Below are 54,891 nucleotides of genomic sequence, written 5' to 3'. Positions count from 1 at the left end.
AGGCGACGCCGCCGTTCAGCCGCAGCGAGACCTTTCGCGAGCGGTCGACCACGGCAGCGGTATCGACGCTGACCTTGCCGTCGATCTTCAAGCCGTAGTCCTTCAAATGATCCGAGTAGTGCATGATCTCGGCCGAACGCAGCAGTGCCTTGGTCGGGATGCAACCCCAGTTGAGGCAGATGCCGCCGAGATGCTCGCGCTCGACGATCGCTGTCTTGAATCCGAGTTGGGCGGAACGCACCGCCGTGACATAGCCGCCGGGGCCGGAGCCGATGATGATGACGTCGTAGTTCTCAGCCACGGATTTCTCCCCTGATTCTTTAGAGTTCCAGCATGACGCGCACGATTGGCGCCAATGCCTGCCCGACTTTCCGCGTGTTCTCTGCGTCGAGATGGACGCCGTCGAGTGGCGTGGTCTCGGCCACCGAGCCGGCATCGAAGAAGCCGCAGCCGACCTCGTCGGCAAGGACAGAATATTGCGGCGCCAGCCGCTTCGACGCTTCATCGCCGCCGGCGAACATTTCTTTGAATTCGGCGTTTTCCGTGCGGCTGACAGCGGGCGGCGCGACGATCAGGACCTGCGGCGACGGCCAATCGAACGGGTAGTCGTGACCGCGCACGATATCGATCAGGCGCTGCATGCCTTGCTTGGCGGCGACCGGATTGCCGTGAATCCACGGCTTCATGTCGTTGGCGCCGAGCATGATGATGACCAGGTCGATCGGCGCATGCGTCATCAGGATCGTCGGCAGCACTCTTGCGCCGTTACGGTCGGCGCCGGCCAGATGGTCGTCGAAAGCCGTTGTGCGGCCGTTCAAGCCTTCGGCGATGACCTCGATACCGCCTCCCAACGTCGCCTGCAGCACACTCGGCCAGCGGTCGTTGAGCGGGTGACGATCCAGACTTGCCGCATCATAGCCCCAGGTGAGCGAATCGCCGTAGCAAAGGACTGTTTTCATGCGTTTGCCCCACTCCGGTCGAAATTCGCCTGCGCGCGCCTCACCCGCCAACCCACGAACAGCCAATGCACGACGATCGTTGCAACGCTGGAAAGGCTGAAGGCAAAAAGGCTGGTGAAGAGTTTTTCCGCACCCCCTCCTTCCTTTCTAGACCAGCATGCCCATCGGGTTTTCGATCATGCGTTTGAAGGCGACGAGGAGTTCGGCGCCGAGCGCGCCGTCGACGGCGCGGTGATCGGTCGACAATGTCACCGACATGATTGTCGCTGTTCTGATCTCACCGTTCTTGACCACCGCGCGCTCCTCGCCGGCGCCGACCGCCAGGATCGTCGCATGCGGCGGGTTGATGACGGCGGCAAAGTCCTTGATGCCGAACATGCCGAGATTGGACACCGCCGTGGTGCCGCCCTGGTATTCTTCCGGCTTCAGCTTGCGGCTGCGCGCGCGGCTGGCAAGATCCTTCATCTCGTTGGAGATGACCGACAGCGTCTTTTCGTCGGCGCGCCGGATGATCGGCGTGATCAGCCCGCCGGGGATCGACACGGCGACACCGACGTCGGCATGCTTGTGCTTGACCATGGCGCTCTCGGTCCATGACGCATTGGCATCCGGCACCGCCATCAGCGCCATTGCCATCGCTTTGATGACCATGTCGTTGACCGACAGCTTGTAGGCCGGCGCCTCACCCTTGTCGGTCTTCTTCACCGGGGCGGCCGCATTGAGCTGCGCGCGCAGGGCCAGAAGCGCATCAAGCTCGCAGTCGAGCGTCAGGTAGAAGTGCGGGATGGTGGTCGTGGCCTCGACCAGCCGGCGCGCAATGGTCTTGCGCATGTTGTCATGCGGAACAAGCTCGTAAGAGCCGTCGGCAAACAGTTTCAGCACCTGGTCGTCCGACATTGGCTTGGCTGCGGCCGCCGGAGCCGGAGCGCCGGCAGGTGCCGCTTTCGCGGCGGGTGCCGCCTTGGCGCCGCCGCTGGAAATCGCTGCGTCGACATCGGCCTTGACCACGCGGCCATGCGGGCCGGAGCTGATCACGGCGGAGACATCGACACCGGCTTCCCGGGCGATGCGACGGGCCAGCGGCGAGGCGAAGATACGTTCGCCGCTTGCATGGCCATTGGCACTCGGAGCCGCCTGGGGCGCCGGTGCGGCCGCAGGTTTCGGCGCTTCCGGCTTTGGGGTTTCCGCCTTTGGTGCTTCAGTTTTGGGGGCTTCTGTTTTTGGTGCCTCGGCCTTTGCCGGAGCGGCAGCGCCGTCACCGCTCTTGGCGGCCGCCGCATCTTCACCTTCGGCGGCGAGCACGGCGATCAGCGCGTTGACCTTGACGCCTTCGGTGCCGGCTGGAACCACCAGCTTGGCCACAGTGCCCTCATCGACGGCTTCGACTTCCATCGTCGCCTTGTCGGTCTCGATCTCGGCGATCACATCGCCCGGCGAAACCTTGTCGCCCTCCTTGACCAGCCACTTGGCAAGATTGCCCTCTTCCATCGTGGGCGACAGGGCCGGCATGGTGATGTTGATCGGCATAGGTATTCTTCTCCCAAGCGAAATGCGTTCACCGTGTCAGCGCTATACAGATAGCGAAAGAGTCTTTTCACCGATCGGTCTGCCGATCGACCAAGCGAGGAAATAGTTGAATGCCAGGAAAGAAGCGACCAGTCCGAGAATACCGCCACCCCACGCACTTATTTGGTAAAGAAGTTGCCGATCAACGCCAGCGATCGTTCCAACAAAATTAATGACAAATCCGAATATAAAGCCAGAGACAAAGCCGAGGACAATGCCTGTAAGGCCCGCGCGCCAAAAAATCGCCCAAGCAATCCGTCGTGTCTCTCTCGCAGTCGCCACCGGATCCTCCCCATTCATCAGCGATATGTGACGGCTTTGACCGCCTCGACGACCTCGCCGACATTGGGTAGCGCCAGCTTTTCGAGGTTTGCCGCATAGGGCATCGGCACGTCCTTGCCGGCAATGGTGATGACCGGCGCGTCGAGGAAATCGAAGGCGCGCTGCGACACCTGGCTGGCGATGTGGTCGCCGACCGAGTTCTGCGGAAATCCTTCCTCCACCACCACGAGACGATTGGTCTTCTTGACCGAGGCGATGATGGTGTCGAAATCGAGAGGGCGGATGGTCCTGAGGTCGATGATCTCGGCATCGATGCCCATGCCGCGCAATTCGGCCTCGGCCTTCACCGTGTAGCTCATGCCGATGCCGAAGGAGACGATGGTGACATCCGTGCCCGACTTGTGGATGCGCGCCTTGCCGATCGGCAGCACGAAATCGTCGATCTTCGGCACATCGAAGGACTGGCCGTAGAGGATTTCGTTCTCGAGGAAGATGACCGGGTTCGGGTCGCGGATCGCGGCCTTCAGCAATCCCTTGGCGTCGGCGGCGGTGTAGGGCATCACCACTTTCAGGCCGGGAATGTGGCTGTACCAGGCGGCATAGCACTGCGAATGCTGGGCGGCGACGCGGGCGGCCGCACCGTTTGGCCCGCGGAAGACGATGGGCGCGCCCATCTGGCCGCCGGACATGTAGAGCGTCTTGGCGGCGGAGTTGATGATATGGTCGATCGCCTGCATGGCGAAGTTGAAGGTCATGAACTCGACGATCGGCCTCAGGCCGGCCATCGCCGCGCCAACGCCGACGCCGGCAAAACCGTGCTCGGTGATCGGTGTGTCGACGACGCGACGCGGCCCGAATTCCTGCAGCAGCCCTTGCGTGATCTTGTAAGCGCCCTGGTACTCGGCGACCTCCTCGCCCATCACGAAGACGTCTCCGTCACGGCGCATTTCCTCGGCCATCGCGTCACGCAGCGCTTCGCGCACCGTGGTCGAGACCATTTCCGTGCCGGCCGGGATGTCGGGATCGGCGGCTGCCTTCATCGCAGGGGCAGCGGGTACGGACGCCTTCGGCGCCTCGCCGGCATCCTGCGGCGCGGCCTTCGAGCCTTCCTCGGCTGCGTCGGTGCGCTGCCCGCCGTCTGAAATCGCATCCTGGGTGGAGGCCGGTGCAGCCTTGGCCTCCTTGCCGATATCGGCGGCGCTCTCGCCGTCCTGCAGCAGCACCGCGATCGGCGTGTTGACCTTTACGCCCTCGGTGCCCTCGGCAACCAGGATCTTGCCGAGCGTGCCTTCGTCGACCGCTTCGACCTCCATCGTCGCCTTGTCGGTCTCGATCTCGGCGATGACATCACCAGCGACAACCTTGTCGCCCTCTTTCTTCAACCATTTGGAAACATTGCCCTCTTCCATCGTCGGCGAGAGAGCGGGCATGAGAATTTCGATCGGCATGGCCTTGCCCTCTCGTTACAGTACGATATCGGTCCAGAGCTCGGACGGATCCGGCTCTGCGTCGTTCTGGGCAAATTCGGCGGCGTCGGCGACAATGTCGCGGACCTCCTTGTCGACGGCCTTGAGCTCGTCCTCATCAGCCCACTTCTTGTCGAGCAGGCGCGCCTTGACCTGCTCGATCGGGTCGCGCTCGGAGCGCATCTTCTGCACTTCTTCCTTGGAACGGTATTTTGCCGGATCGGACATCGAGTGGCCGCGGTAGCGGTAGGTCTGCATTTCGAGAATTAGCGGCCCCTTGCCGTCACGGCACCATTCGGTGGCGAGATCGCCGGCTGCCTTGACCGCGCGGACGTCCATGCCATCGACCTGGATGCCGGGGATCTTGAAGGAGGCGCCGCGGTGCGAAAAATCCGTCTCGGCCGACGAACGCGTTACCGAGGTGCCCATGGCATAGCGGTTGTTCTCGATGATGAAAATCACCGGCAGCTTCCACAGCGAGGCCATGTTGAAGCTTTCATAGACCTGGCCCTGATTGGCGGCGCCGTCGCCGAAATAGGTCAGTGTCACATTGTTGTTGCCACGATAGCGATTGGCGAAGGCGAGGCCGGTGCCGAGCGAAACCTGCGCGCCGACAATGCCGTGGCCGCCGTAAAAATGCTTCTCCTTGGAGAACATGTGCATGGAGCCGCCCTTGCCCCTGGACAGGCCGCCGCGGCGCCCGGTCAATTCGGCCATGACGCCGCGCGGCGACAGTTCCATCGCCAGCATGTGACCATGGTCGCGGTAGGCGGTGATCATCTGGTCGCCGTCGATCAGCGCCATCTTCATGCCGGTGACAACTGCTTCCTGGCCGATATAGAGGTGGCAGAAGCCGCCGATGAAGCCCATGCCGTAGAGTTGGCCGGCCTTTTCCTCGAACCGGCGGATCAGCAGCATGCGCCGGTAGGCGTCAAGCTCCTCATCCTTGGTGAAGTCGAGAGGTTTGGGGGCTGAAAGCCCCGCCGATTTGCCGTCGGATTTGGGTTTGGTTTTGGCAGGCGCTTTTCTGGCGGCGGTGGCCATGCATCACTCCCTGTTGGCGTCTCTTGCGGACACTGAGGGAGATCAGTTCTCCCCACCGATTTGGCAAAGGCTAACACGCAAGAAAGCGTTTCGCCATGCCGAAAAATGCATGGCTGACATGCGTCTAAGCGATTAAAATCGTTGAAAATATCGGCGATTAACTTGAATTCGGTTATCTTGCCGTAGCCGGCAACATGATGGTGATTTCGTCGGCGTGGGATACATTGAGCGCCTTGCGCGCCTGCTCGTCGAGCATGTCCTTCTCCAGCGTGCCCTGATGCATGAGCTGAACACGCCGCTGCAGATCGAGCCGGCGCGCCTTGACGGCATCGAGCTTACCTTGCAGGTCGACGGCTTCGGCTTCCAACCGGTATTTGGAATAGATGCCGAATTCGCCGTGGTAGGCGTGAAAGCCGAAATAGGCGAGGAACGCCACGCAGAGCGAGGGGATGATCAGTCGACCGGTATTTCTCTGCTTGTGCTGACGTGTCCACATGATCCAAATCCCTTAGAGCGCCGCGCGCCCGCCTGGACGCGCAAAGGCGCTCTAACCTCTCTGCGACCGAGCCCTTTCTCGCCCGATTGTGCTTAATGGACGGTTACGGACGACCGGATCTGGCGGTGTTGAAACAAAAAAGGCGAGAATGCCCCGCCCTTTCGTTTTCGGATTTTCTGGGTTTTCGGATTTTCTGCGGCTCAGCCCTTCACGATCGACTTGCCAGCGTAGAGCGCCTGCTTGCCGAGCTCTTCCTCGATGCGGATGAGCTGGTTGTACTTGGCCATGCGATCCGAGCGCGACAGCGAACCCGTCTTGATCTGCCCGCAATTGGTGGCGACGGCGAGATCGGCGATGGTCGAATCTTCGGTTTCGCCCGAGCGGTGCGACATGACCGCGGTGTAGCCGGCTTTGTGCGCGGTCTCGACGGCATCGAGCGTTTCGGTCAGTGAGCCGATCTGGTTGACCTTGACCAGGATAGAATTGGCGACGCCCATGCGGATACCGTCGCGCAGCCGGGCCGTATTGGTGACGAACAGATCGTCGCCGACCAGCTGGGTCTTGTTGCCGATGAGGTCGGTCAGCGTTTTCCAGCCGTCCCAGTCGTCTTCGGCCAGCCCATCCTCGATGGTGATAATCGGATAGTCCGCGGCGAGCTTGGCCAGATACTTGGCCTGGGTCTTCGGATCGCGGGTCTTTTTCTCGCCTTCATAGACGTAGTTGCCGTCCTTGAAGAATTCGGTCGCGGCGCAGTCGAGGCCGAGCGCAACCTCTTCGCCCGGCTTGAAGCCGGCCTTCTCGATCGATTCCATGATGAAATCGAGCGCTGCGGGCGCGCTTTTCAAGTTAGGAGCGAAGCCACCCTCGTCGCCGACATTGGTGTTGTGGCCGGCGTCCTTCAGCCGCTTCCTCAGCGTATGGAAAATTTCCGAACCCCAGCGCAAGCCGTCACGCAGTGTCGGCGCACCGATCGGCAGGATCATGAATTCCTGGAAATCGATCGGGTTGTCGGCATGGGCGCCACCGTTGATGATGTTCATCATCGGCACCGGAAGCACATGCGCCTTGGTGCCGCCGACATAGCGGTAGAGCGGCAGGCCAGCCGCTTCCGCCGCAGCCTTGGCCACCGCCAGCGACACGCCAAGGATCGCATTGGCGCCGAGGCGGCTCTTGTTGGGTGTGCCGTCGAGCTCGATCATGGTCTGGTCGATGTGGATCTGGTTCTCGGCTTCCATCCCGCCGATCGCCTCGAACAGCTCGCCATTGACGGCCTCTACCGCCCGCAGGACGCCCTTGCCGAGGTAGCGGGCGCCGCCGTCGCGCAGCTCGACCGCCTCATGCGCGCCGGTCGAGGCGCCGGAAGGCACCGCAGCGCGGCCCATCGAGCCGTCTTCGAGCACGACGTCGACCTCGACGGTCGGGTTTCCGCGGCTGTCCAGGATTTCGCGCCCGACAATGTCGATGATGGCAGTCATTGCGATGTCCCCGATTGATCTGACGAAGCGTCGCGCACGTCTTAGCCAAAGTGCCGCAAAACGCAATCGGGGCGTCCGCAAATAGTGCCGCCACTTCCGCCACATCGAATCACGAAGCACAAATTGCTGTCATCATAAGTCATGTCAGTCATAGGCCTTGGCGGCATGCGGCTTTCTGGTTTATGCTCACAGCTGCGCGGGGCGAAACAGGAGGAGTTTCGCCATGTCTCAGTTGAGCGGTATTGTGAGTTTGTTCCTGATCGCGGCGGCGTTTTTGACGTCGTGTGACACTCAGCAGCCTCAACAGGGCGCGGTAGAGTTGTCCACCCTTGCAGCGGAGTAGATATCCCAGAGAAAAGGCCCCCGGTTCAACCGGGGGCCTTTTGATTCCGGCAGAGCAAGATCAATGCCAATAAGGCTCGACCCTGTAGTAACTGTATGAAGCATCACGCGCGGCCTCGCCGTCGGCGCCCGTCAATTCGTTGATCGAATAGGCGGGAGCTGCCTTCAGTTGCTCCTTGGTGAACGGCACGACATAGCCGCCCTTGTTCTCGTCATAGTCGAGGCTCGCCCACGGAATGGCGTGGTATTTCTCGCCGATGCCGAGAAATCCGCCAAAGCCGATCACGGCAAACATGATTCCATTCGACAATTTGTCGAGCATGACATCCTCGATGTCGCCGATGTGCGTGCCTTCCGTGTTGTAGACGGAAGTGCCGATCACCCGCGAGGCAGCGATGGCTTCAGTGTGTCCTGTCTGGGTTGTCATGATGTGCTCCTCTTGTCGTTCACTTCAGCTTCGACAATGAGGAGAGGGCTGCGAAGGTTCCAGACTTTTATGGACGCGGTCATACGTACAGGGCTGATCACTCAGCGAGGATGAAGGTGACCTTCATGTTGACGCGGTAGGCGGAGATCGTGCCGTTCTCGACGACGACCTTCTGGTCCTGGATCCAGGCGCCTTCGACGTTCTTCAATGTCTTTGCGGCGCGGGCAATCCCCTGTTCGATGGCGTCCTGAAAACTCTTATTCGACGATGATGTGATTTCGGTGACGCGGGCGACGGACATGGCTTCCTCCTCCAAGGCACTCGGTTGCCTGGGCAGCGTACAACTGGCGCCTGTTGATCACAAGTTTCGGGTCGGACTTAGGGCTGGGCCGCTGAACTTGCTCAGCCCTTGGCGACGCGATCGAATGCCATCAGCCTTTCAAGCAGCGCCCGAAGGTCCTTCAGCGGCACCATGTTGGGACCGTCGGAGGGGGCGTTGTCGGGATCCTGATGCGTCTCGATGAAGACGCCGGCGACACCGACCGCAACCGCGGCGCGCGCCAGCGTCTCGACGAAGCGCCGATCGCCGCCTGACGAGCCGCCCTGCCCGCCCGGCTGCTGCACCGAATGCGTGGCGTCGAAAATCACCGGCGCGCCGATCTCGGCCATGATCGGCAGGGCGCGCATATCGGACACCAGCGTGTTGTAGCCGAAGGACGCGCCGCGCTCGGTGACCAGCACATTGGCGTTGCCGGAACCGGTGACCTTGGCGACGACGTTCTTCATGTCCCACGGCGCGAGGAACTGGCCCTTCTTCACATTGACGACCTTGCCGGTTCTTGCCGCCGCGATCAGCAGATCGGTCTGGCGGCTGAGGAAAGCCGGAATCTGCAGGATATCGACATGCGGCGCCACGAGCGCGCACTGTTCCTCGGTGTGGATATCGGTCAGGATCGGCAGCGAAAACGCCTTGCGCAAATCGTCGAAGACGGGCAGCGCCGCATCGAGCCCGGCGCCGCGCGTGCCGCCAAGCGAGGTGCGGTTGGCCTTGTCGTAGCTGGTCTTGTAGACGAGGCCCAGCCCGAGCTTCTCGGTCAGTTCCTTCAGCGCGCCAGCCATGTCGAAGGCGTGCTGGCGCGATTCAAGCTGGCACGGGCCGGCAATCAGCGACAGCGGCGCGCTGTTGCCAAAGACGACATTGCCGACGGTTACGGACGAATTGGGCTTGCTCATGCTTTCTCCTGGAAAACGAAGGCCGCACCCTGCCCGGATGCCGGCCGCACGACAATATCATCGCCGCGTATGTCATGTTCGACGGAACTTGCTGCAAGCAGCCTGGCGACCGTGTCGGCGGAACCAACTGAAAAGACGATCGCCGCGAAGCGGAGGTCCGATGGCGCGCCGGCAGGTATGCCGAAGCGCGTTTCGAAGGCGGCGGGGTCAAGCAGGGTCAAGGTCGCGTTCGGCAGGTCAAGCGCGGTGCTGCTCCCCTGCCCGGTCGCCGGACTGCGCGTCGCGATCGAAATCAATCGGTGCTGTTCGGCTGGCTCGGTGCTGACCGCCACGACTTCGATGATGCCGGTTGCGCCACTGGCGTGGACCTGCAGCGCGCTCCGGTCCACTTTCGGCGCATTGATCCGCTCGCAGGCAAACAGGAATGCATCCGTCGCCCCGGTGCCGGAGGCGAAGGCCAGTTTGAACGATGCCGTGTCGCTGTTTCCCGCCGAGTCGGTGAAGGCGCGCGAAAAGCTCAGCATGTCTCCAGCCGACAGGCCGGCTTCGACATAGCGTGCGTGGTCGGCATCGGCATTCTGGGTGCCCAGGACAAGGGCGGAAAATCCCTCATTGCCGCAGCTGTCGCGATAGGCACGATCGCGCGCGACGAAGACGTTGCCGTCAGCGACCGCTTTCGCCGCCGCTTGCGCATTGCCCACTGCCAGCAGCTCGAGATAGGTGCCGTCCTCAAGGAAGACGCAGCAGTTTTCCGTGCCGAAAGGATGGATGCCGGTCGGCGCCACAACAAAGCCAAGCGAAACCAGCCGCGCCCGCGCCACGTCGAGGCTCGCGGTCGGCAGCACAAGATGGTCAAGCGGACAAGCGCCAGGCGGATAAGCGCCGGGCGAATGAGGGCGTGCTGGCATCGTCTCGGTCATGCCGGCGCGGTGTGCATCATTCCGGAAGTTGGTTCAAGGGCCCTCGCCTGACGCGCAGGGATTTCATGGCGGCAGCGGACGTCGCGATGGCTGTTCTTGGCCACGCTGCCTTGGCGACGCGCGAAAGCGGCAGGGCGCTGATCCGACCGAACCAATGGCCGCAGACGGGTGCGCTCCTGCTTCGGTCAGTTTCCCTTCAAGTCGCAGCCACAATGTCCGCCGAATAGCGCAATTCGCGCAGCGGTTTGACCTGGCTGGTTGTCTCGGCATAGAGCGGATGCGCCTTGTAGGCGGCCAGAGCGGCGTCATCCTCGAACTCGGCATAGACGACCACGTCGATCTCGTCCGAAAGCGGGTCGACCTTGCTGTTGAGCGTCACCTCGAACTGACGGGAATGGGGGATGTTGCCCAGCGCCAGCAAGCCCGTGCGTACGGCCTCGACATCCTCTTTGTGCCGTGCGCTGAAGAAAACGATATGCCGGATCAACCCCAGCCTCCTCGATCGATGTGCAGGCATGTTTTGTGTGGGCGACACGATCGCGTCAATCGGCAACGATGTCGCGGCACCAACGCGTTGGGGCGAAGGCGAGGAAACCTACATCATGCTGGTGATGTAGCGCACGATGCGGTTAATCTCCCTGACCGTGGTGTCGAGATAGCTGCCCTGATTGTAGAGCCCGTCCCAGATCAGGAAGAACGTGACGGCGCAGATGACGATGACATAACGCATGGCTAAAACTACTGCATCCGGGTGGCTGCAACCATAGTGATTCCGGCGTTGATCAGCGCCCTCCCCCAAAATCTTTCCATGATCCGTGCTCGCTTGCCTTGGCTCTTGAAGTTCCCCTTGATGACGTGAAAGATTGCTGCGGGGATTCATCGGGAAGCGGCGTTCGCGCCCTGCCGATGAACTGCGAGAGAGTTGGAAACCGGCGATTTTGCGCCGGCGCCGCAGAAATCCCGGGGGCGTGACATGGCTCACAAGGAAGACACCGGCGTTGCGTCGGGCGACGCGGTCAGATTGGACGAATTCAATTTCGCCGAGACCGTCAAAGGCCTGCCGGCCAAGGCGCGCATGGTGCTGTCGGCGGCGATGAACCTGCAGCGTGGCTCGCTCATGGTGAGGATGCCGGACGGCCGCGCCGTCCTCGTCGGCGGCAAGGGCCCGGGTCCGGACGCCGAACTGGTGCTCAAGAACTGGCGCTTGCCCGGCCGCGCCTTCACCGGCGGCACCATCGGCATCGCCGAATCCTACATCGACGGCGATTGGGACAGCCCCGATGTGACCAGTTTCCTCGAACTGTTCGTAGTCAATTCAGAAATCGGAGAGCGCATCGCCGGCGGCGCCAGTTGGTTGATCAACGCCGTCCAGCGTGTCCGCCACTGGTTCAACCAAAACACCCGCACCGGCTCGAAGCGCAACATTTCGGCGCATTACGATCTCGGCAACGCCTTTTACAAGGAATGGCTGGATCCGAGCATGACCTATTCGTCGGCGCTCTATGCGGCTGGCGCCAACGATCTGGAAAGCGCGCAAGCCGCCAAATATCGCGCGCTGGCCAAGGACACGGGCATCGGCGCGAACGACCACGTGCTTGAAATCGGTTGCGGCTGGGGCGGTTTTGCCGAATTCGCCGCGCGCGAGATCGGCTGCCGCGTCACCGGGCTGACGATCAGCCGCGAGCAGCATGACTTCGCCAGAGCACGCGTCCAGAAGGCTGGATTTGCCGACAAGATCGACATCAAGCTGCAGGACTACCGCGACGAAACCGGTTCCTACGACCGCATCGCCTCGATCGAGATGTTCGAGGCGGTCGGCGAAAAGTACTGGCCCGTGTTTTTCGGCAAGATGAAGGATTGCCTGCGGCCTGGCGGCACCGCCGGCCTGCAGATCATCACCATCAACGAGAAAGCCTACGATACCTATCGCGCCCGGCCGGATTTCATCCAGCGTTACGTCTTCCCGGGCGGCATGCTGCCGACGCCGTCGATCCTGAAAACGCTCGGCAAAGACCATGGCCTTGCTCATCTGCGCGAGCGCATTTTCCCGGACGACTATGCCCGCACGCTCGCCGAATGGCGCCACCGTTTTTGTGGGTCATGGGAAAAGATCGTCCCGCTCGGTTTCGACGACCGCTTCAAGAAGCTCTGGGAGTTTTACCTGCATTATTGCGAAGCCGGCTTCCGCGCCAGCTACATCGATGTCCGCCAGGTGGTTTACAGGGCTTAGGGTGGCGACGACTAATTTCCGCATGGGATCAATTGGTTCTCCGTCGAACATCAAGTCGATGATGCGGTTCGAGGCGGCTGCTGTTCAACGACGTGCCAGCCTTCAACAGCGTGCCAAGTCCTGACCGAAGCAGAGCTTCGCGCCTGAATCCGGTCGAGTCCATAAGGGAACAGATGACGTGCGGATGCATGTGCGCGGGCGGAGACGTCAGTTCCTGTCGTCGTCGCCTTGGGTGATCAGCCGCGCGCTGCGCTGCCCTGTCAGGTAGATCCATAGCCAGCTCAGCGAAACCGCAAGCCGGTTACGGAAGCCGATCAGGAAATAGATGTGCGCCAGGCCCCAAAGCCACCAGGCCAGCCGGCCGGTGAGCTTGATCCAGCCGAAATCGATCGCGGCGGCGCGCTTGCCGATCGTCGCCAGATCGCCGTCATGCCTGTAGCGGAAAGGCCGCGGGGCTGCGTCGCCGGCAAGCCGGGCCTTGATCGTCGCGGCGACATGCCGGCCCTGCTGCTTGGCGGCGGGTGCTACGCCGGGCACCATGCGGCCATCCGGCCGCAGGACGTGTGCAGCGTCACCGACGACGAAAATCTCCGGGTTGCCCGGCACGGTCAGATCAGGCTCGACCAGCACCCTGCCCGCGCGGTCCGCTGCCGCCCCCAGCCATTCGGCGGCCGGCGAAGCGGCGACGCCTGCTGCCCACAGGATAGTCCTGGCCGGCAGATGCGTTTCACCGAAGACGACACCCTCCGCGTCGCAACGTGTCACGGGCCGACCGAGTTCGACCGTCACGCCAAGCCGCTCGAGCGCCTTGCTGGCATAGTCGGAGAGTTCCGGCGCGAAATTGGGAAGGATACGGTCGCCGGCCTCGATCAGCACCACGCGCGTCTGCCGCGTATCGATGTTGCGGAACTCGCCGCGCAGCATCTCGTGCGCCAGTTCGACAATGGTGCCGGCCAGTTCCACGCCGGTCGGTCCGCCACCGACGATCGCCAGTGTCAGCAGCGCCTGGCGCCTGGCGGGATCACTTTCCCGCTCGGCCTGCTCGAAGGCGAGCAGAATGCGCCGTCGAATGGTGGTGGCGTCCTCCAGCGTCTTTAGCCCCGGTGCGAAAGGCTCCCATTCGTCATGGCCGAAATAGGCGTGGCGGGCGCCGGTGGCCAGCAGCAGCGTGTCGTAGGCGATCGCGTCGCCATCATCGAGCAGCACATTTTTGCCGGCGCGGTCGACGCCGCTGACAGTGGCGAGCAGTGTCGTCACATCCTTGCGCTTGCGCAGAAGATGGCGGATCGGCCAGGCGACTTCCGAGGTCGCCAGCGCCGTAGTCGCCACCTGATAGAGCAGCGGCTGGAAAAGATGATGGTTGCGCTTGTCGATCATGGTGATGCGCACCGGCGCACCGTCAAGCGCGCGGGTGAATTCGAGACCCCCAAAGCCCGCCCCGACGACGACGACATGATGTCTGGTTTCGTTCATCTCATTCACTCCGGGAGCAGGCTGGCCGGGAGCAGGTTGGCCGGGAGAGCAGGTGGGCCGTGAGGGCAGTTGGCCGTGAGGGCAGACTGGGGAGCAATTTCGCCAAGGCTGATGTAGCTACTTTTGTGCACCGCAACAACATCCGACTTTGCCTACTGCCGGCCCTAACATGTCGCTGTTGTACATGCCCCATCCTGCCGCCGAGTATAATTTCATCGAAAGCAGACGAAAGGAGAGGAACTTGGCTAGCGATCATGACGACGGTCCGGGGCGATATTCCTCGCCGCCTTGCTTCATGCACGAGTTCGACCCGGAATTCCGGCCGCCCCTATCCGATTGGAACGACGTGAAACGATGGCGCAAGGCCGAGCGCGAGCGGCTGATTGCGGCCCGCCTCGCTGTCCCGGCTGACGTGCGGACGGCAATGTCGCAGCGCATCGGCGAAAGCCTCGACGCGATGATCGGCGACATTGCCGGCCGCATGGTCAGCCTCTACTGGCCGTTCCGCGGCGAGCCGGATTTGCGGGCCTGGATGGCTTCCGTCAATGAGCGCGGCGGCCGTACCGCGCTGCCTGTTGTCGTCGAAAAAGCCCGCCCGCTTATCTTTCGCGCCTACGTTCCGGGCGACCGGCTTGAGAAGGGTGTCTGGAACATCCCGATCCCGGCTGGAGGCGATCCGGTGCTGCCCGACATCGTCATCTCGCCTGTCGTCGGCATCGATCCGAGACAGTATCGGCTGGGCTATGGCGGCGGCTTCTTCGACCGTACGCTGGCGGCGATGCCGTTCAAGCCGCTGGTCATCGGTGTCGGCTACGAACTGCAGCGCATCGCCACCATCTACCCGCAGCCGCATGATATCCCGATGGACCGGGTGGTAACGGAGGCCTTCAAAGCCTAGGCAAGTTCCGGCTTCATCCCGACCGCCGTCCGGTCGACGATCTCGCGCAAGGCGAACGACGAATTGATCTTCGTCACATGCGGCATCGCCGACAGCCATTCCTTGTGGATGCGCTCATAGTCGACGAGGTCCTTTGCCGCGATGCGCAGGATATAATCGTATTCGCCCGACATCAGGTGGCAGGACAACACATTCGGGCAGCGCTTTATCGCCGCCTCGAAATCCGACAGTGTCTTCTCGAATTGCCCCGACAGCGATATATGCACAATCGCCGTCATCTGGTGGCCAAGAGCGGCATTGGAAAGCCGGGCGTGGTAGCCGCGGATGGTTCCGGATTTCTCCAGATTGTCGAGCCGCCGCGAGCAGGCCGACTGCGACAGGCCGACCTTCTCGGCAAGCGCCGCGTTGGGTATGCGCCCATCCCGTTGCAACGTTTCGAGGATGGCGATATCAATCCTGTCGAGCGGCATTTTTCGGGATTCCTGCGACAATCCGGCTGTTTTGCGCAACGATTATCGAACCGTGCCATCTTGCGCAAGCGCATTCGCAAACACCTGCGCGACGATTCGTGGTTCACTGTCCCTCAACAGCGAACATGCCCCAAAAGGCTGGATCAGGAGGAGAAGAAGATGCGCGTCGGCTGCCCCCGGGAAATCAAGAACCACGAATACCGTGTCGGCCTGACGCCGGGATCGGTCCGCGAATATGTCGCGCATGGCCACGAAGTGCTGGTCGAGACCGGCGCCGGCGCCGGCATCGGCGCCGACGACAACGCCTATCGCGCCGCCGGCGCCACCATCGCCAAGACGGCCGCCGACGTGTTTGCCAAGTCCGACATGATCGTCAAGGTCAAGGAGCCGCAGCCCAACGAATGGGTCCAGCTCCGTGACGGCCAGATCCTCTACACCTATCTCCATCTCGCTCCGGATCCGGAGCAGACCAAGGGCCTGCTGGCCTCGGGCGTGACGGCCATCGCCTACGAGACGGTCACCGACGACCGCGGCGGCCTGCCGCTGCTGGCGCCGATGTCGGAAGTCGCGGGCCGCCTGTCGATCCAGGCGGGCGCTACCGCGCTGCAGAAGGCCAATGGCGGCCGCGGCGTTCTGCTCGGCGGCGTGCCAGGCGTGCTGCCCGGCAAGGTCACTGTGCTCGGCGGCGGCGTCGTCGGCCTGCATGCCGCGCGGATGGCGGCCGGCCTTGGCGCCGACGTCACCATCATCGACCGCTCGATCCCGCGGCTGCGCCAGCTCGACGATATCTTCGGCGGCCGCGTCCACACCCGCTACTCGACGGTCGAGGCGCTGGAAGAGGAATGTTTTTCGGCCGACATCGTCGTCGGCGCCGTGCTGATCCCGGGTGCCGCCGCGCCAAAACTCGTTTCGCGCGAAATGCTGTCGGGAATGAAGAAAGGCTCGGTGCTGGTCGATGTCGCCATCGACCAGGGCGGCTGCTTCGAGACCTCGCACGCCACAACTCATGCCGACCCGACCTATGAGGTCGACGGCGTCGTTCACTATTGCGTCGCCAACATGCCGGGCGCGGTGCCGGTCACCTCGGCCCAGGCGTTGAACAACGCGACGCTGCATTACGGCCTGCAGCTTGCCGACAAAGGCCTGAAGGCGCTGGTCGACGATCATCATTTGCGCAACGGCCTCAATGTCCACAAGGGCAAGATCACCAACCGCGCGGTGGCCGAATCACTCGGCTATGAGTTGGTCGAGCCGAAGGCCGTTCTCGCCGCCTGAGCCCGCCGCCGATTTCCTCTCCCGACAAAGCCGCCGACGCCCCCCGGCGGCTTTTTCCACAAGTAAATTTCACGAATTGCGCTAGGCTGGCCGGTTTTACCCGCCATGCTTGCAATGTGTCATTGTTGTGGCTTTTTTGTTACATCCGCCGGCATGGGCAGGTGCTAGACGGGTGCCGGGTTTTCAAAAGGTAGGGGCAATGATCAACAAACGACTTGCAAAATCTCTTCTTCTTGGCGCGGTTTCCGTACTGGCGCTCGGATCGGCTTCTCAGGCCGCCGACGCGCTTGTGCCGGTGGTCGAGACGTCGGCCTTCAACTGGAGTGGCATTTATGTCGGCTTCGGCGTCGGCGCCGGCGCCAATGTCCACGAACTCAGCAGCGATTTCCTTCCCGGCTTCTCGTTGAACGGCATTGGTGGTGAAGGCGTATATGGTGAACTGACCGTCGGGTACGACTATATGGTGTCGCCGCGCTTCCTAATCGGCGGAGTCCTGGACGCCCATATCGGCAACATTGAAACCACGCTCGATGTAGCTGGACTAGAGGCTTCGGTCCGCGAGACCTACGGTTTCGACGCTGGTCTGCGGGCCGGTTACCTGTTCACGCCGAACACTTTGGGCTATGTGCTCGGCGGCTATTCCTGGCAGAAATACAAGCTCGACACCAACGCCGGTTTTGACCTGGATTGGGACCAGAGCGGCTACTTCGTCGGAGCCGGCGTTGAAACGGCCATCAACAGCAACTGGACCATCAAGACAGAATATCGCTATACCCGCTTCGGCACCAATGATGATCTGCTTTCCGATTTCGGTTTGCCGGATGGGGCCCTCAATCTCGACACGTCGCGGCATACGTTCCAGGTAGGGGCCAACTATCGCTTTGGCGCCCAGAATGGCGGCGTCGCCTCTTTTGAAGCGCCTGCCTACAACTGGACCGGCTTCTACGTCGGCGGCGCCGCCGGCGCGGGTGCGTCGGTGCATCAGATCGAAGTTCCGCCGCTTGGCGGGCTCGAGTTCAACGGGCTCGGCGGCGAAGGTGTGTTCGGCGAATTGAACGTCGGCTATGACCATGATTTCGGCAGCTGGGTCGCAGGTGTCATGGTGGATGCCCGCTACTCCGGCATGACTTCCGAGTTGGAAGTTCCGGGCGGATCGATCAATCTGGATACCGATTACGGCTTCGATGTGCTTGCCCGCGTCGGCATGAAAGTCAACGAATCGACACTCGCCTATGTGCTCGGCGGTTACAGCTGGCAGCATTTCGATCTGAATGCGTCTTCGCCCATAGGCGACATCCTCGATTGGGACTCCAGCGGCTTCTCGGTGGGTGGTGGTCTGGAAACGGCCATGTCCAGCAACGTGACCGTCGGCCTCGAGTACCGCTACTCGCAGTTCTCGGAGAAGGATTTTTCGTCCGAAATTGGGGCGCCGGACGACACTCTCACCTCTACGCCTTCGTTCCACACCGTCCGCATTGGTGCGAAGTACAAGTTCAACTAATTTTCGAGCCGTCCAGACAACAGTCAAAGCCCGTCGGTCATTCCGGCGGGCTTTTTCTTTAGGTAAAGAAATATAATGCAGGCAGCAAAAAAGCGGAGCCAAAGCCCCGCTTCCTCTGATATCGAGATCTCCCGCCGGTTCATCCGCGGTCGGCAAATCGATCGACAATCATTCCATAACGCGACATTGCGACAGGCGTACGACAGCAGCGACCGATGAATACGGCCCGGATCGTCACGCGCGCTCGATCCGGCACTGATAGCAGTTGTTGCGTGCCGAGCGAACATGCACATAGGCGATATCGTCGCGCTCGAACAAACTCTCGGCCCGCGCCGCGATAGCGCCCGTCGGGATGACACCGCCGCTGCCGTAGACGATGCGATCGTCGCTGCCGTAACCGCGCACGATGTAGTCGCTGCCTTCGAGAATTTCGGGAAGCGCCTCGGCCCCGGCAGCGCGCTCGCAAGGCTCGGCATGCAGGAAGATCGGACCGGTCTCGGCATAAGGCTGCAATTGCGGGAATGGCCGATAAGCCAGGACAAGGTAGGCTTCTCCAGCGGCGACGTTCTTCAGGCAGTGGCGGCAAGGCACGCCGTCACCGTCGGATATTTTCCGCTCTGGGATCAGGCCATAGGCGTCCGGCCCGCCGCGCTGCAAAGCTCTGACGCCTTCCGTGGGCAAGGCCTTGAACTGGATGGTCATGGTGAAATCTCCGATGTCGTCGACCGGAAATTACGTCGCTGCGCCAGCGCTTCCCACCCGATTCCTGCCAATCTGGATCAGTCCATCAGCGCGTCGAGACCGCGCACCAGCCCTGTGATCTCCTGTACCCGCCGGATGGCGAGCAGCGTCCCGGCCACATAAGGGGCAGCGGACGAGCCGGCGTCGTGGCGGATGGTCAGCCGCTCGTCGGGCAGGCCGAACAGCGCTTCGCAGGACAGGATGTAGGAAGGCAGGCGAAGCGCATGCACCTGCACCCCCTCACCCGTGCCAACCGCCGCACCACGCGTTCCCGGCACACCGGAGACCTCCGAGACCGGCCGCGCGGTCGAAGCCTTGCGGACATCGGCCAGCGCTTCGGCAAGCTCGCGCGCCGTGCCGGACGGCGCGTCGGGTTTCCTGGCGCTGGCATAGTCGATGACCTCGACATCCGGCACGTATTTCGCCGCCATCAGGGCAAACCGCTTCATCAGCGTGGCGGTGATCGAAAAATTGCCGGCGGCAATGACGCCGACACGATTGGCGCGGGCAGCAGCATCGATCTCGGCGAAATCGGTCGAACCCAGCCCCGAGGTGCCGATCACCACGTGCCGTCCGTTTTCGATGGCCAGCAGCGCATGGTCCTTCACCACATGCGGTTTGGTGTAGTCGACCAGCACGTCCGACGGCACCTCCATTGCCTCGGCCAGCGAGGCGGCAACGATGATGCCGTTTGCCGGCAGGCCGACCAGCAGGCCGGAATCCTGCCCAGCGCCGCTGCGTGACACGGCCGCGGCCAGCGCCATGTCGCTTTGCGCCCCGATCGCCGGAACCAGTGCCTTACCGACCCAGCCGGTCGCACCGGCCATCACCACCCGAATCATCATTGATCCTCCCATCGCCATTTCGAGCGCCACGCGTTCCCTTGGATGCGTGGCGAACGCTTCAACAGTTTGCCTCCGAGCTGAAGCATCGATGAAATTCAGTCTGCGGAGAAAATCATGGCCGCATGACGCTGGCCGCACGTTCGGCGAAGGTCATTGGATGCACCATCTCCTTCTTTTGCGCGACCGGTTCAAAGCCGAGCTTCTGATAGAGCGGCAATGCCGCTGGATGGTCGAGCGTGCAGGTCTGCACCGTCACCCGCCTTGGTCCGTGCGACCAGGCGGCGTCGATCGCCGCACCCAGGAACCAGCGGCCAATGCCTTGGCCGGTGGCGTGCTCCATCATGCCGAAATAGGCAAGTTCCACTTCTCCCGGCAGATGCGGCTTGAGGTCGAAAAAGCCGGCCGGCGAGCCGTCGAGATACAGCACCCTGATATCCCGGTCCTCGCGATGGATCCCGGCAGAAAGCTCCTCGTCGCTCAGCCTCAGCACGTTGACCCAGTGCCATTTGCGGCCCACCCGATCCATCAAATAGCGGTAGAAATGCAGCGGAATGTCCTTGGTTTTCAGCAATGCGATCTGGCGGTTGTACGGCAGCGGCGGCGAATAGGCCGGCGGCGCATGCATTTCGAGAAACGTCACCGTGACCTCAATGTCTTCAAGCGCGCCGTTTTCCATCACAGTCAGTCCTTGCCTGTCACGACGGGCGTATCGACAAGCCCACCCCATTCGGTCCATGAACCGTCGTAGAGCCTGTTGTCGGTGTGGCCTAGCGTCTCGAGCGCCAGGGTGATCGCCGCCGCCGTAACGCCTGAGCCGCAAGAGGTGACGACCGGCTTTGACAGGTCGATGCCGGCGTCCTCGATCACCTTGCGCAACCGGTCTTTCGACAGCAACTCGCCATCCTCGGCAAGTGCCGAAAACGGCGCATTGCGCGCGCCGGGCATATGGCCCGAGCGGACGCCGGCGCGAGGCTCCGGCTCGGTACCGGCAAACCGGCCAGGCGAACGCGCGTCGGCGATCTGGCTTTCTCCGGTCTCGACGATCCGGCGCATGTCGGCCAGGCTGGCGACGCGAGCGGCATCGAAGTCGGCATGGAACACGCAAGGCGCGATCTTCGTCGGCTCCGCCGTCACCGGCCGTCCAGCCGCTTTCCAGCGATCGAAGCCGCCGTCCAATATGTAGACCTGGAACACCCCCATGACACGGAACATCCACCAGGCGCGCGGCGCCGAGAAGAAGCCCGGGCCGTCATAGACAACGATGGTGTCGTCGGCCGAAATGCCCATGGCGCCGACATATTGGGCGAAATGCTGCGGCGACGGCAGTGTGTGCGGCAGTGGGGAATCAGGATCCGAGATCGCATCGTGATCCAGGAAACGGGCGCCCGGAATGTGCGCTGCGTCATATTCGGCGCGCGCGTCGCGTTTCTGCGCCGGCAAATACCAGGACGCGTCGACGATGGTCAGGCCAGGCTCGCCGAGGCGCTTCTGCAACCAGTCCGCATCGACGGTGAAAGGGCTGTCTTCGGCCATTGTTCTTCTCCTGCCCGCCTTCGACAATCTGTTTATCAGGCCGGCTGTTTATCAGGCCGGCGGCATTGGTCCAAAGCGTATTCGGAAGCGCCGGTTCTCGCGACCCTTCTTCTCGATCTTGCCGATATGGATCTCGCCGACTTCTCCAGTGCCCTTCACATGAGTGCCGCCGCAAGGCTGGCTGTCGATCGAGGCGTTCTCGCCAATGCAGACCAAGCGGATCTTGCCCGTGCCGACCGGCGGCCGAACATTCTTCGATTTCACCAGTCCCGGATTGGCCGCCAGTTCCTCGTCGGTGATCAGCTTGACAATGACCGGGTGGTCGGCCCGCACCAATTCCATCAGCCGGGCCGTCACGTCTTCCCTGGTGAAGCCGGCATCCGGAATATCGAAATCGATACGGCTGTCGTCCTCGGAAACCGAGGCACCGGTGATCGGGAACGGGCAGACGACGGTAAGCAAGTGGCAGGCTGTGTGCATGCGCATCAGCAGATGCCGCCTCTCCCAATTGAGGGCAAGCTTTACCGGCTCGCCGACCTCAGGCACCGCCTGCTCAGGCGGCGGCACATGGATGATGTCATCCTTGGTCTCACCGGTGATGGTGGCGGCAACAGCGATCAGGCTGCCGTCGGCGCGTTCGAGGGTGCCCGTATCGCCAGGCTGCCCGCCCGACGTGGCATAGAAGATCGTCCGGTCCAGAATGATGCCGCCACGGTCGTTGACGGCGACAACCACGGCATCAGCCGTCCTGAGATAGGGGTCGTCGCGAAACAGGGCATCCGTCCTGTAAGCCATCACGCAACCTTTTCGAACGGCACCGAGATTGTGCTCGGCTGTTCCATCCAGCCCGGCACCGGCAGCTGCTTTTGACGCAGGAATTCCGGGTTGAACAATTTCGACTGATAGCGCGTACCGTAGTCGCAAAGCACGGTCACGATGGTGTGGCCTGGACCCATCTCACGTGCCAGCCGGATCGCGCCGGCAATGTTGATGCCGGTCGAGCCGCCGACGCACAGGCCTTCCTCCTGGATCAGGTCGAAGACGATCGGCAGCGCGTCCTCATCCTTGATCTGAAAGGAGAAATCCGGCGTGAACCCTTCCAGATTGGCGGTGACCCGCCCCTGCCCGATGCCTTCGGTGATCGAACTGCCTTCGGATTTCAGCTCACCGCTGGTGTAGAAGCTATAGAGCGCCGCACCGAGCGGATCGGCGAGCGCGATCTTGACGTCCTTGCTCCTGGCCTTGAGCCCGAAGGCGACCCCTGCCAGCGTTCCGCCGGAGCCGACCGCCGAGACGAAACCGTCGACCTTGCCGCCGGTCTGGGCCCAGATTTCTTCCGCCGTGGTGCGGGTATGGCCATCACGGTTGGCGACGTTGTCGAACTGATTGGCCCAGATCGCGCCGTTCGGCTCGGACCGGGCCATCTGCTCGGCCAGACGGCCCGACAGTTTCACATAATTGTTGGGGTTCTTGTAGGGAACGGCAGGCACCTCGATCAGCTCGGCGCCGAGCAATCTGATCGTGTCCTTCTTCTCCTGGCTTTGCGTCTCCGGGATGACGATTACGGTGCGGTAGCCAAGCGCCTTGGCGACCAGCGTCAATCCGATGCCGGTGTTGCCGGCCGTCCCCTCGACGATCACCCCGCCCGGCCTCAAGAGTCCGCGCTGCTCGGCGTCGCGGATGATGAACAGCGCGGCACGGTCCTTGACCGACTGGCCCGGATTCATGAATTCGGCCTTGCCCAGGATCTCGCAGCCGGTTTCTTCCGAGGCTTTGTTGAGGCGGATCAGAGGCGTATTGCCGATCGCTTCGATCACAGAACGGGGCATGGAGATTCCTTTATGCTTGCGGCCGAACCCTAGAAACCCGAAGCTTGGGTTTCAAGGCAAGAATTTGCCTGGTCCAGCGGCATTTCCGGGCTGCAATTTCCTAAAACAGATGTTGCGTTCCGCCAATCATTGAAGCTCACCATTGAAAAGCGCTCTTTTCATCCGATTTCTTCACCGCTAGAGCACAGGCCAAGAAAAAGTCGCAGGGCATAGCATGACACTCTATCGGGCCGACCCGAAGCACGGCGTCGCCTGGATTACCGGCGGCAGCAGCGGTATTGGACGCTCACTGGCCAAGGACCTTGCGGCGCAAGGCTATGTCGTCGCGGTGACGGCGCTCGACGACGATCCGATCGATACGCTTGTTGTCGAGACGGCGCAGATGCCGGGCCACGTCACGGCCTATCCTTGCGACGTCATCGACGAGAACCGCATGGCAAGGACGGTCGCGGCGATCGAGAAGGATCTCGGCCCGATCGTCTTGGCCGTGTTCAATGCCGGGAGCTATATTGCGACCGCCGGCGAAGACCTCACCGTCCGTGGATTTCGCCAGTCCTTCGATGTCAATTATTTCGGCATCATCCACGGCCTGGTGCCGGTCATCGAGCGCATGCGCGTCCGCGCGCGCGGCCATATCGTCCTGGTCGGTTCGGTCACTGCCTATTTCGGCTGGCCGACCACGGCCGCCTACGGCGGCACCAAGGCGGCGATCAATATCCTCGCCGAATCGCTGAAGTACGATTTCGACAAGATGAACGTCCGCATCCAGGTGATAAATCCGGGCTTCGTCGACACCCCGCTGACCGAGAAGAATTTGCTGCCGATGCCCGGGCTGATGCCCGTCAATCGCGCCTCGCGCCGCATGGCGCGCGGCATCAAGTCCGGCGGCTTCGAAGTCACCTTCCCGCGGCGCTTGAGCTGGGGCCTGAAGCTGCTCAGAATCCTGCCGAGACCGTTCTGCCGATGGGTCATCAGCACCGCGACCCGCTGGAAGGCACGTCCGCTTAATTTCGACCGCAAGCCGCCGAGCGAATAGACCGGCCATCAAAGTTGGCGATCCCGCCGCCGGCGGGACGTCGTTGCCTGTTTGCCATCGTGGCCATAGGTTGAGATTTATTGCGTGGAGTCTGCGATGGGGCGACGGATCGTGCTTGCGGTATCGGGTCTCGCCGTCATTCTCGTCCTTGCCTACGTCTTTGGCCCGCGCGTCCCAGCCGACACCACGATCCGTTTCGATCCTTCGGTAATCGGCGATGACCCGCAAGCCTATCTGGCACGCAAGGAGGCGGCCGTACCTGATATCCACGACGGGCTGGAAAAGGAAATCATCTGGGCCAATCCGATGGTTCACGCCAGGACGCCGCTGTCGATCGTCTATATCCACGGCTTTTCGGCGTCGAAGGGCGAGGTTCGTCCACTTCCCGACGAGGTGGCCGAAGGGCTCGACGCCAATCTTTACTACACCCGTCTCACCGGCCACGGACAGGGCGGTGCCGCAATGGCGGACGGCAGCGTCAACGCCTGGATCAACGACTATGAGGAAGCGCTCGCCATCGGCCGAGCGATCGGCGACAAGATGATCGTCATCGCCACCTCGACCGGCGGCTCGCTGGCAGCCTGGGCTGCGACGCAGCCGGGCGCATCGGACGGGGTGGCGGCAATAGCGTTCATCTCGCCGAATTTCGGCGTCAAGGCTTCCGGCGCCGAACTTCTGACCATGCCGTGGGGCAGAGAGATCGCCGAGCTGGTTGCCGGCAAGGAGCGCAGCTTCGTGCCGCGCAATGCGCTGCACGAGAAATTCTGGACCTGGCGCTATCCGATCGCGGCGACGCTGCCGATGGTGGCGCTGACCGAGCTGGCCTATGGCGCGCCGGTGGAGAAGGCGACCATCCCTGCCCTGTTCATCTTTTCCGATTCGGACAAGGTCGTGCGGCCGGACCGCACCCGCGACATCGCCGGGCGCTGGGGCGCGGCGCACGAACTGGTGCCGGTCGACGATACCGGCGATCGGGACAACCATGTCATTGCCGGAGACGCGCTGTCGCCAGCAACCACAGCTTTCCTCGCGCAGCGCATTATTGTGTGGGTACAGGCGGTGGTGAAGTAGATCTCAGGCGAAAAAGGCGACCGAAGCATCGCTCCGATCGCCTTTTCAATTGTGAGGAGCCGAGCCGACGCGACAGGCGCGGGCCCGATGCACTATCCGGTTACGCAGCCCGCGCTGCTGGCCGCTTGCCGCCGAAACGACGCTTGTTGTTGCCCTTGAACGCCTTGGCACCCTCCGGCTTGCGCTCACCGGCGAAGGCCGGCTTGTCGCCGAAGCGCTTGTTGCCGTTGTTCTGGCCGCCCGGCCGCCTGCCGTCGCGACGACCATTGCGGTCGTTGGCCGGCTCGAAGCTGCGCTCGTTCTTTTCGGCAGGATTGCGCTGCGGGTCGGGACTGCCGAGATGGTCGGCAACGATCGGCAGCTTGGTGCGGATGATGCGCTCGACCTGGCGCAGCTTGCTGTTCTCGGACGGGTCGCAAAGCGTGATCGCGATGCCATCCATGCCGTTACGACCGGTGCGGCCGATGCGGTGGACATAGCTCTCCGCCTCGTCCGGCAGATCGAAATTCACCACGTGGCTGATGCCGGGCACGTCGATGCCGCGCGCCGCGATATCGGTCGCAACAAGAATGCGCACCGAACCCTCGCGGAAATCGTTCAGCGCCTTCTGACGGGCGTTCTGCGACTTGTTGCCGTGGATGACGGCGGCCTTGAAGCCATCGCGCTCGAGATCCTTGGTCACCCTGTCGGCGCCATGCTTGGTGCGCGAAAAGATGATGACGGACTTCATCGCCTGGTCGGCGAGCATCGTCGCCAGAACCTGGCGCTTCTGCTTGGTGCGGGCAAAGACGACGCCCTGTACGATCTCGGCCGCCGCAGTGCTGTGCGGCGCCACTTCGACGCGGATCGGGTTCTTCAGCAGGCCTTTCGCCAGCTCGGCGATTTCGGCCGGCATGGTCGCCGAGAACAGCACCGTCTGACGGTCCGGCGCGGTCGCCCTGGCGATGCGCTTGACGTCGTTGATGAAGCCCATGTCGAGCATGCGGTCGCCTTCATCGAGCACCAGCCATTTGGTGTCGGCAAGCACGAGGTCGCCCTCACGCACCAGATCGGTCAGCCGGCCGGGCGTGGCAATCAAAATGTCGACGCCGGGAGCGATCTTCTTCACCTGGCTGAAGCGCGAGACGCCGCCAAGCACGAGTGCTGTCGAGACATGCGCGCCCTTGGCGAGCAGCTTGATCATCTCTTCGATCTGCACGGCGAGCTCACGCGTCGGCGCCAGGATCAGCGCACGAGCGGTCTTCGGCCGGCGCTTGGTGCCGAGCGCGATGATCTTCGACAGGATCGGCAGCGCGAACGCCGCGGTCTTGCCCGAACCGGTCTGGGCGATGCCGAAAATGTCACAGCCTTCCAGCTGCGGCGGGATCGCCTGGGCCTGGATCGGCTTCGGCTCGGTGAAGCCTGCGCCATGGGTCGCCTTGAGCAGCGCGCCCGTAATGCCAAGTGCTGCGAAACCCGAAAGTTCCCCAGTGTCTTTACCGGGCAGAGTGTTCTTGCCGGTCAGAGTGTTTTCGTTGGTCAAAATATTCTTCTTTCACGCGGCTCCTGGCCGCAAACATCGATGGCGGCAGGGCGCAACCTGCCGTCGAAAAAACTGTCATGAAAACGACAAGGCGGGCGGACGTTATCGTCCGCACGGCTGCGCTGTCGTGCCCGCAGGCATCATGCCACGGGGCTTTTTCGCCGCCTTGCCGATATGTCGGAAAGAGGGAAAACAGACGCAACCAGTCTCATTCGTCGAGAAGACCGGATAGTCCGGCCCAAGCGCCTATGCCGCCGCATATGGCCCAGTTCGCCGCGAAATGCAAGGGCCGTCATGTTGCAGCGCAGCGAACCAGTCAAGAAGAGCAGCCGTGAACGTCTGCTCAAACTTCACCCGGCCATTCCCTCGCCCCATGCTGGACGAACAGAACTTCTATTTGAGTGTCTTTCACCCGATACGCTGGCGATTGGCCAGATCCAATCCGCGCCTTCGTCATCCTAGGGCGAAGCAAGGAGCGAAGCGACGCGGCGCAGACCCTAGGATCCATGCCGTTACCCAGGCCGAAAAATGCAGCGGCTCAGAATGGCGCTTGCGTCCGCAACGGTGCCAGCTAACCTTCTACCATGACCGGCTATGCCTACATGACCGCGAGCCAAAAGCGTGGCACGATCTACATCGGCGTCACCAACGACCTAGGCCGCCGCATGCCGGAGCATAAATCCGGCCAAGGCTCGCGCTTCACCAGCCGCTACGGCGCGCAGCGTCTGGTCTGGTACGAGGAGCACTTCGATATTCGAGACGCCATCCAGCGGGAGAAGTCGCTGAAGCGCTGGCCGCGCCAGTGGAAGATCGAGCTGATCGAGAAGGCCAATCCGGAGTGGTTCGAGCTTTTTCGCGGAACCGGGTGGTAGCGTTCGGTTCAGAGCCGCTGCATTCTTCGGCTGATGTCACGGAATGGATCCTAGGGTCTGCGCCGCGTCGCTTCGCTCCTTGCTCCGCCCTAGGATGACGAAGTGGAGGGATGCTTCGGCTAATCTCGAAGGTCAGTGATTTGCCGCTGAGATCGGCCCGTTTGCGGCGGACGCTGCCCCAGCAAGCGAAGCGAGAGCGGTTGGTAAGCCGCACCTAACAGACGGCCAGCTATGCCCGCCAGCGTATCGAGATCGGCGGCGAAAGCACGCCAGCGTTGCGAAAACAAAGCAGGCCGAAAAGCGGCGCTTGCGCTCGCTTACCGCCATGATTACCACAAATCAGCTTCTTTTGGGGATCGAGCGATGAAGGACGTGCTGAAGGAACTCGAGCGCCGCCGCGCCATGGCACGCATGGGCGGCGGCAAGGCCCGTATCGACGCTCAGCACAAGAAGGGCAAACTCACCGCGCGCGAACGCATCGACGTCTTTCTCGACGAAGGCTCGTTCGAGGAGTTCGACATGTATGTCGAGCATCGGTCGACCGATTTCGGCATGGAGAAAACCAAGATCGCCGGCGACGGCGTCGTCACCGGTTGGGGCACCGTCAATGGCCGGCCGGTCTATGTCTTTGCCAAGGACTTTACCGTGTTCGGCGGCTCGCTGTCCGAGGCCCACGCCGAAAAGGTGGTCAAGGTGCAGGAGATGGCGCTGCGCAACCGCGCACCGATCATCGGCCTCTACGACGCCGGCGGCGCCCGCATCCAGGAAGGCGTGGCAGCACTTGGCGGCTATGCCGAGATCTTCCAGCGCAATGTGCTCGCCTCCGGCGTCATCCCGCAGATTTCAGTGATCATGGGCCCTTGCGCCGGCGGCGACGTCTATTCGCCGGCAATGACCGACTTCATCTTCATGGTGCGCGGCACCTCCTACATGTTCGTCACCGGCCCGGACGTGGTGAAGACCGTCACCAACGAGACGGTAACCGCCGAGAGCCTCGGCGGCGCCTTCGTCCACACGACGAAGTCGTCGATCGCCGATGGCGCTTACGACAATGACGTCGAGGCGCTGCTGCAGATGCGCCGGCTGGTCGATCTGCTGCCTGCCTCCAACACGGCTGAAATCCCCGAGATCGAATGTTATCAGTCGGTCACCGATCATGATCTGTCGCTCGACCGACTGATCCCCGACAATGCCAACAAACCTTACGACATCAAGGAGTTGATCCTTAAAGTTGCCGATGAGGGTGACTTCTTCGAGATCCAGCAGGATTTTGCAAAAAACATCGTAACCGGCTTCGGGCGCGTCGAAGGGCGCACGGTCGGCTTCGTCGCCAACCAGCCGATGGTGCTGGCCGGCGTGCTCGATTCGGACGCCAGCCGCAAAGCGGCGCGGTTCGTACGCTTCTGCGACTGTTTTTCGATTCCGATCGTCACCTTCGTCGACGTTCCAGGGTTCCTGCCCGGCACCGCGCAGGAATATGGCGGGCTGATCAAGCACGGCGCCAAGCTCTTGTTCGCCTATGCCGAAGCGACCGTCCCGAAGATCACCGTGATCACCCGAAAAGCCTATGGCGGCGCTTATGACGTGATGGCGTCGAAGCATCTGCGCGGCGACATGAACTATGCCTGGCCGACGGCGCAGATCGCAGTGATGGGCGCCAGGGGCGCGGTCGAGATCATCTATCGCAAGGACATCGGCGATGCAGAGAAGATCGCAGCACATACAAAGGCTTACGAGGATCGCTTCCTGTCGCCCTTCGTCGCCGCCGAGCGCGGCTATGTCGACGAGGTGATCATGCCGCATTCGACCCGCCGCCGCATTGCGCGTGCGCTGCGCATGCTGCGCAACAAGGACATGCAAAACCCCTGGAAGAAGCACGACAACATTCCGTTGTGAGGCGCTGATGTCGCGAAAGCGACCACAGCAAAGCTCACTCCGCTTCCGCGGCGCCGAACCCTGCGCCCATCGTCGCGCGGACGGCGCCCGACCACGGCGTGGCATGATTGTCGATGCGCATCTGGAAGATAAAATAGGTCGGCGAGCAGAAGCCGACACCTTTCACCTTGCCGATACCAGGCGTGTCGGGCGGCAGCGATTGGCACATGTAATCTTCGCGGCAGAAATGATCGGCCGAGCAAGCCGGCCGGTTGCCGCGATTGACGGCGCCGCCCAAGCACTGGTCGAAATTATTGGTCGCCACGCAGATGTCGAATTTTTTGCCGCCGACCAGCCCGCAGATCTCGTTCGGCATCGGCTTGCCCGGCTTGAAGCCGGCAAAGGCACGGTCCTTGTCATTGCATCCGCGATAGGCGATGCCGGCCGGCACACCGATCTTCGGCGGCCGGCAGGTGTAGGCGGTGCGCGACATGTCGGTGGCGAAGGCAGAGAACTGGCCGGTAATGCTGTAGCGGTCATTGAAAGGCTGCGTGCCGTTGCTGGCGATCGAGCCGGTCAGGCATGGATGGCCGGAAAACATCTTTTCGCTGTCCTTGGGCAGCAGGCATTGCGCCAGTTTCGTCCGCACCCCCGATGCCGTCGCCAGCGCCGTGCAGACGGTGCCGCCGCCGCATTGCCAGGTCGTGCCGAAGCGGGCCGCATCCTCCGGCATCAAACACGGCATCGCCATCTCGGCCGGTGCGTAAGCGACCTCGCGGGCGTCTTTCCATGCGGCCGGCGGCGCGAAGGACAGCGGGCGGAGGCGGTTCGGCTCCTTGCCGTCGGCGGTCGCACGCAGCCAGGCTTCGCGCCGCGGCATCTCCGCATGAAGATGCGGCGAGATGCCGACCTCGATGCGGTTCAGCGGCGATGTCGTCTTGTCGTCGAGGCCGATGAAATGGAAACCGGCGGTCGAACCAGCCTGATGACAACCCTGGCAGGCGCCATTGTCGAGCCGCTCGACCAGCGCTTCCGGCGTGCGCAGCAGCTTCAGCGCGGAATAGTCCAGCCCGGAAAAATCCGCGGGCTGGAACAGCGGCGTGAACGGGTGATTGGCCTGCCTTGCGCTGCCGAAAGTCGACCACGAGACGACTTTTTTGGCCAGGAATTCATCCGGGATTTCGTAGACGCCGAGATCGACCGCCGCGACATTGGCGCTGATATAGTCGGAAAGTTTTGCTTTCAGCGCGGCGTCGTCGGCAAGCCGCGCCAAGTCGGGCGTGTTTTCCAGCGGCTTTTCGCTGACCGTCTCTCCACCGACGCCAAAAATCCGCATGAGGTAGGCAGCCTGGCCGCCAAATTCGGTCTCCTGGCCGGAGGGAAAGCGCACAATCTGGGCGTTGAGCTCGAGCTGCTTGAAGCTCAGCCCGGCCCTTTCAAGCGGCCCGCCGATGAGCCAGCCGATATCGACGGTCTCGTCGAGCTGCGGCGTCCAGCGTCCGGCAACGCCGACGCAGCCGCCATCGGCGTCCGGCGCGGCGCTATAGATGGCATTGAAATTGAACGGCAAGCGCGAGGCCAGAACCTTGCCGTTTTTCTTGAAGCTGTAGGCAAGGCGGTAGATGAAACGGACCTCGCCGCAGCCCCCATCGCCTCCTATTTCGGCGAAATCACGCCGATCGAGCCGGTTGACGACACCGACCAGCCGAAAGCGCGCGGCGTCGGTCTTCAGCCAGCGCATGTCGATGATGCGGCCGACATTGCCGTCGGTGACTTCGTAGAGCGACCGCCCGCCAGCCTTCATCTCGGCGCGCAGCGCGGCGACATCGCCGGCAATCGTTTCGATGATCCGATGATAGGCCGGCGCCCTGTCGTAGAGCGTCTTCAGGTCGCCCTTGCCGTCGACATCGAAAATGCCGGCGAAATCAAAACCCCTGGCGTCGAGAGCGGCCAGCACGGCCGGATCGTCGACGATCATCACCGGACCTTCGGCGCGCGCCAGGCTGGCCAAGAAAAAATTGGCGAGAATCACGGCGATCAGGGCGAGCCGACGGTTCATTCAGCGGTTATCCTGTTGCGATTTTCGGCAAGCTCGCGCAGCACCGGCACCAGCGCCAGCGGCAAGTCTTCAGCGATCAGCCCAGGTCCGAAACGGCTGCCGGCCTCAGCATGAATCCAGACCGCCGCGCAGGCGGCTTCGAAAGCCGGCATGCCTTGTGCCAGGAGGCCGGCGATGATGCCCGACAGCACGTCGCCCGAACCGGCGGTGGCCAGCCATGGCGCGCCGTTGCCGTTGATCGCCGCCCTGCCATCGGGCGCCGCGATCACCGTGTCCGCGCCCTTGTAGACGACGATGGCGCCGGCGCGCGCGGCGGCAGTGCGCGCCTTGGCCAGCTTGGACAGGGTCTTGTCTCCGGCGATGTCCGCAAACAGCCTGGCGAATTCGCCCTCATGCGGCGTCAGCACCAACGCTGGCGCGTTCGGGCGACGGGCGGCGACGAACAGAACGTCGGGCTTATCGCGAAACGCGGTGATGCCATCGGCATCGAGCACCAGCCCGTCGACCTTGCCGTCTTGCCGGTCTCCGGCGGCCAGCACGCCGAGGGCAAAATCGCGTGTTTTTTCGCCGACGCCAAATCCGGGTCCGAGGACGAACGCCGATGGCCGGCGGCCGTCGATGAATTCCTGCACGTCCGCGATGCTGTCGGCCTTTTTCAGCATGATCGAAGTCAGATGCGCGGCATTCACCTGCACGGCGTTCGCCGGCGACAGCACGGTCACCGCCCCTGCCCCGCTTCTGGCCGCGGCAAGCGCCGATAGCCGTGCGGCACCCGTCGCCGATGGCCCGCCGGAAAAGACGCCGACATGGCCGCGCCTGTATTTATGCGCGTCGACGGCTGGGATCGGGAAATTTTCGAGCCAAAGCGGCGGGATGTTCTCGAAGGTGAGCGGTTCAAGCTGCGCAACGATATCGTCGCTAATGCCGATGTCGGCAAGCACCAGCTCGCCGCACATCCCGCGCCCAGGCAACAACAGATGGCCGGGCTTTTTTCGCGCAAACGTCACCGTGATTCGGGCGCGGAATGCCCGGCCGAAAATCTGGCCGCTCTCGCCTGACACGCCCGAGGGCAGATCGACCGCTACGACAGGCAGGTTCAGTTCTGTCGCAACCTCGACCGCCCTGGCGGCATCACCGGACAGCGGCTTCGACAGCCCCGCCCCATAAAGCGCATCGACCAGGATCGAACCTTTATCGGCAGCAAATTCCGACAGTGGCCGGGGCCTGACCGGGCATTCCGACGCGGCGAGCGCCGCGTCGCTGCCGGCTTTGGGAGAGCCGGATGCCCACAGCAAGACGTCGACGGCGCTGTCCCTTAGAATGCGGGCGACGACATAGCCATCGCCGCCATTGTTGCCGGGCCCGCACAGCACGTGGACGCGCCTGGCAGCCGGGAAATGGGCGAGCACCACCGCAGCGACTGCGGAACCTGCATTGCGCATCAGGCCAATGCCGTCGCGTGGTCCGGCGGAAATCGTCAACCGGTCGGCCTCAGCCATTTCGGCCGGAGACAGAATTTCATTGCTCATGGATGCCGATCCGCATTGGCTCAAGCCCGATCCTGTGGTCAAACCCGATCCCTGTGGTCAAACCCCGATCCTTGTGGTCAAACCCCGATCCTTGTGGTCAAACCCCGATCCCTGTGGTCAAACATTGTCCAGTTTTCGGTTCGAAGCAAACGGCGATGAAATGGCACACTCTGTAAGCACATCGTTAGGGACAATGGCGTCGTCGAAGCACAATTGCCCGCGAAATGCTCTATCTGCCCAATTATTGTGCGGACGGTAGCGCCGACAATGTGTAGGTTCCCAGTATCCATGGCGCATCCAACGCAGCGAATGACGCGAATTTAGCCCTCAACGCGGCATGGCATCGAAATCGCGTGATACCGCTTCGAATCCCCTCAAATTGGCACAGTTCGTGCTTGAAAGAGGCGCAAGCGGGGCTCACAACCCGTCTTTTTTGACAGTGGAGGCCACTTTTTACATGAAAAAGATCGAAGCGATCATCAAGCCGTTCAAGCTAGACGAAGTGAAGGAAGCGCTTCAGGAGGCCGGGCTGCAAGGCATCACCGTAACGGAGGCCAAGGGTTTTGGCCGGCAGAAGGGCCATACCGAACTCTATCGCGGCGCTGAATATGTCGTGGATTTTCTGCCCAAGGTGAAGATCGAGGTCGTGCTCGGCGACGACGCGGTCGAAGGCGCGATCGAAGCCATTCGCAAGGCGGCCCAGACCGGCCGCATCGGCGACGGCAAGATCTTCGTCTCCAACATCGAGGAAGTCGTGCGCATCCGCACCGGCGAAACAGGGATGGACGCGGTCTGAGGATTCTGATTTCAGATCATCTCCTCGAAACGTCATCAGACAGGGAAACATGACATGACGACAGCCAAAGACATCATGAAGCAGATCAAGGACAACGACGTGAAATTCGTTGACCTGCGCTTCACAGATCCGAAGGGCAAGCTGCAGCACGTGACGATGGATGTCGTTGAGGTCGAGGAAGACATGTTTGCCGACGGCGTCATGTTCGACGGGTCCTCCATCGCCGGCTGGAAGGCGATCAACGAGTCCGACATGGTGCTGATGCCCGACACCGAGACGGTGCATATGGACCCGTTCTTCGCGCAGTCGACCATGGTCATCCTGTGCGATATCCTCGATCCGATCTCCGGAGAATCCTACAACCGCGACCCGCGCGGCACCGCCAAGAAAGCTGAAGCCTATATGAAGGCGGAAGGCATCGGCGATCAGATCTTCGTCGGCCCGGAAGCTGAGTTCTTCGTGTTCGACGACGTCAAGTACAAGGCCGATCCGTACAACACCGGCTTCAAGCTCGACTCCACCGAATTGCCGTCCAACGACGACACTGACTACGAGACCGGCAATCTGGGCCACCGCCCGCGCATCAAGGGCGGCTATTTCCCGGTGCCGCCGATCGACTCGGCGCAGGACATGCGCTCCGAAATGCTGACCGTGCTCGCCGAAATGGGCGTGCGTGTCGAAAAGCACCACCACGAAGTGGCCGCTGCCCAGCACGAGCTCGGCATCAAGTTCGACACGCTAGTCCGCAACGCCGACAAGATGCTGATCTACAAATATGTCGTGCACCAGGTCGCCAATGCCTACGGCAAGACGGCCACCTTCATGCCGAAGCCGGTGTTCGGCGACAACGGCTCGGGCATGCACGTCCACCAGTCGATCTGGAAGGAAGGCAAGCCGACCTTCGCCGGCAATGAATATGCCGGCCTCTCGGAGAGCTGCCTGTTTTACATCGGCGGCATCATCAAGCACGCCAAGGCGATCAATGCCTTCACCAACCCGCTGACCAACTCCTACAAGCGCCTGGTGCCGGGCTATGAAGCGCCGGTGCTGCTCGCCTATTCGGCGCGCAACCGCTCCGCCTCCTGCCGCATCCCGTTCGGCTCGTCGCCGAAATCCAAGCGCGTCGAGGTCCGCTTCCCCGATCCGGGCGCGAACCCCTACCTCGCCTTTGCCGCCATGCTGATGGCCGGGCTCGACGGCATCAAGAACAAGATCCATCCCGGCCAGCCAATGGACAAGGACCTCTACGACCTGCCGCCGAAGGAACTGAAGAAGATCCCGACCGTGTGCGGCTCGCTGCGCGAAGCGCTGCAGAGCCTCGACAAGGACCGCGGCTTCCTGAAGGCCGGCGGCGTCTTCGACGACGACCAGATCGACAGCTATATCGAGCTCAAGATGGCCGAAGTGATGCGCTTCGAAATGACCCCGCACCCGGTCGAGTATGACATGTATTACTCGGTCTGAGCGGACGAGCTAAGCGACAAACAAAACCCCGCCGGAGCGATCCGGCGGGGTTTTTGTTTGGGATGGCGAACACTCAATCCAGCAGTTGGTGTTGTCGCCCTGACAAAAGGCCGACGCGACGGAGAGCAGTCACGGCGCAGACACTCAGTTCCGCGCCGTGACGCGTGCTCAAGCGGCAGCCGAAACCTCGGCGCTGGTCGGGACGGAGGCGATCGTCTTCAGGATCTGCGAAGCGATCTGGTAGGGGTCGCCCTGCGAGTTCGGGCGGCGATCCTCGAGATAGCCCTTGTAGCCATTGTTGATGAAGGAATGCGGCACGCGGATCGAGGCGCCGCGGTCGGCGATGCCATAGCTGAACCTGTTCCATGGCGCGGTCTCATGCTTGCCGGTCAGACGCTTGTCGTTGTCCGGCCCGTAGACGGCGATGTGATCCATCAGGTTCTTGTCGAAGGCGGCCATCAGTGCCTCGAAATAGTCCTTGCCGCCGACTTCCCGCATGTAAGCGGTCGAGAAGTTGGCGTGCATGCCGGAACCGTTCCAGTCGGTGTCGCCGAGCGGCTTGCAGTGATATTCGATATCGATGCCGTATTTCTCGGTGAGGCGCTGCATCAGGTAGCGGGCCATCCACATCTGGTCGGCGGCCTTCTTGGAGCCCTTGCCAAAAATCTGGAATTCCCACTGGCCCTTGGCCACCTCGGCGTTGATGCCTTCATGGTTGATGCCGGCGGCAAGGCAGAAGTCGAGATGCTCCTCGACGATCTGCCTGGCGACGCTGCCGACGTTGCTGTAGCCGACGCCGGTGTAGTACGGGCCTTGCGGCGCGGGGTAGCCGCTCTCGGGGAAGCCGAGCGGGCGGCCATCCTTGTAGAAGAAATACTCCTGCTCGAAGCCGAACCAGGCGCCCTCGTCGTCGAGGATGGTGGCGCGCTTGTTGGATGCATGCGGCGTCACGCCGTCCGGCATCATGACTTCGCACATGACGAGCACGCCATTGCTGCGCGCGGGGTCGGGATAGATGGCGACCGGCTTCAGCACGCAGTCGGACGAGTGGCCTTCGGCCTGCATGGTCGAGGAACCGTCGAAGCCCCACAGCGGAAGCTGGTCGAGCGTCGGGAATTCGGCATATTCCTTGATCTGCGTCTTTCCACGAAGGTTGGGAACCGGGGTGTATCCATCGAGCCAAATGTACTCGAGCTTGTATTTCGTCATTCTAGCCTCTCGTTGCTTTGATCACCGAACCTTGGACGGCGCCGGCATGCCAGCCACCCTGCAGCCGACCTGCCGGATTATCAGAAAGCAATTCGTGTGCCATTTTCACCGGCCAAGGATGCGACAAAACTGACGCCGCATCCCGACAAATCCGCTGCCGCGTAATCGCAATGCGTCCGGATCAATCACAAGCATGTTCTGCATAAATAACAGGCAGATACTGATCTTTTTATAATCATATTGCCTAACCGGATTGCAGAACCTATCTTCGGGAAAGATTGAATCGGCAAGGCTCTGCAGAAGAAGGGAGACCGACAATGGAAATCACTCCTACCCGTCAGTCGGCCAAAATCCTGATGTTCCCGGTGGCAGCGCGCGCTTCTGCCTCAAATTTAAGCGGAAAGGCTAAGTTCGCGGCAGAACTTGCTTCATTGCGCAACCGTACGGATTTCGGAAGCGGCTGGTATCACGAAGCGGCCATCGAGGAAGAAAAACAGGGCCGGAAGAGCTAAACCATTCCTCCGCATCGCTTTTGACGAATTGCAAAGCAAAGCCCGGCGCGATCACTCGCGCCGGGCTTTTCATTTTTGCTGTCAGGCGAGGATCAGGTCTTGGCGTGCAAGTCCGTTCCCAGCGTATCCCTAACAAAGATCGTACCGATGACCAGCGACATCGCAGCGATCACCACCGGATACCAGAGGCCGTAATAGATATCGCCGCTGTAGGCGCTGAGCGCGAACACCGTCGCCGGCAGCAGGCCGCCGAACCAGCCATTGCCGATGTGATAGGGCAACGACATGCCGGTATAGCGGATGCGGGTCGGGAACATTTCTACCAGGATCGCGGCGATCGGTCCGTAGACCATGGTCACGTAAAGGACCAGGATGAACAGGATGCCGATGACCCTTGCCCAGCTGACCTGTTCAGGGTCGGCAAACATCGCAAAGGCGCCTGCTCCCGGGACGCTGTAGACCGTGATCTCGGGCGCTCCCGCCGCGGCCTCATCGGCCGTCAGCAGCTTGTCCTTGATCGCCTTGTCGGCCGCAACCGTCGTCTTGTCGCCGGCACGGATTGCGGCGGCGTCGAGCTTCAGCTCCGGATTGGCCGCGACGAAGGCTTCAAGCTTCTGGTCTGCGACCTTGGCCGCACCACGCTTCAACGGATAGCCGCCGTCCCGCAAGGCAATGTTGATTGCCTTCTTGAACGCGGCATCGCTTGAAGTTGCCTTGTCTGCGGCTGCCACGGCGTCATAGGACGCCACCGTTGCGGTGCCGATCTTGACACTGGCCGCGGTCCCCGGCGCCGCCGTGGTGACGATGTCATAGGGCACCGAGCTCTTGGCAAGGAAATCCGTCGCAATATCGCACGATGTCAGAGGCTTGCGCGTTCCGGTCGGATTGAACTGGAACTTGCAGTCGCCAGGCGCAGCGGTGATCGTGGCACGGGTGTTTTGCTGCGCGGTGGCGAGCGCCGGGTTGGCTGCCCAGGTCAGCGCCTTGAACAGCGGGAAGGTGGTGACGATCGCCAGCGCCAGGCCCGCCATGATGATCGGCTTGCGGCCGATCTTGTCGGAGAGCCAGCCGAACACGACAAAGAAGATCGTGCCGAGCGCCAGCGCGATGGCGATCATGATGTTGACCGACTGGCCGTCGACCTTGAGCACGTTCTGCAGGAAAAACAGCGCGTAGAATTGGCCGTTGTACCAAACCACGGCCTGGCCGGCAGTAAGGCCGAAAAGCGCCAAAATGGCGATCTTGGCATTTTTCCACTGTCCGAAGGCTTCCGTCAGCGGCGCCTTGGAGCCCTTACCCTCGTCCTTCATGCGCTGGAAGGTCGGCGATTCGGCAAGCGACAGGCGAATCCAGACCGATATGCCGAGCAGAATGGCTGAGAGCAGGAATGGAACACGCCAGCCCCAAGCCTCGAAATCCTCCTTACTCAGCGAATTTTGCACGATAAGGATGACGACCAGCGACAGGAACAGGCCGAGCGTCGCCGTCGTCTGGATCCACGATGTGTAGAAGCCGCGGCGGTCGTCGGGCGCATGCTCGGCCACATAGGTCGCCGCACCGCCATATTCACCACCGAGCGCCAGGCCCTGCAGCATGCGCAGCGCAATCAGGATAATAGGCGCTGCAATGCCCCAGCTTGCCGAACCAGGCAGCAGGCCGACCAGGAAGGTCGACAGGCCCATGATCATGATAGTGACGAGAAAGGTGTATTTGCGACCTACGAGATCACCGATGCGGCCAAACACCAGCGCGCCGAACGGGCGCACGAGGAAGCCAGCGGCGAAAACCAGCAGCGTAAAGATGTTGCGCGTCGCTTCCGGATACGAGTTGAAGAATGTCGAGCCGATCGCTGCCGCCAATGCGCCGTAGAGATAGAAATCGTACCATTCGAAAACGGTGCCGAGCGAGGAGGCGAAGATGACTTTCTTCTCTTCCCGCGTCATTCCGCGGCTTGCTCTGCCGGCGGTCGCTGCCATTGCCATGAATTCGTCCTCCCGTGACATCTCGCTGTGCTTGATGCTGCGCGGTGTCGCCTCTGGACACGAACTCGGGCAGCTATCGCCGCGAGAAGTGACAGAAAGCGCCGCCCAGAGGCAGCCCGTCTTTGGGATTATGACTTTGGTCCAATGCATCGGCCCGAACATCGGAAGCGATGTTCGGAAAGCACGATGCATAGATTCAAAGTGTTAGAGCGTATTTTGCACGTCCAACTGGAACGCACGTCGCTCTAATAGGGCAAGGCGAAACGAATGAGGGCGGCGATTGCCGTCAGCCCTTGAGCGCCTCGAGGAGACCGACGGCGGCCATCATGTCGCGCTTGCGGTGGGCACGGCGGGCGACGGCTTCCGCGTCATGGCCCCAGTGCTCGGCCTGCCAGTCCTCGTCGACATGGCCGGCGGCCCAGGCTGCCTCGCCGTCGATCTCGCCGAAATCGACGGCCAGCGCCAGCAGTGCCGATCCCGTCAGCGACGTCATGACGTGGATGGCGGCAAGCCGGAGCGGGTCGGCACGCTGGGCAAGATGAACGCCGAGCACCGCGATGCTCTCGCGCGGCTGCTCGACATGGATCACCCCTTCGGCGAGTTGAAACCGGGCGCCGAGCGCGCTCCGCGCCCAATCGATGACGGGGTCCCAATATTCGTTCTGCCGATCGACGAGCCCTTGGGGGGCGTCGGCGCGATAGCAGAGCAGGTCGGACGAGGCAAAGCGCAGGATGTCTTCCAAAACCGCCTGCGGGTCGCTGGCGACGCCGTCGATGGCCGTGTTGACCAGACGCATGACCGGCATCGTCATCGGGTCGATCGTCTCGCCTTGCGCGGCGAACTCGCCGGCGACCAGAGCGGCGGCTTTTTCGGTCGGCAGGATCAGAAGCGCTTTGCCCGGCGTACGGACCGGCTTGCCATCGAGATGAACCGCAAAACCAGCTTCGGCCGGTGCGACCGAGACGGTTTTGTAAAAGCGTTTCGGCAGGTGCGTCTTCATCTGGATCTGGGCACGGCGCACCGGATCCGGATCGGAAAGCTGCTTTCCCGCTTCGAGGTCGTTGAGAATATCGCGCATGCCGGAGCCTTTCATCCGGGGATCTGTTTTCGGGCCGGCCGATTCACAATGATCAGACCGGCTGCGATGAGGCCGAGTGCCAGGAAAATACGGATGGTCAGAGGCTCGTTCAAGAAGATGGCGCCGCACAGGACGCCGAACACCGGCGAAAGGAAGGTGAAGCTCGACAGGCCCGATGCCGGATAGCGCCGCAGCAACCAGAACCAGAGCACATAGGTGAAGGCGACGATGTAGATCGCCTGGAAAAGCAAGGCCAAGGTCGGCAAAGCGGCGAAGTCGCGGACGGGCGGCCCGGCGAAAGGCAGCACCAAGGCGCCGACCATCGCAGCGCCGGCCAGTTGGTAGAGCAGCAACTTCTCGGCGCTCGTTTCCGCCAGTTTCGTGCGCTTGATGACGATGTAGGTCAAGGCCCACAGAATGCCGGCGCCGAGACTGAGCAGATCACCAATCAGGGTCGCACCGTTATCGGCGCTCAACTGGTCGGAGAACACCGCGACCAATCCGGCGAAAGCGAGCAGAAGGCCGACGAGCCGGCGCGCGGTGATGCGTTCGTTGAGCAGGAAATGCCCGCCGACCAGCACCCAGAACGGCATGGTGTTGACCAGCAAGGTGTTGCGCGCGACGGTCGTCTGTTCGAGCCCGACATAGAGAAACAGGAACTCGAGACCAAAAAGCGCGCCTGCCAGAATGCCGGCGACAAGGGTTCCGTCGCGGGTAAAAAGCGCAATGCCGCGCCAGCGGCACCAGACGAGAACGCACAGCCCGCCGATGACCGACCGTGCGATCGACAGGAAAACGGGATCGTAGCCGGCATAGGAGATCTTGGCGGCGACGTAGTTCAGCCCCCAGGAAAAGGTCAGCCCGACCATGATGGCGGCGGCGGCCATGTCGACCCTGTCGCGACGGTCGAGCGTATCTGTGGCCATGCCCACTGGACCTAGTCCTCCGCGCTGGCGTCGTCGAAGCCGATCAGGTTCCAGCTCTGGCGCATATGCGGCGGCATCGGTGCGGTGACGTCGATGAAACCCTTGTCGGGATGCGGGATGACGATGCGGCGCGCGTGCAGATGCAAGCGGTTCTGCATGCCGCCGGGAAAATCCCAATTGGTATCGGCCTCGAAATATTTGGGATCGCCGATGATCGGGCAGCCGATGTGAGCGGCATGGACGCGAAGCTGGTGGGTTCGGCCGGTATAGGGTTCCATCTCCAGCCAGGACAGGGTCTGCGCCGCCTGCTCGACGATCCGGTAATAAGACACTGCGTGGTCGGCGCCCTTTTCGCCATGCTTGGCCACGCGCACCCGATCGCCGTCGGGCGTCGGTTCCTTGATCAGCCAGGTCGAGATCTTGTCCTCGCGCTTCGGCGGCACGCCCTTGACCAGCGCCCAGTAGGTCTTCTTGGTCTCACGCGCCCGGAACGCCTCGGCAAGCTTCATGGCGGCGAGCCTGGTGCGGGCGACGACCAGCACGCCAGACGTGTCGCGGTCGAGCCGGTGCACCAGACGCGGTTTCTCGCCCTTCTGGCTGCGCCAGGCTTCCAGCATGTCGTCGACATTGCGGGTGACACCTGAGCCACCCTGGACGGCGAGGCCGGCCGGCTTGTTGAAGACGAACACTTTCGGATCTTCATGGATCAGCATCTTGGCCAGAACGTCGGCGTCGCCCTGGTTGCGGATCGAGTGACCGGTGAGCGGGCTCTCGCCCTTCTTGTCCACTTCGAGCGGTGGGATGCGAACCGTCTGGCCCGGCTCGACGCGGGTATCGGCCTTAACCCTGCCGCCATCGACACGGATCTGGCCGGAGCGCAGCAGTTTTTGCAGATGGCCGAAGCCAAGGCCCGGAAAATGGGTCTTGAACCAGCGGTCGAGCCGCATGCCCGCCTCGCCGGCCTCCACCGTGATCTGTTCAACGCCTGCCATAATTCCAATCGCCGTTTCGCGAGCATGCAACGGCATTCACCGGCACCCGCAACCTCACACTCGATCATTCGTTATCGGTTCCATATTGCAGAACCTGAACTTTCTCCAGTGTGATCAAACCACTTGTCATGATTGTTTCAAGGACGGGCAGGAAAGCGGCTATCTTTTCCTCGTCATCGACGATCTCGATCACAAGGGGAAGATCCTCCGACAGACGGAGGATCTTCGACGTGTGAAGCCGGCTGGAATGGCCGAACCCCATAGCCCCGCGCAGGACGGTCGCGCCGGCAATCTGCATTTCGCGGGCCTTCAGTACAATCGCCTCATACAGCGGACGACCGTCTGCCCTGTCGTTCTCGCCGATGAATATGCGCAGCAACTGCGCCCGTCTTGGTATCTTCATTGCGTGGATCCTCTCAGCCGGTTGAGGCGCACTGCAAGGATGTGGCCAAGCCAGACGGCGGTAAGCCACGTTACCACGGAGATCGCGATATTAAGCGCAGCCGCCATAAGCTTCCCGCTTTGCGCGAGGGTGAGCGTTTCAAGGCTAAAGGCGGAGAAGGTCGTCAGGCCACCGCAGAAGCCGGCCATGAAGAACTGGCGCTGCAACGGGCTGGCGAAGACGCGGCCATCCGGCCCCGTCAATGTCGCGTAGAAGCCGATGAGGAATGAGCCGACAATATTCACGAGGAGCGTGCCGAATGGGAATCCATTGCCCCACAGGGCAGTGCTCGTCAGCGAGGCAAGCGCCCGCAGCACGCCGCCAATCATGCTGCCTGCGGCCACGGTCGCATAGATCCGAACCGCTTCGTTCGTTTTGCGCCAGCTAATAAGGCGCGCCGCATGCTCTGCTGCGGCGGTGTCCGTCCCGCCGGAGCGGAGCTTCCGCGGGCTGCTCATGGCGCCCCACTGCCAATCAGAAGACTTCCTGCGGCAAAGCCCAGCGTCACACCACCGAGGCTCAGAAAGACCGAAAGCAGCACATTGCCACCGGCGCGCAGCCATTCGCCCTCACGCGCCAGTGCCAGCGTCTGCAGGCTAAAGGAGGAAACCGTGGTGTAGCAGCCGAGGCCGCCGGTTGCGGCAAAGGCCCAGATGGCGGGCATGCTGTCGCGCGCCACCGCATGCGCAACGACACCGATCGCAAATGCCCCCGAAACGTTGACGACCATTGTGCCCCAGGGAAAGGTCTCGCCGACCCGGCGGGCGACGAAGCCGGACAGGAAGAAGCGGGCCATCGCGCCGATCGCGCCGCCAAGACAGACAAGCAACAGATGATACATCATGCTCCCTCTTGCCGGTCAAGCTGCGGTGTCAGGCAGATCCGGCCTTCTTGGTCTCAAGAGACCGCAGGGCCGCGCGAGCCTACTTTTCCCGCTCGCAGCGCAGCTTCGCCCAATAGTCGAGCCGTTTCCTGATATCGCGTTCGAAGCCGCGCTCCGGCGGATCATAGAATTTACGGCGGCCCATCTTTTCCGGAAAATAATCCTGTCCGGAAAAAGCGTCCGGCTCGTCGTGGTCGTAACGGTAGCCGGCGCCGTAATCTTCTTCCTTCATCAGCTTGGTCGGGGCGTTGAGGATGTGTTTGGGCGGCAGCAATGAGCCGAACTCCTTAGCCGCCTGTGTGGCAGCCTTGAAGGCGGTGTAGACGGCGTTGGATTTGGGCGCGCTGGCGAGATAGACCGTGGCCTCGGCGAAGGCGAGCTCGCCCTCTGGCGAGCCCAGATAGTCGTAGGCATCCTTGGCGGCATTGGCGACGACCAGCGCCTGCGGGTCTGCCAGCCCGATATCCTCCATCGCCATGCGCACCAGGCGGCGGCCGAGATAGAGCGGATCCTCGCCGGCATCGAACATGCGGGCGAGATAATAGAGGGCGGCGTCGGGGTCGGAGCCGCGCACCGATTTGTGTAGCGCCGAGATCAGATTGTAATGGCCGTCCTGGCCCTTGTCGTAGATCGGCGCGCGGCGCTGGACGATGCGCTGCAGGCCTTCGGCGCTGAACACCTCGCCTGACTTGGCGGCGCGCCAGACCTCTTCGGCCAGCGTCAGCGCCGCACGACCATCGCCATCGCTCATGCGGACGAGCATCGCCCTCGCCTCGTCGTCGAGCGGCAGCGCCCTGCCCTCGGTCTCCTCGGCACGGGCCAGCAGTTTTGCGATGCTGTCCTCACCGAGCGAATGAAAGACCAGCACGCGCGCGCGGGACAGTAGCGCGGCATTCAGCTCGAAGGACGGGTTTTCGGTGGTGGCGCCAACCAACACGACGGTGCCGTCTTCCATCACAGGCAGAAAACTGTCCTGCTGGGCGCGGTTGAAGCGATGGATCTCGTCGACGAAGAGCAGCGTCTGACGGCCGTTGGTGCGGCGCAGCTTCGCCGCCTCGAACACTCTCTTCAGGTCGGCGACTCCGGAAAACACCGCCGATATCTGTTGGAACGCAAGGCTGGTTTCGCCGGCAAGCAGCCGCGCGACCGTGGTCTTGCCCGTCCCGGGCGGCCCCCAGAAGATCATCGAGCCGAGCGAGCCGGAGCCGATCAGCCGCGTTAGCGCGCCGTCGGGTCCGGTCAGATGCTCCTGGCCGACGACCTCGCTGAGGTTCTGCGGGCGCAGCCGGTCGGCCAGCGGCCTGCCGGGCGGCGCCTTTTCCGGTTCATCGACACTGAACAGATCGGCCATGCACGTCTTTTCGTTGGAGCGCGATCTCGTCCGAAGGATCGACGCTCGGGCTCAGTAACGCAACACCTGGCGCAGTATCTGCCCGCCGCGCTCGACGGTAAAGCGCCACCAGCGCGTCTCCTGCATGGCTGCCTGCTCCAGGGTCGCCGCGGTATCGATGGTCAAGCCGTTGACCTCGCGAACGATGTCGCCCGGCTGGAAGCCGAAACCGGCTGCGGGCGAACCGCGATTGATGTCGATCACCGTAACACCCTTGACGTCCGTGCGAATGCCGAGCCGCTGGGCGAGCCGCGGCGACAGTTCCGCAACCTTGGCACCGGAGAACGGGCTGCGACCGCGCAGCGTCACTTCCGCGAGTTTCGCACCTTCCGGCGCACGCTCCAGCGCGATGTCCATCGCCGCTTGCTGGCCTTTGCTCAGAACGGCGAAGCCGGCATTGGTGCCGATCGACAGCGTCGCCATCCGGTAATCCAGCGCCTCGATGCTCTCGACCGGCGTGCCATTGAGCGACAGCACGACGTCACCGGCCTTGAGCCCCGCCTTGGCCGCCGGCCCGGCTTCGTCGATGGACGAAACCAGTGCCCCGGTCGGCGTCTCGAGACCGAGCGATTCGGCGATTTGCGGCGTCACGCGCTCGAATTCGGCGCCGATATACGGCCTCTCGAAGAAGTCGCGCCCGGCCTTGGCCGCATCGGCAAATGCGCGAACCATATTGGAGGGAATAGCAAAGCCGATGCCGATCGAGCCACCGCTGCGGCTGTAGATCGCCGTGTTGATGCCGACCAGTTGGCCACCCATGTTGATCAGCGCACCGCCGGAATTGCCGGGATTGATCGCAGCGTCGGTCTGGATGAAGAAACTGGAATCGGAAACGCCGATGTGGCTGCGGGCAAGTGCCGAAACGATGCCGCTGGTGGTGGTCTGGCCGACACCGAAGGGGTTGCCGATGGCCAACAACAGGTCGCCGACCTCAAGCGCGTCGGAATCGCCGATGGCGACGACCGGAAATGGCTTGTCGGCGGAGATCTTGAGCACGGCGAGGTCAAGCGTCTCGTCCTTGAGCAGCACCTTGCTGTCGAATTCACGCCCGTCCGCGGTGGCGACCTTGACCTGATCGGCGTCCTTGATGACGTGGAAATTGGTGACCACTATGCCTGTCGGGTCGACCAGCACGCCGGAGCCGAGCGAAGACTGCGCGCGCGGCTGCGAACGACCGAAGAACTCTTCGAAGAACGGATCGCCGTCGAAGGGCGACCTCAGCCTGGCCGTTTGCGAGGCATAGACATTGACCACGGCCGGCGCCGTCTGCTTGACCAGCGGCGCAAACGACAGTTGCATCTCCTCGCGGCCGAACGGCACGCGCTTGTCTGGACCGGAGGTGGCATTTTCGCCTTCGGCGCCGCGCAACATGTCGGTCAGCACGTCGGACAGACCGGGATCGGCCTTGGTGTCCTGAGCCAGCGCCTGCCTGGCGGCCGGCACGACTGCCGCCGCCGTCAAGGCGCAGAGTAGAACAAGGGACATCCGTTTTACGCGCATTCCGAATCCTCCGGGGTCGGGCGCCATTGTCCCGACGATTGTGCAAAATGAAAGGCTAAGTCGATGTAATCGAATTATTCTCGAGGAAAAGACATGGGCTTAAGTCAAGACAGTCCCCGCAATGCTCCCTACCGCGTCCAGAACGCACAAAAGGGCCCGCAGGCCCTTTTGAACTCCTTGAGGGAAAACCGAAGCTTATGCGGCTGCGGCTTCCTCGTCAGTGCCTTCTGCCTCGATGCGGGCACGGTCGCCGGCGCCCTTGGCCGAGGTGTCGCGATCGACGAACTCGATGACCGCCATGGCGGCATTGTCGCCGTGGCGGAAGCCCGCCTTCATGATGCGCAGATAGCCGCCGTTGCGGGTGGCGTAGCGCGGCGCGATCGTGTCGAATAAGCGCTTGACGACGCCTTCATTGCCGATCTGGGCAATCACCTGGCGGCGGGCATGCAGGTCGCCGCGCTTGCCTAGCGTCACCAGCTTCTCGACGATCGGACGCAGATCCTTCGCCTTCGGCAAGGTGGTGAGGATCTGCTCATGCTCGATGAGCGACACGGCAAGATTGGCAAACATCGACTTGCGGTGGCTTATGCTGCGGGCGAACCGGCGGCCTTTAAATCCGTGGCGCATGGCTCTTCTCCTGGTGTTGTGGGCGGTTGGCCCGGCTGTTTCGTTTTGTGACTGGTCAATAGTGAATGGTGAATGGAAGGGCTCTACCTCTCCGAAGTCGCCGACCGACGACCATTCACCATTTCACCATTCTCAATTCACCGGTCAGTATTGATCTTCGTAACGCTTGGCGAGGTCTTCGATGTTTTCCGGCGGCCAATCCGGCACTTCCATGCCGAGGTGCAGGCCCATCGCCGCCAGGACTTCCTTGATCTCGTTCAGCGACTTGCGGCCGAAGTTCGGGGTGCGCAGCATCTCGGCTTCGGTCTTCTGGATCAAGTCGCCGATATAGACGATGTTGTCGTTCTTCAGGCAGTTGGCCGAACGCACCGAAAGCTCGAGCTCGTCGACCTTCTTGAGCAGCGCCGGGTTGAAGGCAAGCTCGGTCACCTGCTCGGCGGCGACTTCCTTCTGCGGCTCGTCGAAATTGACGAACAGGCCAAGCTGGTCCTGCAGGATGCGGGCGGCGAAAGCCACCGCGTCCTCGCCCGAGATCGAACCGTCGGTGTCGATCGTCATGGTCAGCTTGTCGTAGTCGAGAACCTGGCCCTCGCGGGTGTTCTCGACCTTGTAGGAGACCTTCTTGACCGGCGAGTAGAGGCTGTCGACGGGGATGAGGCCGATCGGCGCGTCTTCGGCGCGATTGCGGTCGGCCGGAACGTAGCCCTTGCCGGTATCGACGGTGAACTCCATGCGGATTTCAGCGCCCTCGTCCAGCGTGCAGATGACGTGGTCGGGATTGAGGATCTCGACGTCGCCGACCGTCTGGATGTCGCCGGCCAGAACAGCGCCCGGTCCCTGCTTGCGCACGACCATGCGCTTGGGGCCGTCACCTTCCATGCGGATGGCGATTTCCTTGATGTTCAAGACGATGTCGGTCACGTCCTCGCGCACGCCGGCGATGGACGAGAATTCATGCAGAACGCCGTCGATCTGCACGGCGGTCACCGCCGCGCCACGCAGCGAAGACAGAAGCACGCGACGCAACGCGTTGCCGAGGGTCAGACCAAAGCCGCGCTCGAGCGGCTCGGCGACCAGCGTGGTCAGCGTCTTCTTCTTCGAAGAGAACTCGATCTTGTTCGGCTTGATCAGTTCCTGCCAATTTTTCTGGATCATGATGCTTTCCTTCCGTTGACCCGCCACCATCCAATCGTGGCGGGCGACCTGGAATGCCGTGGAGGAACGCTCCTGGCGTTCGCGCGGCGTTCGGTAATTTTTTCCCTAAAGCGCGTAGCGCTTCAGGTCTCTGTTCTTATGCCTGTCGTTGCCCCAAACCGCTGCGCTCTCGGTTCAAGCCCGAGGCAATGCTTGGGCGACAATCTTTAGACGCGGCGCTTCTTGCGCGGGCGGCAGCCATTGTGCGGGATCGGCGTCACATCACGGATCGAGGTGATGGTGAAGCCGGCTGCCTGCAATGCGCGCAGCGCCGATTCACGACCCGAGCCCGGTCCGCAGACCTCGACCTCAAGCATGCGCATGCCGTGTTCCTGGGCCTTCTTGGCAACGTCCTCGGCAGCCATCTGGGCAGCGAACGGGGTCGACTTGCGAGATCCCTTGAAGCCCTGGGCTCCCGCCGACGACCAGGCAATCGAATTGCCCTGCGCGTCGGTGATGGTGATCATCGTGTTGTTGAAGGTCGAGTTGACGTGGGCAACGCCCGACGAGATATTCTTGCGTTCGCGGCGGCGAACACGTGTGGCTTCCTTGGCCATGATGGTCCTTTCAGTTGATCTCTACACCGCCGTAATGCCAGCGGCTCCACCAGGGAGAAGGCAGTAGGGGGAGTACGGCAGTAGGGCAGTATGTCTGCCGATCCTATTGCCTTACTGCCCTACTCCCGTACTGCCCTAAATTACTTCTTCTTGCCGGCGATCGACTTGGCCGGACCCTTGCGGGTGCGCGCATTGGTATGCGTGCGCTGGCCGCGAACCGGCAGCGAGCGGCGATGACGCAGGCCGCGATAGCAGCCGAGGTCCATGAGCCGCTTGATGTTCATCGACACTTCGCGGCGCAGATCGCCCTCGACCTGGTAGTCACGGTCGATCGTCTCGCGGATCTGCAGCACTTCCGCGTCGGTCAGCTGGTTGACGCGGCGCTCGGCCGGGATGCCGACCTTGTCGACGATCTCCTGGGCGAAGCTCTTGCCAATGCCGTGAATGTACTGAAGCGCGATGACGACGCGCTTGTTGGTCGGAATGTTGACGCCGGCTATACGAGCCATGTTCTTCTCTTCTCCATGTGGGCCGGACAAGCCGGCGCTATCAAAGTTGCCCCGCGTCCGGTGGAGGCCGGCCCATGCGGGAGTTTCCAGTTCAAAGCGGCTGCCTTGCCCTTGCGGGCAAGCAAGCCTCATGCCTGATAGGAAGACGGGCCGCCATACCCCAGCGAACCGCTCCAGTCAAGCGCAATCGTTTATTTTCCGTTCGCAGACCGTTGCGCCGCCGCTGGGGTCGCAGCCGTGAGCACCGCTTCGATCTGCCGCGTCACCGCATCGATGTCGGCCATGCCGTCGACACCTCTCAGCTTGCCCTTGGCATAGTAGTAGCCGATCAGCGGCGACGTCTTCTTGTAGTACTCCTTCAGGCGCTCTTCGAACACCGCCGGATTGTCGTCCTTGCGCACCGGCAGACCCGCGGCCTTGGCCTCTTCGGCGCGCTTGCCGATTCGACCAACCAGCGCCTTGTCGTCGACGACAAGCTCGATGACGGCATCGAGAGTGAGGCGGCGAGCCGAGAGCATCGATTCAACCGCGTCCGCCTGCACCAGGGTTCGCGGATATCCGTCAAGGATGAATCCCCCGGCGCAATCGGCCTGATCGATGCGCTCGGCGACAATGGCGTTGACGATGGCGTCGGAAACCAGTTCGCCAGCGTCCATCACCGCCTTGGCCCGTTTGCCGACTTCGGTGCCGGCCTGGACAGCAGCGCGCAGCATATCGCCCGTCGAGAGTTGGGGTATGCCGTATTTTTCTACCAGTCTTTGTGCTTGTGTCCCCTTGCCCGCCCCTGGCGGCCCAAGCAATATCAACCTCATCTGGCCTTCTTCCCCCCGCGCAGCTTCGACTTCTTGATCAGGCCCTCATACTGGTGCGCGATCAGGTGACCCTGAATTTGCGCCACCGTGTCGAGCGTTACACTGACCACGATCAGAAGCGATGTGCCACCGAGGTAGAATGGTACGCCAGTCGCTGAAATCAGGAACTCGGGCAGCAGACACACCAGCACCAGATAAATGGCGCCGACGACAGTTATGCGGGTAAGGACATAGTCGATGTAATCCGCGGTGCGCTCGCCCGGACGGTAGCCCGGAATGAAACCCGAATGCTTCTTGAGCTGGTCGGCGGTGTCCTTCGGATTGAAGACGATCGCCGTATAGAAGAAGGCGAAAAACACGATCATCGCCGCATAGAACGCCATGTAGAGCGGCTGGCCATGACCGAGTGCCGCCAGGACGGTGCTGGCCCAGGCTGGCATGTTGGTCGTCTGCGAGAAGCCGGCGACCGTCGCCGGCAGCAACAGCAGCGAAGAGGCGAAGATCGGCGGAATGACGCCGGCCGTGTTGAGCTTGAGCGGCAGGTGCGAGGTGTCGCCCTGGAACATGCGGTTGCCGACCTGGCGCTTGGGATACTGGATCAGCAAGCGCCGCTGGGCGCGCTCGAAGAACACGATCAGCGCGATGACGACGACGGCAAGAACGATGATCGCCAGGATCAGGCCGGTCGACAGCGCGCCGGTGCGGCCAAGTTCCAGCGTACCGGAGATGGCTTGCGGCAGGCCAGCGACGATGCCGGCAAAGATGATCAGCGAAATGCCGTTGCCGATGCCGCGGGCGGTGATCTGCTCGCCGAGCCACATCAGGAACATGGTGCCGCCGACCAGCGTGATGACGGTCGAGATGCGGAAGAACATGCCGGGATCGCTGACGATGCCGCTGCCGCCTTCCAGCCCGACCGCAATGCCGTAGGCCTGGACCAGCGCCAAAAGCACGGTGCCGTAGCGAGTATACTGGTTGATGACCTTGCGGCCCTGCTCGCCTTCCTTCTTCAGCGACTCCAGTGACGGGATGACGGAGGTCATCAGCTGCATGATGATGGAAGCGGAGATATAGGGCATGATGCCGAGGGCAAAGATCGCCATGCGCTCGACGGCGCCGCCGGCGAACATGTTGAACATGCCAAGCACGCCCTTGCTTTGCGACGAGAAGGCCTGGGCGAAAGCGTCGGGATTGATGCCGGGCAGCGGGATATAGGTGCCGAGGCGGTACACGAGCAGCGCGCCAACTGTGAACCAGATGCGCTTCTTCAGATCCTCCGCCTTGGCGAAGGCCGAGAAATTCAGATTCGAGGCTAGTTGTTCAGCAGCCGAAGCCATGCCTGATTCTCCGCTTGGTCACGCTCGATGGCCCGCAACTCAGGCGGCGCGTGTCACCGAAGCTCACGAGATAAGCTCCGGACTGCAAACATGCAAGCGGCCGCGTTGACGCGGCCGCCATATTGATCGGATCAAAGCGCAATCAAAAGCGAAACGTGTCCCGCTCTTGCCGATCGCGCTTCAAATCGCCGTTACTCGGCTGCTGCCTTTTCCGGCAGCTTCACCGAACCGCCGGCCTTTTCGATCTTCTCGACGGCAGCCTTGGAGGCGCCGGCCACGTCGAAGGCAAGCTTCGACTTGATCTCGCCGTCGGAGAGGATGCGCACGCCGTCCTTGACGCGGCGGATGACGCCGGCCGCGACCAGCGCTTCGGCGGTCACGGTCGTCTTGGCGTCGAGCTTCTTGGCATCGAGCGCAGCCTGGATGCGGGCCAGCGACACGACGGCAAAGCTCTTGGCGAAGATGTTGTTGAAGCCACGCTTCGGCAAGCGCCGGTAGAGCGGCATCTGGCCACCCTCGAAGCCGTTGACGGCGACGCCGGAGCGCGCCTTCTGGCCCTTGACGCCGCGACCGGCGGTCTTGCCCGAGCCGGAACCGATGCCGCGGCCGAGACGCTTCCTGGAATGCGTCGCGCCGTCCTTGTCACGCAGATCGTTGAGTTTCATCTGAGTTCTCCTGCGCTCTGGTTCAGCCCTCGTCCACGACGCGGACGAGATGCTGGACGGCAGCGATCATGCCGCGCACGGAGGGGGTGTCCTCCAGCGTGCGCTGCTTGTGCATCTTGTTGAGGCCGAGGCCGACCAGCGTCGCGCGCTGCTCCTTCGGCCGGCGGATCGGCGAACCGATCTGCTCGACGGTGATGGTCTTGGTTGCTTTCTTGGCCATGGTCAATATCCCTGGTCAGCGTCGACTATTCTTCGGCCGCAACGGCGGTGCCGCGGCGGGCCTGAAGGGTCGAATACTTGATGCCACGCGCGGCAGCCACATCCTTGGGATGCATCTGGCTCTTCAGCGCGTCGAAGGTGGCGCGAACCATGTTGTAGGGGTTCGATGAACCCATCGACTTGGCGACCACGTCATGCATGCCGAGCGTCTCGAAGACGGCGCGCATCGGGCCGCCGGCGATGATGCCGGTACCCTGCTTGGCAGCGCGCAGCAGAACGCGTCCGGCACCCCAGCGTCCTTCGACGTCGTGATGCAGCGTACGGCCCGAGCGCAGCGGCACGAAGATCATGTCGCGCTTGGCCGATTCGGTCGCCTTGCGGATCGCCTCTGGCACTTCGCGCGCCTTGCCGTGACCGAAGCCGACACGGCCCTTCTGGTCGCCGACGACGACGAGTGCTGCAAAGCCGAAGCGCCGGCCGCCCTTGACGACCTTGGCGACGCGGTTGATGTGGACGAGCTTGTCCACCATGCCGTCGTCGCGCTCTTCGCGATCACGGCCGCGGCCGCCATCCCTACGTTCCTGTGCCATATCCTGTTCCTTGTTTTTTTCCGGAAGCACGGTTGATGATGATATCCGGCACCGCTGTGGGTTGCCGGGGGCGAAATTCATTTTTCCCTTCGCATGATCTTATCCAAAAAGTCTGCAACTTTTTGCTGCGCTGACCTCCGGTTCGGGATCATGCTTTAGAAGCTCAAGCCACCTTCACGGGCGGCCTCGGCCAGCGCCTTGACGCGGCCGTGATAGATGTATGGTCCGCGGTCGAAGACGACTTCCTTGACGCCGGCTTTCGAAGCGCGCTCGGCAATCAGCTTGCCGATTGCCACAGCGGCGGCAGTGTCGGCACCGGTCTTGAGCGAACCCTTGAGGTCCTTCTCCAGCGTCGAGGCGGCAGCGATGGTGTGGCCCTTGGCGTCGTCGATGACCTGGACGTAGATGTTCTTCGACGTGCGGTGGACCGACAGACGCGGACGCTCGCCGGCGACCTTCTTGATCTGGCGGCGGACGCGCTGAGCGCGGCGTTGGGTGGAGTCTTTCGAGCCCATGATATCAGTTCCTTGCCTTCAAAAAACGGGGGCAACCCTGTGCGGTAGGGCAAGCCTCCCGCGACCGCTCCCCGCGGCGTTGATTTGCAGTGAATGGTGAATGGAAAAATGGTGAAAGGTAGAAACCAGGTGCCGCCCGGCTCCTGCTCTATCCTTCTGCCATTTTACCATTCACCGTTCACCATTGACGAAACTACTTCTTCTTGCCTTCCTTGCGGACGATCTTCTCGCCAGCGTAACGGACGCCCTTGCCCTTGTACGGCTCGGGACCGCGATATTCGCGGATCTCGGCAGCAACCTGACCGACCTTCTGCTTGTCGATGCCGGTCACGGTGATTTCCGTCGGCTTCGGCACGGTGATGGTGATGTCCTGCGGCGTTTCGTAGACGACGTCATGGCTGAAGCCGAGCGCCAGCTGCAGGTTCTTGCCCTGCATGGCGGCGCGATAGCCAACGCCGGTGATCTCGAGCTTCTTTTCGAAACCGTCCTTGACGCCCTGCAGGATGTTGACGATCTGCGTGCGCGACATGCCCCATTTGGAACGGGCGGTCTTGGTCTGGTCGCGTGGCTGGACAGCGATCTCGCTGCCTTCCATCTTGACCAGCACTTCGTCGTTGACCACGAACTTCAGCTCACCCTTGGGGCCCTTCGCCGTGACGGTCTGGCCGTCGACGGTCGCGGTCACGCCCTGCGGCAGCGAAACGGGTTTCTTTCCAATACGAGACATTTTGTTGTCCTCGTCACTTCTCTTGTTTCAGGTCTCTGTTTCGAGCGTGATCTTGTCCGAATCCGGGTTCCACGTTTCACTGCGTGGTTCGGTTCGGGATCGCGCTCCAGATCAGAAGATCTGGCAGAGGATTTCCCCGCCGACATTCTGTTCACGCGCTTCGTGGTCGGCCATCACGCCCTTCGGCGTCGAAAGGATGGCGATGCCGAGGCCGTTGGCGACGTGCGGGATCGACTTCGCCGAAACGTAAACGCGACGGCCCGGCTTCGAGACGCGGGCGATTTCGCGCACCACCGGCGCTCCGTCGAAATACTTCAGCTCGATCTCGATTTCGGACTTGCCGTTGTCGAAGTCGGTCTGGCTGTAGTCGCGGATATAGCCTTCCGCCTTCAGCACGTCGAGGACGCGGGTGCGCAGGCGCGAGGCCGGCGTCGAAACGCTCGACTTCTTGCGGCCATAGGCGTTGCGGATGCGGGTCAGCATATCGCCGAGAGGATCGCTCAATGACATGTTATGTCCTCCTTACCAGCTCGACTTGACCAGGCCCGGGATCTGGCCGTTATTGCCGAGATCACGAAGCGCGATGCGCGATACTTTGAGCTTGCGATAATAGGCACGCGGACGTCCGGTGACTTCACAGCGGTTGCGGATGCGGATCTTGGCCGAGTTGCGCGGCAGTGCCGCAAGCTTCAGCTGAGCGCGGAAGCGCTCTTCCATCGGCTTGGACTGATCCATGATGATCGCCTTGAGGACCTTACGCTTGGCAGCGTACTGGTCCACAAGCTTGCGGCGCCTGTTGTTCTTCTCGACTGAGCTGGTCTTTGCCATTTCAGATTTTTCCTTTTCTCGCTGCCGTTACTGGCGGAAGGGGAAGTTGAAGGCCTTGAGCAATGCCCTGGCTTCGTCGTCCGTCTTCGCAGTCGTACAAACGATGACGTCCATGCCCCAGATCTGATCAACCTTGTCGTAGTTGATCTCCGGGAACACGATGTGTTC

At 62.2% G+C, this 54,891-nt stretch carries 60 protein-coding genes (2 of these 60 cut by a window edge); 11 read left to right on the top strand and 49 right to left on the bottom strand.

Annotated features, from left to right (window positions below; all coding sequences use genetic code 11):
- The 14 genes from lpdA to AC0L2M_RS24360 all read right to left on the bottom strand — a co-directional run.
- Positions 1-301, bottom strand: partial view of a dihydrolipoyl dehydrogenase gene (gene lpdA / locus AC0L2M_RS24425; RefSeq protein ID WP_287282723.1) — the start only. Its footprint begins 1,163 nt before the window's first position; the window shows 301 of its 1,464 coding nt (coding positions 1-301); its start codon is at positions 299-301; its stop codon lies beyond the left edge, outside the window.
- A gap of 19 nt (positions 302-320) precedes the next feature.
- A complete protein-coding gene (locus tag AC0L2M_RS24420) occupies positions 321-959 on the bottom strand; it encodes an SGNH/GDSL hydrolase family protein (RefSeq protein ID WP_473536106.1) in 639 nt (212 codons plus the stop codon).
- A 147-nt stretch (positions 960-1,106) separates the two neighbouring features.
- Positions 1,107-2,486: a pyruvate dehydrogenase complex dihydrolipoamide acetyltransferase gene (locus AC0L2M_RS24415; RefSeq protein ID WP_473536105.1), complete on the bottom strand. Its 1,380-nt coding sequence runs from the start codon at positions 2,484-2,486 to the stop codon at positions 1,107-1,109.
- A gap of 42 nt (positions 2,487-2,528) precedes the next feature.
- Positions 2,529-2,807, bottom strand: a complete 279-nt coding sequence (locus tag AC0L2M_RS24410) for a hypothetical protein (protein WP_139172514.1) — start codon at positions 2,805-2,807, stop codon at positions 2,529-2,531.
- A 17-nt stretch (positions 2,808-2,824) separates the two neighbouring features.
- Positions 2,825-4,255, bottom strand: a complete 1,431-nt coding sequence (locus AC0L2M_RS24405) for a pyruvate dehydrogenase complex E1 component subunit beta (protein ID WP_473536104.1) — start codon at positions 4,253-4,255, stop codon at positions 2,825-2,827.
- A gap of 15 nt (positions 4,256-4,270) precedes the next feature.
- Positions 4,271-5,317, bottom strand: a complete 1,047-nt coding sequence (gene pdhA, locus AC0L2M_RS24400; RefSeq protein ID WP_027153999.1) for a pyruvate dehydrogenase (acetyl-transferring) E1 component subunit alpha — start codon at positions 5,315-5,317, stop codon at positions 4,271-4,273.
- 172 nt (positions 5,318-5,489) lie between these two features.
- Entirely contained in the window at positions 5,490-5,813 is a 324-nt protein-coding gene (locus AC0L2M_RS24395; protein ID WP_128187469.1) for an FtsB family cell division protein, read from the bottom strand.
- A 200-nt stretch (positions 5,814-6,013) separates the two neighbouring features.
- Positions 6,014-7,288, bottom strand: coding sequence for a phosphopyruvate hydratase (gene eno / locus AC0L2M_RS24390; RefSeq protein WP_023799239.1), 1,275 nt, complete (start codon positions 7,286-7,288; stop codon positions 6,014-6,016).
- 403 nt (positions 7,289-7,691) lie between these two features.
- The gene (locus tag AC0L2M_RS24385) at positions 7,692-8,057 is read right to left on the bottom strand and encodes a PRC-barrel domain-containing protein (protein ID WP_023799241.1); all 366 of its coding nucleotides are present in this window, start codon (positions 8,055-8,057) and stop codon (positions 7,692-7,694) included.
- 97 nt (positions 8,058-8,154) lie between these two features.
- Positions 8,155-8,358: a dodecin family protein gene (locus AC0L2M_RS24380; RefSeq protein WP_023799242.1), complete on the bottom strand. Its 204-nt coding sequence runs from the start codon at positions 8,356-8,358 to the stop codon at positions 8,155-8,157.
- Positions 8,359-8,459: 101 nt separating this feature from the next.
- On the bottom strand, positions 8,460-9,290 hold the full coding sequence (gene kdsA / locus AC0L2M_RS24375) for a 3-deoxy-8-phosphooctulonate synthase (protein ID WP_023799243.1): 831 nt from the start codon (positions 9,288-9,290) through the stop codon (positions 8,460-8,462).
- Entirely contained in the window at positions 9,287-10,198 is a 912-nt protein-coding gene (locus AC0L2M_RS24370; RefSeq protein WP_473536103.1) for a VOC family protein, read from the bottom strand. The genes kdsA and AC0L2M_RS24370 overlap by 4 nt, the downstream gene beginning before the upstream one ends.
- Before the next feature lie 208 nt (positions 10,199-10,406).
- Positions 10,407-10,697: a Dabb family protein gene (locus tag AC0L2M_RS24365; RefSeq protein WP_023799245.1), complete on the bottom strand. Its 291-nt coding sequence runs from the start codon at positions 10,695-10,697 to the stop codon at positions 10,407-10,409.
- A 108-nt stretch (positions 10,698-10,805) separates the two neighbouring features.
- On the bottom strand, positions 10,806-10,940 hold the full coding sequence (locus AC0L2M_RS24360) for a hypothetical protein (protein ID WP_023799246.1): 135 nt from the start codon (positions 10,938-10,940) through the stop codon (positions 10,806-10,808).
- A 243-nt stretch (positions 10,941-11,183) separates the two neighbouring features.
- Here AC0L2M_RS24360 and AC0L2M_RS24355 point away from each other — a divergent pair, with 243 nt between their 5' ends.
- Positions 11,184-12,440 (top strand): class I SAM-dependent methyltransferase, encoded by a 1,257-nt coding sequence (locus AC0L2M_RS24355; protein ID WP_473536102.1) that lies wholly within the window; start codon positions 11,184-11,186, stop codon positions 12,438-12,440.
- A gap of 207 nt (positions 12,441-12,647) precedes the next feature.
- On the opposite strand, the gene AC0L2M_RS24350 is transcribed toward AC0L2M_RS24355, so the two are convergent.
- Positions 12,648-13,913 (bottom strand): NAD(P)/FAD-dependent oxidoreductase, encoded by a 1,266-nt coding sequence (locus AC0L2M_RS24350; protein WP_023799248.1) that lies wholly within the window; start codon positions 13,911-13,913, stop codon positions 12,648-12,650.
- Positions 13,914-14,154: 241 nt separating this feature from the next.
- Here AC0L2M_RS24350 and AC0L2M_RS24345 point away from each other — a divergent pair, with 241 nt between their 5' ends.
- On the top strand, positions 14,155-14,811 hold the full coding sequence (locus tag AC0L2M_RS24345) for a 5-formyltetrahydrofolate cyclo-ligase (RefSeq protein WP_473536101.1): 657 nt from the start codon (positions 14,155-14,157) through the stop codon (positions 14,809-14,811).
- On the opposite strand, the gene AC0L2M_RS24340 is transcribed toward AC0L2M_RS24345, so the two are convergent.
- Positions 14,808-15,281 carry an Lrp/AsnC family transcriptional regulator gene (locus AC0L2M_RS24340; RefSeq protein WP_023799250.1) on the bottom strand — a complete coding sequence of 158 codons (474 nt, stop codon included), beginning with the start codon at positions 15,279-15,281 and terminating at the stop codon, positions 14,808-14,810. The genes AC0L2M_RS24345 and AC0L2M_RS24340 overlap by 4 nt on opposite strands.
- A gap of 159 nt (positions 15,282-15,440) precedes the next feature.
- Here AC0L2M_RS24340 and ald point away from each other — a divergent pair, with 159 nt between their 5' ends.
- On the top strand, positions 15,441-16,556 hold the full coding sequence (ald, locus tag AC0L2M_RS24335; protein ID WP_091591151.1) for an alanine dehydrogenase: 1,116 nt from the start codon (positions 15,441-15,443) through the stop codon (positions 16,554-16,556).
- Between the two features lie 199 nt (positions 16,557-16,755).
- On the top strand, positions 16,756-18,057 hold the full coding sequence (locus AC0L2M_RS24330) for an outer membrane protein (protein ID WP_473536160.1): 1,302 nt from the start codon (positions 16,756-16,758) through the stop codon (positions 18,055-18,057).
- A gap of 234 nt (positions 18,058-18,291) precedes the next feature.
- On the opposite strand, the gene AC0L2M_RS24325 is transcribed toward AC0L2M_RS24330, so the two are convergent.
- From AC0L2M_RS24325 to AC0L2M_RS24300, 6 genes are all read right to left on the bottom strand, one after another.
- Positions 18,292-18,759 carry a DUF1203 domain-containing protein gene (locus tag AC0L2M_RS24325; RefSeq protein ID WP_287342284.1) on the bottom strand — a complete coding sequence of 156 codons (468 nt, stop codon included), beginning with the start codon at positions 18,757-18,759 and terminating at the stop codon, positions 18,292-18,294.
- Between the two features lie 77 nt (positions 18,760-18,836).
- On the bottom strand, positions 18,837-19,643 hold the full coding sequence (gene dapB, locus AC0L2M_RS24320; protein WP_287342283.1) for a 4-hydroxy-tetrahydrodipicolinate reductase: 807 nt from the start codon (positions 19,641-19,643) through the stop codon (positions 18,837-18,839).
- Between the two features lie 112 nt (positions 19,644-19,755).
- Positions 19,756-20,319 (bottom strand): GNAT family N-acetyltransferase, encoded by a 564-nt coding sequence (locus AC0L2M_RS24315; RefSeq protein WP_027154015.1) that lies wholly within the window; start codon positions 20,317-20,319, stop codon positions 19,756-19,758.
- A gap of 5 nt (positions 20,320-20,324) precedes the next feature.
- Positions 20,325-21,176, bottom strand: coding sequence for a 3-mercaptopyruvate sulfurtransferase (gene sseA / locus AC0L2M_RS24310; protein WP_236372930.1), 852 nt, complete (start codon positions 21,174-21,176; stop codon positions 20,325-20,327).
- A 51-nt stretch (positions 21,177-21,227) separates the two neighbouring features.
- Positions 21,228-21,971 carry an alanyl-tRNA editing protein gene (locus tag AC0L2M_RS24305; protein WP_473536100.1) on the bottom strand — a complete coding sequence of 248 codons (744 nt, stop codon included), beginning with the start codon at positions 21,969-21,971 and terminating at the stop codon, positions 21,228-21,230.
- Positions 21,971-23,005, bottom strand: a complete 1,035-nt coding sequence (locus tag AC0L2M_RS24300; RefSeq protein ID WP_287342281.1) for a cysteine synthase A — start codon at positions 23,003-23,005, stop codon at positions 21,971-21,973. Before AC0L2M_RS24300 ends, AC0L2M_RS24305 begins: the two co-directional genes overlap by 1 nt.
- 214 nt (positions 23,006-23,219) lie before the next feature.
- On the opposite strand from AC0L2M_RS24300, the gene AC0L2M_RS24295 reads away from it, so the two are divergent.
- Positions 23,220-24,041, top strand: coding sequence for an SDR family oxidoreductase (locus AC0L2M_RS24295; RefSeq protein ID WP_287342280.1), 822 nt, complete (start codon positions 23,220-23,222; stop codon positions 24,039-24,041).
- A 96-nt stretch (positions 24,042-24,137) separates the two neighbouring features.
- Positions 24,138-25,112: an alpha/beta hydrolase gene (locus AC0L2M_RS24290; protein ID WP_473536099.1), complete on the top strand. Its 975-nt coding sequence runs from the start codon at positions 24,138-24,140 to the stop codon at positions 25,110-25,112.
- Between the two features lie 100 nt (positions 25,113-25,212).
- Here the strand turns inward: AC0L2M_RS24290 and AC0L2M_RS24285 are convergent, their stop codons facing one another.
- Complete coding sequence (locus AC0L2M_RS24285) at positions 25,213-26,634, bottom strand: DEAD/DEAH box helicase (RefSeq protein WP_473536098.1); 1,422 nt, start codon at positions 26,632-26,634, stop codon at positions 25,213-25,215.
- A 584-nt stretch (positions 26,635-27,218) separates the two neighbouring features.
- Here AC0L2M_RS24285 and AC0L2M_RS24280 point away from each other — a divergent pair.
- Complete coding sequence (locus tag AC0L2M_RS24280) at positions 27,219-27,506, top strand: GIY-YIG nuclease family protein (RefSeq protein WP_023799262.1); 288 nt, start codon at positions 27,219-27,221, stop codon at positions 27,504-27,506.
- Between the two features lie 363 nt (positions 27,507-27,869).
- Positions 27,870-29,402 (top strand): acyl-CoA carboxylase subunit beta, encoded by a 1,533-nt coding sequence (locus AC0L2M_RS24275; protein WP_287327910.1) that lies wholly within the window; start codon positions 27,870-27,872, stop codon positions 29,400-29,402.
- 34 nt (positions 29,403-29,436) lie between these two features.
- Here AC0L2M_RS24275 and AC0L2M_RS24270 read toward each other — a convergent pair whose 3' ends face one another.
- Together AC0L2M_RS24270 and AC0L2M_RS24265 are read right to left on the bottom strand one after the other, a co-directional pair.
- A complete protein-coding gene (locus AC0L2M_RS24270) occupies positions 29,437-31,440 on the bottom strand; it encodes a hypothetical protein (protein WP_473536097.1) in 2,004 nt (667 codons plus the stop codon).
- Positions 31,437-32,969, bottom strand: a complete 1,533-nt coding sequence (locus tag AC0L2M_RS24265) for an NAD(P)H-hydrate dehydratase (RefSeq protein WP_287342274.1) — start codon at positions 32,967-32,969, stop codon at positions 31,437-31,439. The genes AC0L2M_RS24270 and AC0L2M_RS24265 overlap by 4 nt, the downstream gene beginning before the upstream one ends.
- A gap of 457 nt (positions 32,970-33,426) precedes the next feature.
- On the opposite strand from AC0L2M_RS24265, the gene AC0L2M_RS24260 reads away from it, so the two are divergent.
- Complete coding sequence (locus AC0L2M_RS24260) at positions 33,427-33,765, top strand: P-II family nitrogen regulator (protein WP_006205430.1); 339 nt, start codon at positions 33,427-33,429, stop codon at positions 33,763-33,765.
- 54 nt (positions 33,766-33,819) lie between these two features.
- Positions 33,820-35,229: a type I glutamate--ammonia ligase gene (glnA, locus tag AC0L2M_RS24255; protein WP_287342273.1), complete on the top strand. Its 1,410-nt coding sequence runs from the start codon at positions 33,820-33,822 to the stop codon at positions 35,227-35,229.
- 168 nt (positions 35,230-35,397) lie between these two features.
- On the opposite strand, the gene AC0L2M_RS24250 is transcribed toward glnA, so the two are convergent.
- Positions 35,398-36,438: a glutamine synthetase beta-grasp domain-containing protein gene (locus AC0L2M_RS24250; RefSeq protein ID WP_473478981.1), complete on the bottom strand. Its 1,041-nt coding sequence runs from the start codon at positions 36,436-36,438 to the stop codon at positions 35,398-35,400.
- Positions 36,439-36,755: 317 nt separating this feature from the next.
- Here AC0L2M_RS24250 and AC0L2M_RS24245 point away from each other — a divergent pair, with 317 nt between their 5' ends.
- Positions 36,756-36,950, top strand: a complete 195-nt coding sequence (locus AC0L2M_RS24245) for a DUF2735 domain-containing protein (protein ID WP_473536096.1) — start codon at positions 36,756-36,758, stop codon at positions 36,948-36,950.
- A 92-nt stretch (positions 36,951-37,042) separates the two neighbouring features.
- Here AC0L2M_RS24245 and AC0L2M_RS24240 read toward each other — a convergent pair whose 3' ends face one another.
- The 23 genes from AC0L2M_RS24240 to rplE all read right to left on the bottom strand — a co-directional run.
- Positions 37,043-38,932 carry an MFS transporter gene (locus AC0L2M_RS24240; RefSeq protein ID WP_473536095.1) on the bottom strand — a complete coding sequence of 630 codons (1,890 nt, stop codon included), beginning with the start codon at positions 38,930-38,932 and terminating at the stop codon, positions 37,043-37,045.
- A gap of 286 nt (positions 38,933-39,218) precedes the next feature.
- Positions 39,219-40,010: an ATP12 family chaperone protein gene (locus tag AC0L2M_RS24235; protein WP_023799269.1), complete on the bottom strand. Its 792-nt coding sequence runs from the start codon at positions 40,008-40,010 to the stop codon at positions 39,219-39,221.
- Positions 40,011-40,021: 11 nt separating this feature from the next.
- Complete coding sequence (locus AC0L2M_RS24230; protein WP_473536159.1) at positions 40,022-40,936, bottom strand: DMT family transporter; 915 nt, start codon at positions 40,934-40,936, stop codon at positions 40,022-40,024.
- 11 nt (positions 40,937-40,947) lie between these two features.
- Positions 40,948-41,928 (bottom strand): RluA family pseudouridine synthase, encoded by a 981-nt coding sequence (locus AC0L2M_RS24225; protein WP_091591186.1) that lies wholly within the window; start codon positions 41,926-41,928, stop codon positions 40,948-40,950.
- 64 nt (positions 41,929-41,992) lie between these two features.
- Positions 41,993-42,331, bottom strand: a complete 339-nt coding sequence (locus AC0L2M_RS24220) for a DUF190 domain-containing protein (RefSeq protein WP_473536094.1) — start codon at positions 42,329-42,331, stop codon at positions 41,993-41,995.
- On the bottom strand, positions 42,328-42,828 hold the full coding sequence (crcB, locus tag AC0L2M_RS24215; RefSeq protein WP_473536093.1) for a fluoride efflux transporter CrcB: 501 nt from the start codon (positions 42,826-42,828) through the stop codon (positions 42,328-42,330). Before crcB (AC0L2M_RS24215) ends, AC0L2M_RS24220 begins: the two co-directional genes overlap by 4 nt.
- A complete protein-coding gene (crcB, locus tag AC0L2M_RS24210) occupies positions 42,825-43,214 on the bottom strand; it encodes a fluoride efflux transporter CrcB (protein WP_065009800.1) in 390 nt (129 codons plus the stop codon). The genes crcB (AC0L2M_RS24215) and crcB (AC0L2M_RS24210) overlap by 4 nt, the downstream gene beginning before the upstream one ends.
- Positions 43,215-43,293: 79 nt before the next feature.
- Entirely contained in the window at positions 43,294-44,604 is a 1,311-nt protein-coding gene (locus tag AC0L2M_RS24205; RefSeq protein ID WP_473536092.1) for a replication-associated recombination protein A, read from the bottom strand.
- 51 nt (positions 44,605-44,655) lie between these two features.
- A complete protein-coding gene (locus AC0L2M_RS24200) occupies positions 44,656-46,143 on the bottom strand; it encodes a DegQ family serine endoprotease (RefSeq protein ID WP_287342267.1) in 1,488 nt (495 codons plus the stop codon).
- Between the two features lie 195 nt (positions 46,144-46,338).
- Entirely contained in the window at positions 46,339-46,770 is a 432-nt protein-coding gene (rplQ, locus tag AC0L2M_RS24195) for a 50S ribosomal protein L17 (protein ID WP_023799277.1), read from the bottom strand.
- 144 nt (positions 46,771-46,914) lie between these two features.
- Entirely contained in the window at positions 46,915-47,925 is a 1,011-nt protein-coding gene (locus AC0L2M_RS24190; protein ID WP_023799278.1) for a DNA-directed RNA polymerase subunit alpha, read from the bottom strand.
- Between the two features lie 206 nt (positions 47,926-48,131).
- On the bottom strand, positions 48,132-48,521 hold the full coding sequence (rpsK, locus tag AC0L2M_RS24185) for a 30S ribosomal protein S11 (RefSeq protein ID WP_023799279.1): 390 nt from the start codon (positions 48,519-48,521) through the stop codon (positions 48,132-48,134).
- A 140-nt stretch (positions 48,522-48,661) separates the two neighbouring features.
- On the bottom strand, positions 48,662-49,030 hold the full coding sequence (rpsM, locus tag AC0L2M_RS24180) for a 30S ribosomal protein S13 (protein ID WP_023799280.1): 369 nt from the start codon (positions 49,028-49,030) through the stop codon (positions 48,662-48,664).
- Between the two features lie 191 nt (positions 49,031-49,221).
- Positions 49,222-49,842: an adenylate kinase gene (locus AC0L2M_RS24175; RefSeq protein ID WP_128248293.1), complete on the bottom strand. Its 621-nt coding sequence runs from the start codon at positions 49,840-49,842 to the stop codon at positions 49,222-49,224.
- Positions 49,839-51,179 (bottom strand): preprotein translocase subunit SecY, encoded by a 1,341-nt coding sequence (gene secY, locus AC0L2M_RS24170; RefSeq protein ID WP_023799282.1) that lies wholly within the window; start codon positions 51,177-51,179, stop codon positions 49,839-49,841. The genes AC0L2M_RS24175 and secY overlap by 4 nt, the downstream gene beginning before the upstream one ends.
- A gap of 191 nt (positions 51,180-51,370) precedes the next feature.
- A complete protein-coding gene (gene rplO, locus AC0L2M_RS24165; RefSeq protein WP_023799283.1) occupies positions 51,371-51,844 on the bottom strand; it encodes a 50S ribosomal protein L15 in 474 nt (157 codons plus the stop codon).
- A gap of 22 nt (positions 51,845-51,866) precedes the next feature.
- Positions 51,867-52,064 carry a 50S ribosomal protein L30 gene (rpmD, locus tag AC0L2M_RS24160; RefSeq protein WP_006205449.1) on the bottom strand — a complete coding sequence of 66 codons (198 nt, stop codon included), beginning with the start codon at positions 52,062-52,064 and terminating at the stop codon, positions 51,867-51,869.
- A gap of 25 nt (positions 52,065-52,089) precedes the next feature.
- Positions 52,090-52,653, bottom strand: coding sequence for a 30S ribosomal protein S5 (gene rpsE / locus AC0L2M_RS24155; protein WP_006333394.1), 564 nt, complete (start codon positions 52,651-52,653; stop codon positions 52,090-52,092).
- Positions 52,654-52,808: 155 nt separating this feature from the next.
- On the bottom strand, positions 52,809-53,168 hold the full coding sequence (gene rplR / locus AC0L2M_RS24150) for a 50S ribosomal protein L18 (protein ID WP_023799284.1): 360 nt from the start codon (positions 53,166-53,168) through the stop codon (positions 52,809-52,811).
- 193 nt (positions 53,169-53,361) lie between these two features.
- Positions 53,362-53,895: a 50S ribosomal protein L6 gene (rplF, locus tag AC0L2M_RS24145; RefSeq protein ID WP_023799285.1), complete on the bottom strand. Its 534-nt coding sequence runs from the start codon at positions 53,893-53,895 to the stop codon at positions 53,362-53,364.
- Positions 53,896-54,006: 111 nt separating this feature from the next.
- A complete protein-coding gene (gene rpsH, locus AC0L2M_RS24140) occupies positions 54,007-54,405 on the bottom strand; it encodes a 30S ribosomal protein S8 (RefSeq protein ID WP_006205453.1) in 399 nt (132 codons plus the stop codon).
- Positions 54,406-54,417: 12 nt separating this feature from the next.
- Positions 54,418-54,723 (bottom strand): 30S ribosomal protein S14, encoded by a 306-nt coding sequence (rpsN, locus tag AC0L2M_RS24135; protein WP_023799286.1) that lies wholly within the window; start codon positions 54,721-54,723, stop codon positions 54,418-54,420.
- 27 nt (positions 54,724-54,750) lie between these two features.
- Positions 54,751-54,891: the 3' portion of a 50S ribosomal protein L5 gene (rplE, locus tag AC0L2M_RS24130; RefSeq protein WP_023799287.1), read on the bottom strand. The gene runs 438 nt beyond the window's last position; the window shows 141 of its 579 coding nt (coding positions 439-579); the start codon falls outside the window, past its right edge — the gene reads right to left on this strand; the stop codon is at positions 54,751-54,753.

Source organism: Mesorhizobium sp. WSM4806 (assembly GCF_055811635.1).
The sequence above is the reverse complement of the archived record's forward strand: the minus strand, read 5'-3'. Positions and strand labels throughout refer to the sequence as shown.

What these genes read in the sequence shown, in the direction of transcription:
- AC0L2M_RS24300 (WP_287342281.1), bottom strand. Translation starts at nt 23,005, where the DNA reads ATGCCCCGTTCTGTGATCGAAGCGATCGGCAATACGCCTCTGATCCGC.
- AC0L2M_RS24230 (WP_473536159.1), bottom strand. Translation starts at nt 40,936, where the DNA reads ATGGCCACAGATACGCTCGACCGTCGCGACAGGGTCGACATGGCCGCC.
- AC0L2M_RS24225 (WP_091591186.1), bottom strand. Translation starts at nt 41,928, where the DNA reads ATGGCAGGCGTTGAACAGATCACGGTGGAGGCCGGCGAGGCGGGCATG.
- pdhA (WP_027153999.1), bottom strand. Translation starts at nt 5,317, where the DNA reads ATGGCCACCGCCGCCAGAAAAGCGCCTGCCAAAACCAAACCCAAATCC.
- AC0L2M_RS24350 (WP_023799248.1), bottom strand. Translation starts at nt 13,913, where the DNA reads ATGAACGAAACCAGACATCATGTCGTCGTCGTCGGGGCGGGCTTTGGG.
- sseA (WP_236372930.1), bottom strand. Translation starts at nt 21,176, where the DNA reads ATGGCCGAAGACAGCCCTTTCACCGTCGATGCGGACTGGTTGCAGAAG.
- rpsK (WP_023799279.1), bottom strand. Translation starts at nt 48,521, where the DNA reads ATGGCCAAGGAAGCCACACGTGTTCGCCGCCGCGAACGCAAGAATATC.
- AC0L2M_RS24235 (WP_023799269.1), bottom strand. Translation starts at nt 40,010, where the DNA reads ATGCGCGATATTCTCAACGACCTCGAAGCGGGAAAGCAGCTTTCCGAT.
- AC0L2M_RS24190 (WP_023799278.1), bottom strand. Translation starts at nt 47,925, where the DNA reads ATGATCCAGAAAAATTGGCAGGAACTGATCAAGCCGAACAAGATCGAG.
- AC0L2M_RS24245 (WP_473536096.1), top strand. Translation starts at nt 36,756, where the DNA reads ATGGAAATCACTCCTACCCGTCAGTCGGCCAAAATCCTGATGTTCCCG.
- AC0L2M_RS24205 (WP_473536092.1), bottom strand. Translation starts at nt 44,604, where the DNA reads ATGGCCGATCTGTTCAGTGTCGATGAACCGGAAAAGGCGCCGCCCGGC.
- glnA (WP_287342273.1), top strand. Translation starts at nt 33,820, where the DNA reads ATGACGACAGCCAAAGACATCATGAAGCAGATCAAGGACAACGACGTG.
- AC0L2M_RS24240 (WP_473536095.1), bottom strand. Translation starts at nt 38,932, where the DNA reads ATGGCAATGGCAGCGACCGCCGGCAGAGCAAGCCGCGGAATGACGCGG.
- rpsN (WP_023799286.1), bottom strand. Translation starts at nt 54,723, where the DNA reads ATGGCAAAGACCAGCTCAGTCGAGAAGAACAACAGGCGCCGCAAGCTT.
- AC0L2M_RS24340 (WP_023799250.1), bottom strand. Translation starts at nt 15,281, where the DNA reads ATGCCGCTCGACAGGATTGATATCGCCATCCTCGAAACGTTGCAACGG.
- rplR (WP_023799284.1), bottom strand. Translation starts at nt 53,168, where the DNA reads ATGGGCTCGAAAGACTCCACCCAACGCCGCGCTCAGCGCGTCCGCCGC.
- AC0L2M_RS24290 (WP_473536099.1), top strand. Translation starts at nt 24,138, where the DNA reads ATGGGGCGACGGATCGTGCTTGCGGTATCGGGTCTCGCCGTCATTCTC.
- AC0L2M_RS24260 (WP_006205430.1), top strand. Translation starts at nt 33,427, where the DNA reads ATGAAAAAGATCGAAGCGATCATCAAGCCGTTCAAGCTAGACGAAGTG.
- AC0L2M_RS24325 (WP_287342284.1), bottom strand. Translation starts at nt 18,759, where the DNA reads ATGACCATCCAGTTCAAGGCCTTGCCCACGGAAGGCGTCAGAGCTTTG.
- kdsA (WP_023799243.1), bottom strand. Translation starts at nt 9,290, where the DNA reads ATGAGCAAGCCCAATTCGTCCGTAACCGTCGGCAATGTCGTCTTTGGC.
- dapB (WP_287342283.1), bottom strand. Translation starts at nt 19,643, where the DNA reads ATGATGATTCGGGTGGTGATGGCCGGTGCGACCGGCTGGGTCGGTAAG.
- crcB (WP_473536093.1), bottom strand. Translation starts at nt 42,828, where the DNA reads ATGAGCAGCCCGCGGAAGCTCCGCTCCGGCGGGACGGACACCGCCGCA.
- rplF (WP_023799285.1), bottom strand. Translation starts at nt 53,895, where the DNA reads ATGTCTCGTATTGGAAAGAAACCCGTTTCGCTGCCGCAGGGCGTGACC.
- AC0L2M_RS24405 (WP_473536104.1), bottom strand. Translation starts at nt 4,255, where the DNA reads ATGCCGATCGAAATTCTCATGCCCGCTCTCTCGCCGACGATGGAAGAG.
- AC0L2M_RS24200 (WP_287342267.1), bottom strand. Translation starts at nt 46,143, where the DNA reads ATGCGCGTAAAACGGATGTCCCTTGTTCTACTCTGCGCCTTGACGGCG.
- rpsM (WP_023799280.1), bottom strand. Translation starts at nt 49,030, where the DNA reads ATGGCTCGTATAGCCGGCGTCAACATTCCGACCAACAAGCGCGTCGTC.
- rpsH (WP_006205453.1), bottom strand. Translation starts at nt 54,405, where the DNA reads ATGTCATTGAGCGATCCTCTCGGCGATATGCTGACCCGCATCCGCAAC.
- rpsE (WP_006333394.1), bottom strand. Translation starts at nt 52,653, where the DNA reads ATGGCACAGGAACGTAGGGATGGCGGCCGCGGCCGTGATCGCGAAGAG.
- AC0L2M_RS24270 (WP_473536097.1), bottom strand. Translation starts at nt 31,440, where the DNA reads ATGAACCGTCGGCTCGCCCTGATCGCCGTGATTCTCGCCAATTTTTTC.
- AC0L2M_RS24295 (WP_287342280.1), top strand. Translation starts at nt 23,220, where the DNA reads ATGACACTCTATCGGGCCGACCCGAAGCACGGCGTCGCCTGGATTACC.
- AC0L2M_RS24315 (WP_027154015.1), bottom strand. Translation starts at nt 20,319, where the DNA reads ATGGAAAACGGCGCGCTTGAAGACATTGAGGTCACGGTGACGTTTCTC.
- AC0L2M_RS24385 (WP_023799241.1), bottom strand. Translation starts at nt 8,057, where the DNA reads ATGACAACCCAGACAGGACACACTGAAGCCATCGCTGCCTCGCGGGTG.
- AC0L2M_RS24420 (WP_473536106.1), bottom strand. Translation starts at nt 959, where the DNA reads ATGAAAACAGTCCTTTGCTACGGCGATTCGCTCACCTGGGGCTATGAT.
- AC0L2M_RS24175 (WP_128248293.1), bottom strand. Translation starts at nt 49,842, where the DNA reads ATGAGGTTGATATTGCTTGGGCCGCCAGGGGCGGGCAAGGGGACACAA.
- AC0L2M_RS24305 (WP_473536100.1), bottom strand. Translation starts at nt 21,971, where the DNA reads ATGGCTTACAGGACGGATGCCCTGTTTCGCGACGACCCCTATCTCAGG.
- AC0L2M_RS24370 (WP_473536103.1), bottom strand. Translation starts at nt 10,198, where the DNA reads ATGCCAGCACGCCCTCATTCGCCCGGCGCTTATCCGCCTGGCGCTTGT.
- ald (WP_091591151.1), top strand. Translation starts at nt 15,441, where the DNA reads ATGCGCGTCGGCTGCCCCCGGGAAATCAAGAACCACGAATACCGTGTC.
- AC0L2M_RS24355 (WP_473536102.1), top strand. Translation starts at nt 11,184, where the DNA reads ATGGCTCACAAGGAAGACACCGGCGTTGCGTCGGGCGACGCGGTCAGA.
- secY (WP_023799282.1), bottom strand. Translation starts at nt 51,179, where the DNA reads ATGGCTTCGGCTGCTGAACAACTAGCCTCGAATCTGAATTTCTCGGCC.
- AC0L2M_RS24415 (WP_473536105.1), bottom strand. Translation starts at nt 2,486, where the DNA reads ATGCCGATCAACATCACCATGCCGGCCCTGTCGCCCACGATGGAAGAG.
- rpmD (WP_006205449.1), bottom strand. Translation starts at nt 52,064, where the DNA reads ATGGCCAAGAAAGCAACCAAGACCATCACCGTCGAGCAGATCGGTTCG.
- AC0L2M_RS24250 (WP_473478981.1), bottom strand. Translation starts at nt 36,438, where the DNA reads ATGACGAAATACAAGCTCGAGTACATTTGGCTCGATGGATACACCCCG.
- AC0L2M_RS24280 (WP_023799262.1), top strand. Translation starts at nt 27,219, where the DNA reads ATGACCGGCTATGCCTACATGACCGCGAGCCAAAAGCGTGGCACGATC.
- AC0L2M_RS24265 (WP_287342274.1), bottom strand. Translation starts at nt 32,969, where the DNA reads ATGAGCAATGAAATTCTGTCTCCGGCCGAAATGGCTGAGGCCGACCGG.
- AC0L2M_RS24220 (WP_473536094.1), bottom strand. Translation starts at nt 42,331, where the DNA reads ATGAAGATACCAAGACGGGCGCAGTTGCTGCGCATATTCATCGGCGAG.
- rplO (WP_023799283.1), bottom strand. Translation starts at nt 51,844, where the DNA reads ATGAAACTCAACGATCTGCGTGACAAGGACGGCGCGACGCATTCCAGG.
- AC0L2M_RS24360 (WP_023799246.1), bottom strand. Translation starts at nt 10,940, where the DNA reads ATGCGTTATGTCATCGTCATCTGCGCCGTCACGTTCTTCCTGATCTGG.
- AC0L2M_RS24275 (WP_287327910.1), top strand. Translation starts at nt 27,870, where the DNA reads ATGAAGGACGTGCTGAAGGAACTCGAGCGCCGCCGCGCCATGGCACGC.
- crcB (WP_065009800.1), bottom strand. Translation starts at nt 43,214, where the DNA reads ATGATGTATCATCTGTTGCTTGTCTGTCTTGGCGGCGCGATCGGCGCG.
- AC0L2M_RS24330 (WP_473536160.1), top strand. Translation starts at nt 16,756, where the DNA reads ATGATCAACAAACGACTTGCAAAATCTCTTCTTCTTGGCGCGGTTTCC.
- eno (WP_023799239.1), bottom strand. Translation starts at nt 7,288, where the DNA reads ATGACTGCCATCATCGACATTGTCGGGCGCGAAATCCTGGACAGCCGC.
- AC0L2M_RS24380 (WP_023799242.1), bottom strand. Translation starts at nt 8,358, where the DNA reads ATGTCCGTCGCCCGCGTCACCGAAATCACATCATCGTCGAATAAGAGT.
- rplQ (WP_023799277.1), bottom strand. Translation starts at nt 46,770, where the DNA reads ATGCGCCACGGATTTAAAGGCCGCCGGTTCGCCCGCAGCATAAGCCAC.
- AC0L2M_RS24395 (WP_128187469.1), bottom strand. Translation starts at nt 5,813, where the DNA reads ATGTGGACACGTCAGCACAAGCAGAGAAATACCGGTCGACTGATCATC.